The 57,671-nt window shown below is 57.2% G+C and carries 46 protein-coding genes and 1 pseudogene (2 of these 47 only partly in view); 33 read left to right on the top strand and 14 right to left on the bottom strand.

What is annotated here, in order from left to right; translation table 11 throughout:
• From sucC to ACXJJY_RS02315, 16 genes are all read left to right on the top strand, one after another.
• Positions 1-729, top strand: partial view of an ADP-forming succinate--CoA ligase subunit beta gene (sucC, locus tag ACXJJY_RS02390; protein WP_456385104.1) — the 3' portion only. Its footprint begins 444 nt before the window's first position; 729 of the gene's 1,173 nt are visible here — the last part of the coding sequence; its start codon lies beyond the left edge, outside the window; its stop codon occupies positions 727-729.
• Positions 730-744: 15 nt separating this feature from the next.
• The gene (sucD, locus tag ACXJJY_RS02385) at positions 745-1,614 is read left to right on the top strand and encodes a succinate--CoA ligase subunit alpha (RefSeq protein WP_456385103.1); all 870 of its coding nucleotides are present in this window, start codon (positions 745-747) and stop codon (positions 1,612-1,614) included.
• Positions 1,611-1,949, top strand: a complete 339-nt coding sequence (locus tag ACXJJY_RS02380; protein ID WP_456385102.1) for a tRNA-binding protein — start codon at positions 1,611-1,613, stop codon at positions 1,947-1,949. Before sucD ends, ACXJJY_RS02380 begins: the two co-directional genes overlap by 4 nt.
• Positions 1,946-2,368 (top strand): cobalamin B12-binding domain-containing protein, encoded by a 423-nt coding sequence (locus ACXJJY_RS02375; RefSeq protein WP_456385101.1) that lies wholly within the window; start codon positions 1,946-1,948, stop codon positions 2,366-2,368. The genes ACXJJY_RS02380 and ACXJJY_RS02375 overlap by 4 nt, the downstream gene beginning before the upstream one ends.
• Complete coding sequence (gene meaB, locus ACXJJY_RS02370; protein ID WP_456385100.1) at positions 2,365-3,273, top strand: methylmalonyl Co-A mutase-associated GTPase MeaB; 909 nt, start codon at positions 2,365-2,367, stop codon at positions 3,271-3,273. Before ACXJJY_RS02375 ends, meaB begins: the two co-directional genes overlap by 4 nt.
• The gene (locus ACXJJY_RS02365; protein ID WP_456385099.1) at positions 3,270-4,931 is read left to right on the top strand and encodes an acyl-CoA mutase large subunit family protein; all 1,662 of its coding nucleotides are present in this window, start codon (positions 3,270-3,272) and stop codon (positions 4,929-4,931) included. Before meaB ends, ACXJJY_RS02365 begins: the two co-directional genes overlap by 4 nt.
• 46 nt (positions 4,932-4,977) lie before the next feature.
• A complete protein-coding gene (gene mce, locus ACXJJY_RS02360; RefSeq protein ID WP_456385116.1) occupies positions 4,978-5,385 on the top strand; it encodes a methylmalonyl-CoA epimerase in 408 nt (135 codons plus the stop codon).
• Positions 5,385-6,917 carry an acyl-CoA carboxylase subunit beta gene (locus tag ACXJJY_RS02355; RefSeq protein WP_456385098.1) on the top strand — a complete coding sequence of 511 codons (1,533 nt, stop codon included), beginning with the start codon at positions 5,385-5,387 and terminating at the stop codon, positions 6,915-6,917. The genes mce and ACXJJY_RS02355 overlap by 1 nt, the downstream gene beginning before the upstream one ends.
• A 56-nt stretch (positions 6,918-6,973) precedes the next feature.
• Entirely contained in the window at positions 6,974-8,983 is a 2,010-nt protein-coding gene (accC, locus tag ACXJJY_RS02350) for an acetyl-CoA carboxylase biotin carboxylase subunit (RefSeq protein WP_456385097.1), read from the top strand.
• Positions 8,980-9,834 carry an MBL fold metallo-hydrolase gene (locus tag ACXJJY_RS02345; protein ID WP_456385096.1) on the top strand — a complete coding sequence of 285 codons (855 nt, stop codon included), beginning with the start codon at positions 8,980-8,982 and terminating at the stop codon, positions 9,832-9,834. The genes accC and ACXJJY_RS02345 overlap by 4 nt, the downstream gene beginning before the upstream one ends.
• A 189-nt stretch (positions 9,835-10,023) precedes the next feature.
• Positions 10,024-11,178 carry a cytochrome d ubiquinol oxidase subunit II gene (cydB, locus tag ACXJJY_RS02340; RefSeq protein WP_456385095.1) on the top strand — a complete coding sequence of 385 codons (1,155 nt, stop codon included), beginning with the start codon at positions 10,024-10,026 and terminating at the stop codon, positions 11,176-11,178.
• Positions 11,179-11,372: 194 nt separating this feature from the next.
• On the top strand, positions 11,373-11,861 hold the full coding sequence (locus ACXJJY_RS02335) for an RrF2 family transcriptional regulator (RefSeq protein WP_456385094.1): 489 nt from the start codon (positions 11,373-11,375) through the stop codon (positions 11,859-11,861).
• Positions 11,862-11,870: 9 nt separating this feature from the next.
• Positions 11,871-12,134, top strand: a complete 264-nt coding sequence (locus ACXJJY_RS02330; RefSeq protein WP_456385093.1) for a DUF4492 domain-containing protein — start codon at positions 11,871-11,873, stop codon at positions 12,132-12,134.
• A 6-nt stretch (positions 12,135-12,140) separates the two neighbouring features.
• Positions 12,141-13,676 carry a cytochrome ubiquinol oxidase subunit I gene (locus ACXJJY_RS02325; RefSeq protein ID WP_456385092.1) on the top strand — a complete coding sequence of 512 codons (1,536 nt, stop codon included), beginning with the start codon at positions 12,141-12,143 and terminating at the stop codon, positions 13,674-13,676.
• Position 13,677: 1 nt separating this feature from the next.
• Positions 13,678-14,808, top strand: coding sequence for a cytochrome d ubiquinol oxidase subunit II (cydB, locus tag ACXJJY_RS02320; protein ID WP_456385091.1), 1,131 nt, complete (start codon positions 13,678-13,680; stop codon positions 14,806-14,808).
• A gap of 351 nt (positions 14,809-15,159) precedes the next feature.
• A complete protein-coding gene (locus ACXJJY_RS02315; RefSeq protein ID WP_456385090.1) occupies positions 15,160-17,418 on the top strand; it encodes an AAA family ATPase in 2,259 nt (752 codons plus the stop codon).
• 35 nt (positions 17,419-17,453) lie between these two features.
• On the opposite strand, the gene ACXJJY_RS02310 is transcribed toward ACXJJY_RS02315, so the two are convergent.
• The 9 genes from ACXJJY_RS02310 to ACXJJY_RS02270 form a co-directional block, all read right to left on the bottom strand.
• Complete coding sequence (locus ACXJJY_RS02310) at positions 17,454-17,789, bottom strand: DUF3795 domain-containing protein (RefSeq protein WP_456385089.1); 336 nt, start codon at positions 17,787-17,789, stop codon at positions 17,454-17,456.
• Positions 17,790-18,041: 252 nt separating this feature from the next.
• A complete protein-coding gene (locus ACXJJY_RS02305; RefSeq protein ID WP_456385088.1) occupies positions 18,042-18,719 on the bottom strand; it encodes a hypothetical protein in 678 nt (225 codons plus the stop codon).
• A 254-nt stretch (positions 18,720-18,973) separates the two neighbouring features.
• Positions 18,974-19,144, bottom strand: a complete 171-nt coding sequence (locus tag ACXJJY_RS02300) for a hypothetical protein (protein ID WP_456385087.1) — start codon at positions 19,142-19,144, stop codon at positions 18,974-18,976.
• A 285-nt stretch (positions 19,145-19,429) separates the two neighbouring features.
• Positions 19,430-20,101, bottom strand: coding sequence for a PEP-CTERM sorting domain-containing protein (locus tag ACXJJY_RS02295; RefSeq protein WP_456385086.1), 672 nt, complete (start codon positions 20,099-20,101; stop codon positions 19,430-19,432).
• Between the two features lie 704 nt (positions 20,102-20,805).
• Positions 20,806-23,706, bottom strand: coding sequence for a DNA polymerase III subunit alpha (locus ACXJJY_RS02290; RefSeq protein WP_456385085.1), 2,901 nt, complete (start codon positions 23,704-23,706; stop codon positions 20,806-20,808).
• A gap of 17 nt (positions 23,707-23,723) precedes the next feature.
• On the bottom strand, positions 23,724-24,893 hold the full coding sequence (locus ACXJJY_RS02285) for a DNA polymerase Y family protein (protein ID WP_456385084.1): 1,170 nt from the start codon (positions 24,891-24,893) through the stop codon (positions 23,724-23,726).
• A 91-nt stretch (positions 24,894-24,984) separates the two neighbouring features.
• Positions 24,985-25,623 carry a transcriptional repressor LexA gene (lexA, locus tag ACXJJY_RS02280; protein ID WP_456385083.1) on the bottom strand — a complete coding sequence of 213 codons (639 nt, stop codon included), beginning with the start codon at positions 25,621-25,623 and terminating at the stop codon, positions 24,985-24,987.
• Positions 25,624-25,720: 97 nt separating this feature from the next.
• Positions 25,721-27,154, bottom strand: a complete 1,434-nt coding sequence (locus tag ACXJJY_RS02275) for a sigma-54-dependent transcriptional regulator (protein ID WP_456385082.1) — start codon at positions 27,152-27,154, stop codon at positions 25,721-25,723.
• Between the two features lie 37 nt (positions 27,155-27,191).
• Positions 27,192-29,732 (bottom strand): c-type heme family protein, encoded by a 2,541-nt coding sequence (locus ACXJJY_RS02270; RefSeq protein WP_456385081.1) that lies wholly within the window; start codon positions 29,730-29,732, stop codon positions 27,192-27,194.
• Positions 29,733-30,089: 357 nt separating this feature from the next.
• On the opposite strand from ACXJJY_RS02270, the gene ACXJJY_RS02265 reads away from it, so the two are divergent.
• From ACXJJY_RS02265 to ACXJJY_RS02215, 11 genes are all read left to right on the top strand, one after another.
• Positions 30,090-30,374, top strand: a complete 285-nt coding sequence (locus ACXJJY_RS02265) for a hypothetical protein (RefSeq protein WP_456385080.1) — start codon at positions 30,090-30,092, stop codon at positions 30,372-30,374.
• Positions 30,375-30,508: 134 nt separating this feature from the next.
• Positions 30,509-32,137: a YeiH family protein gene (locus ACXJJY_RS02260; protein ID WP_456385079.1), complete on the top strand. Its 1,629-nt coding sequence runs from the start codon at positions 30,509-30,511 to the stop codon at positions 32,135-32,137.
• A gap of 82 nt (positions 32,138-32,219) precedes the next feature.
• Positions 32,220-32,417 carry a hypothetical protein gene (locus tag ACXJJY_RS02255; RefSeq protein WP_456385078.1) on the top strand — a complete coding sequence of 66 codons (198 nt, stop codon included), beginning with the start codon at positions 32,220-32,222 and terminating at the stop codon, positions 32,415-32,417.
• 114 nt (positions 32,418-32,531) lie between these two features.
• A complete protein-coding gene (locus ACXJJY_RS02250) occupies positions 32,532-33,029 on the top strand; it encodes a universal stress protein (RefSeq protein WP_456385077.1) in 498 nt (165 codons plus the stop codon).
• 1 nt (position 33,030) lies between these two features.
• A complete protein-coding gene (locus ACXJJY_RS02245; protein WP_456385076.1) occupies positions 33,031-33,609 on the top strand; it encodes a hypothetical protein in 579 nt (192 codons plus the stop codon).
• Positions 33,610-33,773: 164 nt separating this feature from the next.
• Complete coding sequence (locus tag ACXJJY_RS02240; protein ID WP_456385075.1) at positions 33,774-35,702, top strand: serine/threonine protein kinase; 1,929 nt, start codon at positions 33,774-33,776, stop codon at positions 35,700-35,702.
• Positions 35,702-36,445, top strand: coding sequence for a metallophosphoesterase family protein (locus ACXJJY_RS02235; RefSeq protein WP_456385074.1), 744 nt, complete (start codon positions 35,702-35,704; stop codon positions 36,443-36,445). The genes ACXJJY_RS02240 and ACXJJY_RS02235 overlap by 1 nt, the downstream gene beginning before the upstream one ends.
• Before the next feature lie 464 nt (positions 36,446-36,909).
• Positions 36,910-38,457: a tetratricopeptide repeat protein gene (locus ACXJJY_RS02230; protein ID WP_456385073.1), complete on the top strand. Its 1,548-nt coding sequence runs from the start codon at positions 36,910-36,912 to the stop codon at positions 38,455-38,457.
• A 361-nt stretch (positions 38,458-38,818) separates the two neighbouring features.
• Positions 38,819-41,110 carry a hypothetical protein gene (locus ACXJJY_RS02225; protein WP_456385072.1) on the top strand — a complete coding sequence of 764 codons (2,292 nt, stop codon included), beginning with the start codon at positions 38,819-38,821 and terminating at the stop codon, positions 41,108-41,110.
• The gene (locus tag ACXJJY_RS02220; RefSeq protein ID WP_456385071.1) at positions 41,107-42,168 is read left to right on the top strand and encodes a phosphatidylserine decarboxylase; all 1,062 of its coding nucleotides are present in this window, start codon (positions 41,107-41,109) and stop codon (positions 42,166-42,168) included. Before ACXJJY_RS02225 ends, ACXJJY_RS02220 begins: the two co-directional genes overlap by 4 nt.
• A gap of 2 nt (positions 42,169-42,170) precedes the next feature.
• Positions 42,171-43,322, top strand: a complete 1,152-nt coding sequence (locus tag ACXJJY_RS02215) for a prolipoprotein diacylglyceryl transferase family protein (RefSeq protein ID WP_456385070.1) — start codon at positions 42,171-42,173, stop codon at positions 43,320-43,322.
• A 42-nt stretch (positions 43,323-43,364) separates the two neighbouring features.
• Here ACXJJY_RS02215 and ACXJJY_RS02210 read toward each other — a convergent pair whose 3' ends face one another.
• The 5 genes from ACXJJY_RS02210 to ACXJJY_RS02190 form a co-directional block, all read right to left on the bottom strand.
• The gene (locus tag ACXJJY_RS02210; RefSeq protein ID WP_456385069.1) at positions 43,365-46,091 is read right to left on the bottom strand and encodes a sigma 54-interacting transcriptional regulator; all 2,727 of its coding nucleotides are present in this window, start codon (positions 46,089-46,091) and stop codon (positions 43,365-43,367) included.
• A 269-nt stretch (positions 46,092-46,360) separates the two neighbouring features.
• On the bottom strand, positions 46,361-49,852 hold the full coding sequence (locus tag ACXJJY_RS02205) for an AAA family ATPase (RefSeq protein WP_456385068.1): 3,492 nt from the start codon (positions 49,850-49,852) through the stop codon (positions 46,361-46,363).
• A complete protein-coding gene (locus tag ACXJJY_RS02200) occupies positions 49,849-51,084 on the bottom strand; it encodes a metallophosphoesterase family protein (protein WP_456385067.1) in 1,236 nt (411 codons plus the stop codon). Before ACXJJY_RS02200 ends, ACXJJY_RS02205 begins: the two co-directional genes overlap by 4 nt.
• A 101-nt stretch (positions 51,085-51,185) precedes the next feature.
• Complete coding sequence (locus ACXJJY_RS02195; RefSeq protein ID WP_456385066.1) at positions 51,186-51,632, bottom strand: PilZ domain-containing protein; 447 nt, start codon at positions 51,630-51,632, stop codon at positions 51,186-51,188.
• A gap of 278 nt (positions 51,633-51,910) precedes the next feature.
• Positions 51,911-52,549: a metallophosphatase domain-containing protein gene (locus tag ACXJJY_RS02190; RefSeq protein ID WP_456385065.1), complete on the bottom strand. Its 639-nt coding sequence runs from the start codon at positions 52,547-52,549 to the stop codon at positions 51,911-51,913.
• Positions 52,550-52,951: 402 nt separating this feature from the next.
• On the opposite strand from ACXJJY_RS02190, the pseudogene ACXJJY_RS02185 reads away from it, so the two are divergent.
• From ACXJJY_RS02185 to ACXJJY_RS02160, 6 genes and pseudogenes are all read left to right on the top strand, one after another.
• Positions 52,952-53,245 (top strand): annotated as a pseudogene (locus ACXJJY_RS02185) (ArsC family (seleno)protein); the annotation flags it as partial.
• A 15-nt stretch (positions 53,246-53,260) separates the two neighbouring features.
• A complete protein-coding gene (locus tag ACXJJY_RS02180; protein ID WP_456385064.1) occupies positions 53,261-54,445 on the top strand; it encodes an aminotransferase class I/II-fold pyridoxal phosphate-dependent enzyme in 1,185 nt (394 codons plus the stop codon).
• Entirely contained in the window at positions 54,445-55,113 is a 669-nt protein-coding gene (locus ACXJJY_RS02175; RefSeq protein ID WP_456385063.1) for a pimeloyl-ACP methyl esterase BioG family protein, read from the top strand. Before ACXJJY_RS02180 ends, ACXJJY_RS02175 begins: the two co-directional genes overlap by 1 nt.
• Before the next feature lie 248 nt (positions 55,114-55,361).
• The gene (locus ACXJJY_RS02170; RefSeq protein ID WP_456385062.1) at positions 55,362-56,444 is read left to right on the top strand and encodes an ExeA family protein; all 1,083 of its coding nucleotides are present in this window, start codon (positions 55,362-55,364) and stop codon (positions 56,442-56,444) included.
• A complete protein-coding gene (locus ACXJJY_RS02165) occupies positions 56,441-57,319 on the top strand; it encodes a Tll0287-like domain-containing protein (RefSeq protein ID WP_456385061.1) in 879 nt (292 codons plus the stop codon). Before ACXJJY_RS02170 ends, ACXJJY_RS02165 begins: the two co-directional genes overlap by 4 nt.
• A protein-coding gene (locus ACXJJY_RS02160) for an OmpA family protein (RefSeq protein ID WP_456385060.1) crosses the window boundary here: on the top strand, positions 57,316-57,671 show its 5' end (the start). It continues 928 nt past the right edge of the window; 356 of the gene's 1,284 nt are visible here — the first part of the coding sequence; its start codon is at positions 57,316-57,318; its stop codon lies beyond the right edge, outside the window. Before ACXJJY_RS02165 ends, ACXJJY_RS02160 begins: the two co-directional genes overlap by 4 nt.

The raw sequence follows: 57,671 nt of genomic DNA, 5'->3' as shown, positions 1-57,671 counted from the left end.
AACCCGCTGACCGGCCTCCAGCCTTTTCATCTGCGCCAGGTGGCCTTTGGTCTCGGTCTGACCGGCGACCCGTTCAAAAAATTCTGCGCTCTGCTTTCCGGTCTGTACAGGGCCGTGACGGAAAACGACCTGCTGCTGGCCGAGATCAATCCCCTGGCCTGGACCGCGGATGGTGATTTCGTGCTGCTCGATGCCAAGGCCGAGGTGGACTCCAGCGCGCTCTTCCGCCACAAGGACCTTGCAGCACTGCATGACAGCAGTGAAGAGGATCCCCTGGAGGCCGAGGCAAAAAAATATGGCCTCAACTATATCCGGCTGGATGGCACTGTCGGTAACATGGTCAATGGCGCCGGCCTGGCCATGGCGACCATGGACATGATCAAGCAGGCCGGGGCCGAACCGGCCAATTTCCTTGACGTGGGCGGCGGCGCCAGTGCGGAGATGATCGAGAACGGCTTTCGTATCCTGCTCTCCGATCCCAGGGTGGAGGCCATCCTGATCAATATCTTCGGAGGCATTCTCCGCTGCGACGTGCTGGCCACCGGTGTGGTGGAAGCGGGCCGGAAGGTGGGGCTGTCCCTGCCGGTGGTGGTCCGCATGGAGGGCACCAACGTAGAAGAAGGGCGAAAGATCCTCGCTGAATCGGGCCTGGACCTGATTTCAGCGGCAGACCTTCAGGATGCGGCGGAAAAAATAGGTAAAATCGCCACCGGTACAGCGGCCCTCTGAGGCAGAGACAAGACCATGAGCATATTCATCGACCAGAACACAAGACTTCTTGTTCAGGGAATCACCGGACGGGAAGGAGGCTTCCATACCAGACAGTGCCGGGATTACGGCACAAAAGTTGTTGCCGGCGTCACCCCGGGCAAGGGTGGGCAGAGCGTGGACGGGATCCCGGTGTTCAACACCGTACGCGACGCCGTTGCCGCCACAGGGGCCAATGCTTCGCTGATCTTCGTGCCGCCGCCCTTTGCCGCCGACGCCATCCTGGAGGCGGCCGATGCCGGAGTGGAGCTGATCGTCTGCATCACCGAAGGCATCCCGACCCATGACATGCTGCGGGTCAAAACAGCACTGGACGCAACCTCCTCACGGCTGATAGGACCCAACTGTCCGGGCATCATAACGCCCGGCCAGTGCAAGGCCGGGATCATGCCCGGACCCATCCACATCCCCGGACCCATTGGTGTCATCTCCCGCTCCGGCACCCTGACCTACGAGGTGGTCCACCAGCTGACCGAAGTGGGGCTTGGTCAATCCACCTGCATCGGTATCGGCGGCGATCCGGTGATCGGCACCAGCTTCATCGACTGCCTGAAAGCCTTTGGTGACGACGACGCCACCGAGGCGGTCGTGCTGGTGGGCGAGATCGGTGGCAATGCCGAGGAAGAAGCGGCCCGTTTTATTCGCGACAACCTGGACAAACCGGTGGTTGGTTTCATTGCCGGGATCACCGCTCCTCCCGGCCGGCGCATGGGACACGCCGGGGCCATCGTCAGTGGTGGATCGGGCACAGCCGAGGCCAAAATCCGCGCCATGCGGGAATGCGGCATCCACGTCTGTGAACATTTGGGCAGGCTGGGACAGTTCTGCAGCGGAGTGTTTTCATGAAGGAAATTACCTGGGACGAGTTTACCCGAGTCGAGCTCCGCACCGGCACCATTGTCGAGGTGGAGGATTTTCCCGAGGCCAGGAAACCAGCCTATCGCCTGGTGATCGATTTTGGCCCGGAGATCGGACGGAAAAAATCCAGTGCCCAGATCACCGACCTGTATGACAAAGAGGAACTGCTGGGCCGCCAGATCATCGGGGTGGTCAATTTTCCGCCCAAGCAGATCGGGCCGGTCCTTTCCGAGTGCCTGGTAACCGGCTTTATCCGGCAGGATGGCTCGGTGGTCCTGGCCGTCCCGGAACGCAAGGTGGACAACGGACTCAAGCTGGCATGACAGATAAAGATAAATACAGAGTACTCATAGGAAAACCAGGTCTGGACGGCCATGACCGGGGCGCCAAGTTTATTGCCCGGGCCCTGCGTGACTCCGGTTTTGAGGTCATTTACACCGGCATCCGCCGCACGCCGGATGAAATCGCGGCGGCAGCCGTGCAGGAAGACGTGCACGCAATCGGCCTCTCCTCCATGTCCGGGGCCCATCTGCGTCTCTTCCCGGCAGTGGTCGAGGCACTTGAAAGGGCCGGTGGGGGCGACATTCCCGTGCTGGGCGGCGGGATCATTCCCGAGGAGGATATCCCGGTTCTCGAAGAGGCCGGTATCCGGGCCGTTTTCACCCCTGGCACGCCCATCGACACCATCATCGATGCCTTTGCCCGGGCCAGCAAAGAGCAGCAGGCACAGCGCAGCCAATGAGCACCTCCCTGGCCAGTCGTCTCCACGAGGGTGATCCCCGGGCCGTGGGCCGGGCCATTTCCCTGGTGGAAAACCACGACCCGGCCGGCCACGAACTGCTGGCCGCCCTGGACCGGAAACGGATCGACCGGTGCCTGGTCCTGGGTATCACCGGCCCGCCCGGAGCCGGCAAATCCACCCTGACCGGGCAGCTCATCCGCTGTATACGCGAACAGAAGATGCGGATGGGCGTCATTGGTGTGGACCCCTCGTCGCCTATCTCCGGCGGCGCCCTGCTTGGCGACCGGATCCGGATGATGGACCATGCCCTGGACCGGGACGTGGTGGTCCGCTCCATGGCCACCCGTGGCCGTCTGGGCGGACTCTGCGCTGCGGCAGGTGCTGCGGTCCGGATCATGGCGGCCAGCGGCTGCCGGATCGTGATTATCGAAACCGTAGGTATCGGCCAGTCGGAAATGGACATCGTCTCCCTGGCCGACCTGACCCTCATGGTGCTGGCTCCAGGGTTCGGCGATGATATTCAGGCCATGAAGGCCGGAATCCTGGAAGTGGCGGACCTGCTGGTGGTCAACAAGAGTGACCAGCCCGGGGCCAGAAAGCTGTTTCTCGACATGACCACGGTCCTGCGTGACCCGGAAGAACGGGAGCAGAGGATCATCGAAACCGTGGCCAGTGAAGGCCGTGGGGTGGCCGAACTCCTGGAGCGGGTCCTGGAGCTGGAAGCTAAGCAGCGAAGCCAGGGGTTGTTCCAGCGCCGGCGGGACGAATCCTTTATTACCGAAACCCTGGACTGGGCCATGGAACTCCTGGCCCATCCCCTGCGCGAACGGATCCGCCGGAGTGCTTCCACCGAGACCGACCCGCGACTGGCCGCGGAACACCTACTGCGTGATATCCTGAAATGACAGAAAAAAAGAAAAAATATCCGGCCCAGAAAGATTGGGAAGAAAACGAGCTCAAACGATCCCTGGATCGTTTTCCCGAGCGCAGGGAGAAGTTCACCTGCCACGGTGGCCGCGAAGTGCCGCGGCTGTCCCTGCCCCGTGAGATTGACAGAGAGTACCTGGATAATCTCGGTTTTCCCGGCCGCTATCCCTTTACCCGGGGAGTGCAGCCCACCATGTACCGGGGCCGGCTCTGGACCATGCGTCAATATGCCGGTTTTTCCACCGCCGCTGCCTCCAATGAACGCTACCGCTACCTGCTCGACCAGGGCCAGACCGGGCTTTCCATCGCCTTTGATCTGCCGACCCAGATCGGGTACGACTCGGACGATCCGCTGGCCATGGGCGAGGTGGGCAAAGTGGGGGTGGCCATCGACACCCTGGCCGATATGGAGGTGCTTTTTGACCAGATTCCGCTGGACAGAATCTCCACCTCCATGACCATCAACTCGCCGGCCATGGTTCTGCTGGCCATGTATGTGGCAGTGGCCGAAAAACAGGGGGTGAGCCCGGACAAACTGCGCGGCACCATCCAAAACGATATCCTCAAGGAATACGTGGCCCGGGGGACCTATATCTTTCCACCTCGGCCAAGTCTCAGACTGATCACCAATATATTCCAGTGGTGCGCGGAAAAAGCACCGCTCTTCAACACCATCTCCATCTCCGGGTACCATATCCGCGAGGCCGGTTCCACGGCCAGCCAGGAGGTGGCCTTCACCCTGGCCAACGGCATGACCTATGTTCAGACCGCCCTGGATGCCGGACTGGAGCTGGAAGTCTTTGCCAGGCGGCTGGCCTTTTTCTTCAATGCCCACAACAACCTGCTCGAAGAAATCGCCAAATTCCGGGCTGCCCGTCGTCTCTGGGCCAAAATCATGAAGGAACGGTTCGGGGCGAAAAAACCAGCCTCCATGATGCTGCGTTTCCACACCCAGACCGCCGGATGCACCCTCACAGCCCAGCAGGTGGACAACAATATCGTCCGGGTAACCCTGCAGGCCCTGGCTGCGGTACTCGGCGGCACCCAGTCTCTGCACACCAACTCCCGGGACGAGGCGCTCAGCCTGCCCACCGAGGATTCGGTGCGCACGGCGCTCCGGACCCAGCAGATCCTGGCCCACGAGTCCGGGGTGGCGGATACCGTGGACCCGCTGGCCGGTTCCTGGTATATTGAACAGCTCACCGACACCATCGAGCAGGAGGCTATGGAGCTGATTGACCAGATCATGGACGCCGGCGGGGTGGTGGTCTGTATTGAAAACGGCTTTATCCAGGCCCAGATCGAGGACGCCGCCTTTCAGTACCAGCAGGAGATCGAACGGGGAGACCGGATCATTGTCGGGCTCAACCGGTTCCAGAGCGAAGAGGAAGCACGGGTGCCGGTAATGCGGGTGGACCCGGCCGTGGAAGAGGAACAGGTCCGGCGACTGCAGGAGGTGAGATCCTCGAGAAACGAACAGGCAGCCAGGAACGCGCTCACAGGCCTGAAAAAAGCGGCCCGGACAGAGACAGAAAACCTCATGGAGCCGGTCCTGAATGCGGTGCGCAGCTACTGCTCGCTTGGCGAAATATGCAACGTCCTGCGGGACGTCTTCGGCGAACACAGAGATGTCTGAAATACCGGTCCGGGCGCACCCTGTAACCTCTTACAAAAAATCATATATGCTCAAGAAAATAGATCACATCGGCATTGCCGTACACTCGATTGAAAAGGCCCGTGTTTTTTATGAAAAGGTATTGGGGCTTACCTGTGAACGGATCGAGGAGGTAGAATCCCAGAAGGTTCGAACCGCCTTTTTCCCCATCGGCGAGACCCACATTGAGCTCCTGGAACCCACCTCGCCAGACAGCCCGATAGCGAAATTTCTCGAAAAAAGAGGAGAGGGCTTCCACCATATAGGCTACCTGGGCGATGACATCGACCATGTGCTGGCCGTGGCCAGAAGCAAGGGATGCCGGTGTATCAACGACGAGCCGGTTCCAGGGGCTGGCAACAAAAAGATCGCCTTTCTCCACCCCAAATCCACCTTTGGAGTGCTCACCGAAATCTGCGCCCGGGAGGACGACTGATGCAGGACATCATTCACAGGCTCGATGCCAAGCGGGCCGCGGCCCGTCTCGGCGGCGGCCAGGTCCGGATCGACCGTCAGCACGGCAAGGGCAAGCTCACAGCCCGTGAGCGGATCGAACTCTTTCTCGATGCCGGTACCTTCGAGGAGTGGGACATGTTTGTCGAACACCGGTGCAACGAGTTCGGGATGGACAGACAGAAAATTCCAGGAGACGGGGTTGTCACCGGTTACGGCACGGTGTGCGGGCGCCTGGTCTTTGTCTTCAGTCAGGATTTCACGGTGTTTGGCGGCTCGCTGTCCATGGCCCATGCCGAAAAGATCTGCAAGATCATGGACCACGCCATCAAGGTGGGCGCACCGGTGGTAGGGCTCAACGACTCGGGCGGCGCCCGCATCCAGGAGGGGGTCGAGGCCCTGGCCGGCTATGCCGATGTCTTCCAGCGAAACGTTCTGGCCAGCGGAGTGATACCGCAGATCTCCCTGATCATGGGACCCTGTGCCGGCGGGGCGGTCTACTCCCCGGCCATGACCGATTTCATCTTCATGGTCAAGGACACCTCCTACATGTTTGTCACCGGCCCGGACGTGGTCAAGACTGTTACCCACGAGGAAGTAAGCGCCGAGGAACTGGGCGGCGCCCGGACCCACACCACCCGCTCCGGGGTGGCGGACCTGGCCTTTCAAAACGATGTGGAGGCCCTTCTGATGCTGCGGAGGTTCCTCAACTTCCTGCCCTCCAGCAACCGGGAAAAACCACCGGTCTGGCCCACCAGCGATCCGGCGGAACGGGTGGAGATGTCACTGGACACCCTGATCCCCGAGGATCCCAACAAGCCCTACGACATGAAGGAGCTGATCACCAAAGTGGTGGATGAGCACGACTTCTTCGAGCTCCAGCCCGATTACGCCGCCAACATCATCATCGGCTTTGGCCGCATGCAGGGCTCCACCGTGGGCATTGTCGCCAACCAGCCCATGGTCCTGGCCGGCTGCCTGGATATTGCCTCGTCGCGCAAGGCAGCCCGTTTCGTCCGCTTCTGCGACGCCTTCAACATTCCCATTGTCACCTTTGTCGACGTTCCCGGCTTTCTCCCCGGAACAGCGCAGGAATACGGCGGCATCATCAAACACGGGGCCAAACTCCTCTACGCCTTTGCCGAAGCCACAGTGCCCAAGGTCACGGTCATCACCCGCAAGGCCTATGGAGGTGCCTACGACGTGATGAGCTCCAAGCATCTGCGAGGCGATGTGAATTTTGCCTGGCCCACGGCCGAAATCGCGGTCATGGGGCCCAAGGGCGCGGTGGAAATCATCTTCCGCAGGGACATGGATGACATGGAAAAAATCAAAAACCACACCGAGGAGTATTGCAGCAGGTTCGCCAACCCGTTTGTGGCCGGCAGCCGCGGATTCATCGACGATGTGATCATGCCGCATAACACCCGCACCCGCATCTGCCGCTCCCTGGCCATGCTCAGGGAGAAGAAACTGGAAAACCCCTGGCGCAAACACGGGAATATCCCATTGTAGACAACCAGAGTGACGCGGAAAAACCAGGGCATCGGGAAAAGGGAAAAGCAAATTATATGTTTAAAAAAATACTAATCGCCAACCGAGGGGAAATCGCCTGCCGAGTCATCAAAACCGCCCGCAAAATGGGTATTGCGACCGTGGCCGTCTACTCCGACGCCGACCGGAGGGCATTGCACGTACAGATGGCGGACGAAACCGTCCATATCGGGCCGTCTCCGGCCACCGACAGCTACCTGGACATGGACCGGATCGTGGCCGCCTGCCTGGAAACCGGAGCCGAGGCTGTCCACCCGGGCTACGGTTTTCTGTCCGAAAACCCCATGTTCTGCGAGATGCTGGAACAGGCTGGACTGATCTTCATCGGCCCGCCGGTGGAGGCGATCCGGGCCATGGGCGACAAGATCACCTCCAAGCAGATCGCCGCCCGGGCCGGGGTCAATACGGTGCCGGGCTACGACGGAGTGATCCGTGACGTGGACCATGCCCTGGAGATGGCGGCCGATATCGGCTACCCGGTAATGCTCAAGGCCACGGCCGGGGGTGGCGGCAAGGGTATGCGGGTGGCCTGGAACGAGGATGAGTGTCGGGAAGGTTTTGTTCGGGCCGCTTCCGAGGCCGGATCGAGTTTTGGCGACGATCGGATCCTCATGGAAAAATTCATCCAGGAGCCACGCCACATCGAGATCCAGATCATGGCCGACTCCCACGGTAACGTGATCTATCTCGGCGAGCGGGAGTGTTCGATCCAGCGCCGACACCAGAAAATTATCGAGGAGGCGCCCTCGCCCTTCCTCGACCAGGAAACCAGGCGCTCCATGGGCGAACAGGCCGTTGCCCTGGCCCGGGCCGTGAACTACCAGTCGGCCGGGACTGTGGAGTTCATTGTCGATGCGGCCCGGCCCGGACGGTTTTACTTCCTGGAAATGAATACCCGGCTGCAGGTGGAGCATCCGGTGACCGAGATGGTCACCGGACTCGACCTCGTGGAACTCATGCTCCGGGTAGCTGCCGGAGAAGAACTGAGCCTTCGCCAGGACCAGGTACCCCTCGACGGTTGGGCCATGGAGTGCCGGGTCTATGCCGAGGATCCCCCGCGCGGCTTCCTGCCCTCCACCGGCCGCCTGATCCACTACATGCCGCCCGGGGAGGAACGCCGGGTGCGGGTGGATGACGGTGTGTACGAAGGGGGCGAGATATCCATGTACTACGACCCGATGATCGCCAAGCTCATCACATGGGGCGAAACCAGGGAACAGGCCATTGCCAACATGCAGGACGCCCTCGATGAATACGTGATCCGGGGCGTGGAGCACAATATCGGTTTTCTCGGGGCAATCATGGCCCATCCCCGGTTCCAGGAGGGGCGGCTGTCCACCAACTTCATTGCCCAGGAGTACCCGAACGGCTTTCATCCTTCGTGTTCCCTGCAGGAAGACCCGGCCCTGCCCGTTGTGGTGGCCGGCATCATTCACCGCCTCTACATGGACCGGGCGGCCTGTATCAGCGGCCAGCTCCCCGGTCACGAACGCAATGTCCAGGATGACTGGGTGGTCATTATAGACCGGCAGCGCCACGACATTATCGTCAAACCATTCCAGGCCGACTGCGGCTATCTGGTGGATTATGACGGCCGCGATTACCGGGTGACCACGGACTGGTCCTTCTGTCAGCTCCTGTTCCGGGGAGTGATCAACAACCGTCAGGTGGTCTTTCAGGTGGAGCGTGACGGGTTGGGGTACATTCTTCAGTACCGGGGTAACCGGATCCATGCCCTGGTCCTCACTCCGCGGGCCGCGGAACTGTTTCATTTCATGCCGCCAGAGGAAGAAACAGATCTCTCCCGCTACCTTCTGGCCCCGATGCCCGGCCTGCTGACCAAGGTGAATGTTCAGGTCGGCGACTCGGTGAAAAGTGGCGAGGAACTGGCCATCATCGAAGCCATGAAGATGGAAAACGTCCTTCGGGCCCCGTGTGACGCTATCATCGCCAACATCATCGCCGAGCCCGGCGACTCCCTGTTCGTAGACCAGATCATCCTTGAATTCGCGCTGGAGAAGCCATGAGCAGCCTGCCCACCATTGACCTTGGCGACACAACCATCTCCTGGCTCACCGGGGGCCATTTCGAGCTGGATGGCGGCACCATGTTCGGGGCTGTGCCCAAGGTTCTATGGAACAGAAAATATCCGGCCGATGCTGACAACTATATCCGAATGCTCAACGCCCCGCTCCTGGTCCGGACCCCGGAATACTGCCTGATCATCGACACCGGAATCGGTAACAAGCTCAGTGCCAGGCAAAAGGAGATATTCAGGGTCTACCAGGAATGGAACCTGGTGGAGGAGCTGGCAGGCCTCGGTCTTGGCCGGGACGATATAGACGTGGTCATCCTTACCCACGGCGACTTTGACCATGCCGGCGGAGTGGTCATGCATGGAAAGAGCGGGAAAACTGACCTGACATTCCCCCGGGCGCGTCATGTACTCCAAAGGCTGGAATGGGAGGATATCCTCCACCCAAACATACGTTCGAGCCACACCTACTGGCCGGAAAATTTCGCCGGGCTTGCGGAAAGCGGGCTCCTCGATCTGGTAGAGGGAGACCAAAAGATCGTGCCAGGGATCGTGGTCCGCCTTACCGGCGGTCATACCCGTGGCCATCAGCTGGTGGAAATCCAGGGTCGGACGGGCTCGGCCGTCCATCTTGGCGATGTCCTCCCTACCCACGCCCACACCAATCCCCTGTGGATCATGGCCTATGACAATTTTCCCCTGGATATCATCGACCGGAAACAAAAACTCCTGCCCAGCTACCAGAAAAAGGGGTGGTGGTTCACCTTCTATCATGATATCCACATGCTGGCCTGTCGCCTGGATGGTTCGGGCAATGTGACGAAAACCTTTCCTGGTTCTTGATTATCTCCCTCTTTTCACCCCAGGATATCGTGACAACAGAAACGAGAATTTTTCTTGACAGGAAAAGGGGAATTCTTTTATACAAGACCATACTTATCTCATATATCTTCTTTGAAAGAGTGCGGGGCCCAGCCCTTATTCATTTTTTATTCCATCAAATCAACCTGTTTTTCAAAAAGGGGTGTACCAATGATTGCCTACTGGATTGAATCCGCCTCCCTGGCACAGCTACAGGAACTCTGGTGGCTGATCTGTTCCGTGGTCGGCTCGCTGTTTCTCTTTCTCACCTTTGTCCAGGGCGGCCAGACCCTGCTTTGGCAGGTTGCCCGGACCGAAGATGAGAAAACGCTGATCATCAACTCTCTGGGCCGTAAATGGGAACTCACCTTCACCACCCTTGTGCTCTTTGGTGGCGCCCTGTTCGCCGCCTTTCCCAAATTCTACTCGACCTCCTTTGGTGGCGCCTACTGGGTCTGGATACTTATTCTTTTCACCTTCATCGTCCAGGCTGTCAGCTACGAATTCCGCAAAAAACCCAACAACCTGCTCGGTTCCAGAACCTACGAGTCCTTTCTCTTTGTCAACGGTTCACTGGGCATCCTTCTCATCGGCGCGGCCGTGGGCACCTTTTTCACCGGCTCCAACTTTGTCCTGAGCACCTACAATTTCGTCACCTGGACCAGTTCGCTGCGCGGGCTCGAAGCGGCCTTTTCACTGTTCAATCTTTCAGTGGGACTGTTCCTGGTTTTCAATGCCAGGACATTGGGAGCCCTGTACCTGATCAATAACATCGACTTCACCGGAGTCGAAGAACTGGAAAGAAGGCTGCGCGATGCAGCACTGAAAAACTTCAAACTCAGCCTGCCCTTCCTGATCTGGATGCTGATTCATCTCCTGCCCATGGACGGTTTCGCAGTCAACGAGAAAGGCGAGGTCTTCCGCCAGACCTGGAAGTACCTGCTCAACCTTAATGCCAACCCGCTCCTGGGCCTGGCCCTGGTTTCAGGCCTGATTCTGGTGACTGCCGGAACACTCGTCACCGCCAAAACCAACTCCACCTCCGGAATCTGGTTTGCAGGTCTCGGAACAGTTCTCTTTGCTCTGGCTGTTTTCGGCACCGCAGGCTACAACAACACAGCCTTTTATCCATCCAAGGTGGACCTCCAGTCCTCCCTGACCATCTACAATGCTTCCAGCAGCCGCTATACCCTGCAGGCCATGAGCTGGGTGGCGCTCGCAATTCCCTTTGTCCTGGCCTACGTGACCTATGTCTGGAGGGCCATGGACCGCAAAAAACTTACCCTGGCAGAACTCACAGGCAAAAACGCCAAGGAAGTCTATTAGCATCCACCTGGCAGCCAGGGGTTTCAAGTGGCACGGCGATGGTATCCCCTCGGATACCATCGTATTCTCACTTCCCTGCCCCCCGGGAAAAACAATGATAACAAGAATATTTTTCACTTGACAAAATATCTTTTCTTTCAATATAAGACATAAAAAATCTTATATATCACCTTTTCATATTCTAACTGACAAACATGAGACTCACCCGTGCAGGAGAGTATGCCATCCGCTGCATGGTGTACCTGGCAAAGCAGGGGCAAGGCGTTCTGACCAGTCGTCAGGAAATTGCCGGAAAAGCCGACATACCATCCCATTTCCTGGCCAAGATCGCCCAGGACCTGGCCAAGGCTGGCTTTATCGAGATCCGCCAGGGATCCCGTGGAGGGTTTGTTCTCCTCCGTGATCCGAGCAAAATCACCTTGCTGGAAGTGGTCGAGACCATGATCGGCGAGATATATCTCAACGACTGCGTCGCCCGGCCGGAATCCTGCAAGGTAACCTATGGGTGCGCGGTGCACCGGGTCTGGATGGAAGCCAGGGATCAGCTGCGCTCCACCCTGAACTCAGTCACCTTTAACCAGCTGGTGGAAGAAGGCTCCTGTATTCCGCTTTTCCCGGTCACCGGACTTGCCGAAACTTCACCGGAAGACAAGGTCGACAACCAGGTCGAGAAAATACAGTAGGAGGAGGGTATGGAACCACGACTTGCCATGGAACAATCCGGTGTTATCACCCGCATCATCCGCTTCTATGTCGACGGATTTCGCTCAATGACCCTTGGTAAAACACTCTGGAAGGTGATCATCATCAAGCTGATCATCATGTTCGGGGTACTCAAGTTATTTTTTTTCCAGGATTTTCTGGGATCACGCTTTGCAACAGATGAGGAACGGGCCGGTTACGTGCTGGAGCAGATAACCAGGCCAGCCCAAAGCCAACCAAATGTAAGGAGGTAGGATATCATGATTGAAAACTTTGACATGTCAATGGTGAACTGGGCCAGGGCCCAGTTCGCCCTGACAGCCATGTACCACTGGATCTTCGTGCCGCTGACACTCGGTATCACCTGGATCATCGCCTTTTACGAAACCCTGTATGTCAAAACCGGGAACGAACACTGGAAACACATTACCAAGTTCTGGGCCAAGCTTTTCGGTATCAACTTCGCGATCGGTGTGGCCACCGGAATCATCATGGAGTTCGAGTTTGGCACCAACTGGTCCAATTACTCCTGGATGGTCGGCGATATCTTCGGTGCTCCTCTCGCCATTGAAGGAATTTTCGCCTTTTTCCTGGAGGCTACATTCTTTGCCGTGATGTTCTTTGGCTGGGACCGGGTTTCCAAACGGTTCCACCTCTTCTCCACCTGGATGGTTGCCCTGGGCTCCAACCTGTCGGCCGTGTGGATCCTGGTGGCCAACGGCTGGATGCAGTATCCCATTGGCATGGCCTTCAACCCTGACACAGCCCGTTTCGAAATGCAGAATATCATGGAGGTCATCATGTCGCCGGTGGCGGTGTCCAAATTCACCCATACCACCAGCTCCTCCATGCTCCTGGCCTCGATGTTCATCATTTCCATCTCTTCCTGGTTTCTGCTCAGGGGCCGTCACATCGAGATGGCCCGGCGCTCCATTATTGTTGCGGCAATTTTTGGCCTCGTGACCTCGGTCGTAGTCGGCCTGACCGGTGATGAAGCAGCCTATGAAGTGGCTCAACAGCAACCCATGAAACTTGCAGCCTTCGAAGGCCTGTACAAAGGCGAGAAAAACGCCGGTATTGTCGCCATCGGCATGCTCAACAGCGACAAAAAACCTGGAGACGACCAGGATCCTTTCAAGTTCGAAATACGTATCCCGGCGCTGCTGTCCCTTTTGGCCAACCGCTCTCCGGGCAGTTTTGTTCCCGGTATCGATGACCTGGTCTATGGCAACGAGGAATACGGTATCATGGGGGCAGGAGAAAAAATAGAACGCGGCAGAATTGCTCTCTCATCCCTGGACGCTTACAAGAAAGCCAAAAAAGAAGGAAACGAAGAAATGGCTGCCGCATCGTTAGCCTCCTTCAACGAGTACCAGCACTTCATGGGATACGGTTTCCTTGAAAAACCTGAAGACATCGTCCCGCCGGTCTCGACCACGTTTTACAGCTTCCATATAATGGTGGCCCTGGGAACACTGTTTCCACTGGTCTGCCTGGCCTTCCTTTACTTCACCCTGAAAGACCAGCTCCTCACCAAAAGATGGCTGCTGGCCGGGGGAGTGCCCATGTTCTTCCTGGCCATGATCGCTTCACAGGCAGGCTGGGTTGTGGCTGAAGTCGGTCGTCAACCCTGGGCCATCCAGGGACTGTTGCCGGTTTCTGTCGCGCGTACCAACCTGACGACCGGCACAGTCCAGACAACCTTTTTCATGTTCGCGATCCTGTTCACCATCCTGCTTCTGGCCGAGGTGCGGATCATGACCAAACAGATTTCCATTGGACCGGAGGGCGAGTAAGATGATCGGAAGCCTTGACACAACAACATTGCAGCATCTCTGGTGGCTGCTCTGCTCGGTGGTTGGAGCGCTGTTCATATTTCTCACTTTTGTCCAGGGCGGACAGACCCTGCTCTGGCAGGTGGCCAAAAGCGACCTGGAAAAATCCCTGGTCATCAACTCGCTCGGCCGCAAGTGGGAGCTGACATTCACCACCCTGGTCCTGTTTGGCGGAGCGCTGTTCGCCGCCTTTCCAAAGTTCTACGCCACCTCGTTTGGCGGCGCCTACTGGGTCTGGATACTTATTCTCTTCACCTTCATCGTCCAGGCTGTCAGCTACGAATTTCGCAAAAAACCCAACAACCTGCTGGGTGAAAAGGTCTACGAGCTGTTCCTGTTCATCAACGGCTCGCTGGGCATTCTCCTGATCGGGGCCGCGGTGGGCACCTTTTTCACCGGCTCCAACTTTGTCTTAAGCGACTACAACTTTGTCACCTGGACCCATCCTTTGCGGGGGCTGGAGGCGGCCTTTTCGCTTTTCAACCTGTCGCTTGGGCTCTTTCTGGTTTTCAATGCCCGAACGATTGGTTCCATGTACCTGATCAACAACATCGACTTCACCTCCACTCCCGAGCTGGAAACCAGGCTCCGCAAAGCCTGCTGGACCAGTTTTCTCTGCTCACTGCCCTTTCTGGGTTATGTTCTGGTCAGCCTGCTGCTCATGAAAGGTTACACTGTTGAGGCAAACGGCATGGTCGCCCTGGAATCGCGCAAATACCTGGCAAACCTGCTGGCCAATCCCTGGCTGCCGGGGCTCCTGGCTGCGGGCCTGGTACTGGTGATCGCTGGCGTTTTGACCACCGTCAAGACCGACAAGACGGCTGGCATCTGGATGGGTGGTCCCGGCACAACACTGGTGGGATTGACCGTCCTCCTGCTGCCGGCTTATAACAACACCCCGTTTTATCCATCCAGGACGGATCTGCAGTCAAGCCTGACCATTGCCAATGCCTCTTCGAGCCATTACACCCTGACCGCCATGACCTACGTGGCCATGGCGATTCCCTTTGTCCTGGCCTACGTGGCCTACGTATGGTGGGCCATGGACCGGACCAAGCTGACCGCTGACGAGGTAGACGGCAAGGCCTACTAACATCGATTCAGGCTCGCACAGCCTTCTCAACGAAAGATGAAAGCTGTTGTTGCCCCCTGGAAGGTGGGACGAGGCTTTCATACAAATCATTTTCAATCTCCCGGTGTCGGCGCTGACAGCCGACACCGGCTCAATTCCACAGGAGGGACACCATGGAAATTTTTCTGCTTCTTCTCTGGGTAGCCATGATCGGCGTATCCTACAAAGCCGCAGTCATAGCACTGGACAAGACGAACCTGTTATAGAATAATAACTGCAAGCCTGCCGGGCGGTTTTTTTCCCTGCTTCTCCTTCCGCCGGGCAGGCCTTGCTGCAGAGATATCCCATCCACCTTATCCCCGGGGTCCGACAATGACCGATCAGGCAATGCAGAAACTTCTCTTTCTCGGCTCGAACGTAAAAATCTGGAATCTGCCCGTCAAAGAGGTCAGCCTCCTGGAAGAAGGCAGCCTGCCCGCCTACGGATATAATCCCGGCGATGACATCGACCTGCTGGCCGGCAAGGTGAGCGTCGAGAACGGACGTCTTGAGCAGTGCCTGACCTGGCTCAGTTCCTACCTGGCCAGCTCCGAACTGACACCCAGACTCAACACCCTGACCTATGGCAGGGAAAAGCATGTCTACCAGATCTTCCGCAAACATTCCTCAGGAGCGGTGGACAGGCCTGACCACGGCTGGTACATGATCAACCAGATCCTCCCTTCCGAGGGGCGCGGGGTCAGCAACGACCCTTTTGTGGTCAATGACAACAACCTCGATATCATCGCCGGCAACAACGGTATCCTGCTCATCGACGACTCAGGGGTTCCGCCCCAGGTCTGCGAGGATATCGTTGAACTCAATCCCGGCATGTGGTGCATCGCCATGGGCATATCGGTGGCCCACTGGCAGAAATGGGCCACCATCCTCGGGGATCGATTCACACTCTTCTGCCGGCTCTCCGACCTGGAAACCACCCGGATGGAGATGGACAGCTCGGTCAACTGGGAAACCATAGTCGCCATGTGCCTGCGCGCCCTGCGGACCCCGGAGGTCGGTCTCTGGGACGCTCAGCATCACCGGTTCCTCTGCCATATCGTGGTCGAGATGTTTCCCCATGGTCTGCTGTATGTAGGTCCGGCCGGAACCTATTTCCGCTACCGAAAGGGGCATCTGCCGGAAAAAAGCGCACCCAGGCAACGGGGTTCAGTGCCCTGCTACGACACAATGGTGACCTCCATGCTTTCCATGGATGCCATTCGGTTCAATGGTTTTGAGTTCGGCCGCAACTATTTCTACGATTTTTCCAAAAGGGTCCTTCTTAACTGGAAGGTGCTCAACGATCGCGGCTACTACTTTAACGGCGGCCTGGAGTTCCCCAACCTGGATTTCGCCTCCACTTATCCGGATGGATCGCCCTGCTCGTTCATCGACAACACCCCGGATCCCTCTTTTGTCGAACTGCCTAAATTCTCGGCCGACTTCGATTCCACCCTGGAACTGGTCTCAAGCCAGGTGTGGAACGAGGACAAGAAAAAGGCCCTGCGCTCCTTTTTCCGTCACCGGCGCTACTCGCCGACCGGCATCCACCAGGACACCAGGTACGACTACATGGACGTGATCGTCTCGGTGCTCCACTGCCTCAAGGAGGAAGTCAACCGGGGCCGCGGCTTCAACGACCTGCCCATCTTCCAGGTCGGTCACCTGCGGACCACCGACCCGGCCGAAATAGACCCGGTGATCACCCTCCACAACGTCATGGACTCCTATGTCTCCAAAGACCGGGTTCTGCGGCCGCTGTGCATCGGGGTGTTCGGCCCTCCAGGTTCGGGAAAATCCTTTGCCGTCAAACAGGTGGCCAACGTTATCTCCAAAAATTTCGAAGGCAATCCATTTGACTTCTTCGAGTTCAACCTGACCCAGTTTGCCAGCCCGGACGAAATCAACTCGGCCATCGATCCCATCCGGGCTTCGGTGGCCCAGGGCAAGGTTCCCATCGCTTTCTGGGATGAATTCGATTGCCGCTACGATGATTACGAATTTGGCTACCTGCGCTACTTCCTGCCCTCCATGCAGGATGGTGTCACCTATGTCCATGGCATTCCCTACCACATCGGACGGGCAATCTTTGTCTTTGCCGGCGGTGTCAAGGCCAGCTGGGCCGGGATGGAGGAGCTGCTCACTCCCGAGGATCCGAAAGCGCTGCAGCTGGCAAAGACCCTCAAGATTCCGGACTTCATGAGCCGACTGCGGGTTGTGCTGGATATAGACGGTATTGAAATTCCGGAGGAACTGCTGCGGGATTCGGCCTCGGAAGAGGAACTGGAAGAGCTGCGCCGCATACTGCTCAAAAGGGCCTTCATCATCGCCCACCAGATGCAGACCCACTGGCGGACCGCGGCCCGCAAGACTTCGGGCCTGCTCCTGCGGCTGCTGCTGGCCCGCTACAAGTTCGGCGCCCGCTCCATCGAGGCCGTCATCGAGGCCAGTCGGGCCGCGGACCGGCTTGTCTACGGCCTGCCCGAACTGATTGCACCGTCGGCCGCGCGCATCCATGCCGACTGGCGAATCGAGCTGGAACGGCGCATCGACCAGATCAGAAAGAGTAAAGGGCTGCGGGCGGTCTGGTAAACCCGGGATTGGGCGCAAAACAGATTGGCGGCAACTTACCTCTGTTCCTGCCGAAGTTTTTCCAGGGCCCGGCCAACCGCCGGGGCCTGGTCGATGAACCGCTGCAGTTTTTCACAGATATACTCGGAGCAGAGTGCACAGTGGTCCAAATTCCGATCCTGGCAACAAGCCCTGATCGGACACTGGCCACAGAAGGAAAACCTGGCTCCCTTCCCTTTGCAGCCCGTGCAGTTGATATCGGCTGCTGTCAGATCGCACCGGTAGCGGACAGACCATTTCGCCGCAATCTCCGTCCGCTTTCTGTCGTCATCATCCCTGGTTGCCCGATAGGTCTCGCACCGGGTGCAATCCAGTCCACAACAGGCGATCATCTCACACCTCCCTGTTTTTTATTTTTTGATTACCACCGAAACTCAACAACGGTGCGGAAAAGGATAACATCGCTTTGCCCTGGAAAAACTATTTGTCAGGGAGTACCAATGAGAGGCCATTTTTTTCACAGTCTCCGTGAGAATGGCGATGTTATCTCCCGGCTCAGCCATTTTCTGAATTTTGATGGTAATCACATTTTATTTTCAGCTCTCTAAATCTCTGTACCATCCGATCCTGCTTCCTTCCGTCACTCACGGCAGAAGCAGGGAATCGGGAAGGAAATCCGCCAGGACTCCGTCACCAGCCACCACTTTTTTCAGCTCATCCAGAACCCTGGTAAACCGCAGCTTCTCCCGGGCAGGGACAAGAAATCCCGGCAGGGCCCGGTTTGGAATACACCTGTCTTGATGATCGGTGAGCAGATCGAGCATATTGCCGCTTATCCCGTCACGGTCCAGGTGCTCGATAACCTGGCAGAGGGCCAGGTTGAGAGTGAAAAGAAAGGGCGGCATCACCGCTTCCCCCTGTCCGACACATCGTTCGAGGGAAACCATGGCCCGGCAACCAAAAGGACGGTGGTCATACACCATGCAGCACCCGCTCCGGTCCAGCAAGGGGCAGTTCCCCTCTCCGTGCTTTCCGGTTTCCACAGGTGCGTCGAGACGCTGCAAACAGGCATTGGCCAGCTCATTGGTAGTCCGACTCGGCATGAAATGGGGCCTGTCAGCGACCTCACGCAACAATTTGTCAACTTTCGGCTCCTGCAGCACCGGCGCTTCTGCCCGGCGCAGGTAGTCGGCCTCCAGGCTGGTCATGGTGACGTTGACCGTGCAGCATGTAACGCAGCCACAGACGCAGACCAGGCCGAAACGTTCCGTCAGGGAAGCATGGAACCGGTACACCGCTTCAAGAGCGTCGATATTGTTCATGGAAATCCTTTTGCTGCGAGTTCAAAACAACTCCAGGACCTTTCCGCCAAAACAGCGATGAGGCAATCCGGCCAACGAGGTCTGGAGCAGACATTCTCCGAAATATACGCCGCTGTTCTCTGCCCGAGAGAATGCGAAAGGGTGCCCCCCTGGACTGCCAAGCGTGCAAACGAAAAAAAGCCGGTCCTTTCCCGGCGAAAAATGCATGGAAAAGACCGGCCCTGGAGAGAAACCGTGATGAACTCAGCTACTGTTCAGGCAACCACATTTATAATGTTGCCCCGTCCGTCCTGGGTCGGGCCCGCTGCCTGGGCAGTCCTGGCCGGCTGCTGCGCTCCCTGCATCTGCATGCCTGCCTGGTTCTGGACGGTCTTCTGGACAAGCTGGCCGGCAAGTTCTGTCTGGCGGTTAGCAGATTTCAACACGGATGTCGAAGACGTGTCCTGCTGTCCTTTCTGAGATTGCCCGGATTGCTGAGTTTGATACAGCGCTGCCTGCATACTGCTATTTGCCTGGGATACCTGCATGGTATGACCTCCTTAATGTTTCTGAGAAATATTACTATTAATGATATATCCATGAACCAACAAAAGCAAGCAAAAGATGCAGAAATAATTGGTGACAATTCCTGGCGGGCAAATCGAAAGGCGGACAAAAAAAAACGGCAGGACCCAAAGCCCTGCCGCAGCGATGGATGGGACGAGGAGGTGTCAGCCATGCATCTGCATCTTTTTCCTTGCTCCTGTGGCCAGTGCGGCCAGGCCGGCGCCAAAAAGCAGCATGGTGGCCGGTTCGGGTACCGGGGCTGTACCATCAATGGCGTCGTTACCGCAGGACATGGTCCAATGTACATCGACACCAGTAAAGGCGGACAGGCTCAAAGACGAAATATCAAAGGATACGATCCGGTAATAGGAGTCTGCCGAAGGGTCGTATCCGGCTTCGGTGGAACCGGTGGTGAGCAGGCTCCCGGCCTCCATGGCAAAGGGGGCAGACTCGGAGAAATAGATATCGTTATTCCAATCATGGACCAGATAAAGGCCGCTGTCGTCGGTGGTGCCAAGTGTATTGTAGTAGGAATCGGTATAGAGTCCGAAGTCAAAGGCATACTCGTAACCGCTCTCATCACCATCAAAAGAAAGGGCCAGATCTCCGGAATAATAGTCGCGACCTTGATGCCGAACATGTCCATCTACAACGTCGAATCCGGTCTGCAGTCCGATAGAAAGCGTGTTCCCGTCCAGCTGGTAATAAAGGTACTCGGCATCAAAATCCTGGCCGCCCCAGCCGGGATCGACAAACCCATTACCGGCAACTCCGTCGTCATCGGCGATCCTGATCCAGGACGGATCGGTGCTGAACACATCCAGCGGGACTGCCATTACCCTATCCACTGACAGAAGTGCTGCCGCTAACACCGTTGAACAGAGCAGAAACTTGATCGAAGTTTTCATTGGCACCCCTCACCGGGCCGGCATAATCCGTCACCAACCCGCGCAACATATGATCGTAAAATACCCAACCTGCCCTTTATAAGCATAAATCATGCCATGCGCTGGCACCTGATCTTATTCTGTCAAAACACCAAGTTACATGGACACTCCTTTACAGGGAACCCTGTTCGCAACCGAAACGACTGCTTTTGCGGAAAAATATCCTGCCAGTCCACAAAAGCGGAAAAAAGGGTGCGAAAAGAGGGCTGAAAAGATCCACCAGGGGTCGAAAAAGTGGCACGTGAAGGAAAATGGCAACAAATGTGAGCCGAAATTCCGCTCTTTGCTGTCGTCTTTTCCGGAAACATAGAAAAACTGTCTAATGACCGACAGGTTCGTCAGGGCGGCTCCAGGATAGCGATCAAGCCTCGGCAGGAGGCGTTACCATGGCCTAAGACCGGCCCGGCAGCCGATCCGGAACATTGCACACAACGGAAAACCGGATCCGCTCCTGCTCCAGGCTCACTTCCGGTCTCAACCGGTTCTCACGCAGATCCTTGGTAAAGGATGGGGATACGTCACAACCGTTACGATCGTCATGCAGCCGGACAAACGCGGATCTTGGCCAACTTTGCTCTCTTCTTTCACCTGCGTCAACCCATGGAGGATGCCCTGCCGGGTTTCCAGGCCCTCTGCACGGTCAGGGTGCAGACACCGAAATCTTTCTCCACCATCCCCTCGAGGACCAGCGGGCCACCATCCAGCAGCAGACTGCGATACCGCTGGAAGACCCTGGGGAAGAAAGTGCATTCCACGACCCCGGTTTCGTCATCAAAGCTGAGAAACTCCATGGCTTCACCGGTCCTGGTGGAGATGATCTTGCCGCTGATGCACCACCCCAGGTACCGTACCCGTCGACCGGCATGGTGTTCCAGGTCCCGGGCGCGGACGGTACGCAGCCGGCTTCGTACCGTATCATACAGGGTGACCGGATGGCGCTCGCAAAGGAAGCCGAGAACCCGGAACTCGGCCCGCAACCGCTCAAGCGGCGAGGGCTGGGGCAGGGACGGCGGCCGGATACGGGCCGGGAACAGGGTGTGGATGTTTTTGCGTTTATGGTGCCAGGCAGCGGCCATCCAGAGCAGTTCCGGACGGGCGGCTTCTTCCAGGGTATCCAGGGCCCCACTGTGGACCAGGGCCCGAATCTCGTCCTCGTCCGGCCGGACCCGATGGAGAAAATCGAGCATGGAGGTAAAAGGACGCCCGGCCAGGATCCGCTCCCCTGTCTCCCGGCCAAGCCCCCGCACGGCCATGAGCCCCACCCGCAGTTTTTTCGCTATGCCCTGCCACTGCCAGTCGCTTTCCTGCACATCCGGCGGCAGTATGCACAGCCCCAGGCGCATGGCCTCGCCCACGTAGGCCAGGGTGGAATAGTAGCCGCCCTGGTTGCTGATCACCGCGGCCATGAACGGACCCGGATGATGGGCCTTGAGCCAGGCGGACTGGAACGAGACCCTGGCATAGCTGGCCGAGTGGGGCTTGCAAAACGAGTACCCCTCGAAACTGCGCATCATTTCCCATATCTTTCCGGCCGTATCCGAATCGATCCCGCACCGGGCAGCGCAGCCAAAGAACCTGTCCCGGAAGATCTCAATGGTTTTCCGGTTATCCTTCCTGGCCATGATCTTGCGCAGCCGGTCCGCCTCCTCATGGGAAAAGCCGAGCAGGACAGCCACCCGTGAAACATCTTCCTGGTAGGCCATGATTCCGTAGGTCCTGTCCAGCACCCCGGCCAGCAGTGGATGAAGATGCTTCCAGGAGCCACCGTGCAGACGACGCAGATACTCGCGGATCAGGGAATTGGCCGCCGGTCGGATAATGGAAGAATGAAGTACGAGATGTTCGAAATCTCCCTGGCCGGAACGTTGCTGGAGAAGCCGCATGGCCGGACTCTCGATATAAAAACAGCCCATGGTCCGACCCTGGGCCAGCATCCGGCCGGTAACGGGATCATCCTCCGGACGCCAGGGACGAGGGACAGCGCTCTCTGGCACCTGCGCCAGGGCATCGCGGATCACCCCGAGGCTGCGGTTACCCAACAGATCTATCTTGACCAGGCCCGCCGTCTCCACCCCGTCCTTGTCCCACTGGACAACGGGCAGCCCCTGACCACTGGATTGCACCGGTACATAGCCACACAGGGGCCCGGGGGTGATCACTACCCCGCCAGGATGCACGGAGATATGGCGGGGCCTGCCCACGAGTTGCCGGGCCAGGGAAAGCACTTCCGGCCAGGGAGTTTCCAGAGTATCCTGATCTTCCGGTGACCGGCGACCGGTCTCCAGCTCAAGGTGGCGGGCCATGGTCTTGATCTCGGCTGCGGGCAGGCCCATGACCCGGCACACCTCCCGCAGGGCATTGCGGGGCCGGAAACCGATCATCGAACAGACCATGGCGGCCCGATCCCCGTACCGCTCCAGGACCTGGCTCAGGACCCGGCCCCGTTCATCCCAGGCAAAATCGATATCGATGTCCGGGGCGTCCCGGCGGCCGGGATTGAGAAACCGCTCAAAGTAGAGGTTATGGGTGAGGGGGCAGACATTGGTGATCTCCAGGCAGTAGGCCACCAGCGAGGCTGCCCCCGAACCGCGGCCGCAGGTACGGGAAACCGGCCGGACAATATCGCGCACCACCAGGAAATAACTGGAGAAACCCATCTGGTCGATCACCGAGAGTTCATGGTTCAACCGTTGGAGAACCCTTTCCGGAAGGGGATGACCATAACGTTTCCTGGCACCGGCCAGGGCGGCGCGGCGCAGGGTGGCCGCGGCCTGGCCCGCGGTATGGTCCCGGTACGGCGGCAGCACCAGGCCGAACTCGGGCCCCTGAAAACCGCTGCACTCTCTGGCCAGTTCCCTGGCTGCCTTCAGGGTCTCGGGCCAGAGGGAAAAACGGCGGGCAAAAAGCCCGGGATCCGGCAGAAAACGGTTGGCCGGAACCTGATCCCGGACCTGGTCCAGACGACAGCGGCCTGCCACCGCGCGCAGGAGCCGATGCAGCCTGTGCTCGGCCGGCCTGATAAACCAACTGTCCTGCAGGGCCACGACCGGACAATCCAGCTGGCGGGCCCGGCTTCGCAACCGGTGATTATGACCATCCGGCGCCCCGCCCAGGGCCGCGGCCACCCGGTGACCATCCCGGCGCAGAGCCGCCAGCCGGTCCGGATCCTCAACCAGCAGAACCAGGCCGCCGGTATCCCCAGGATGCACAGTCCCCTCAACAGACCCACGATGATAGCGGGTCAGCAGAAAACAGAGGTTTCGGTAGCCGGTGACGGAGGTCACGAAAAAAAAGAGCCGATCCGGCCACACCCCTGTTTCCGCCCCGATAATCGGGGTGATGCCTGTCTCCCGGCAGGCAGTGACCAGGTCCCACAGGCCGTACAGGTTGCCGCTGTCGGTCAGGGCCAGGTGGGTGTACCCCATGGCTGCCGCTGCGCGGCAGAGACCGGCCGGCGAACCGGTACCGGCGAGCAGAGAAAAATGTGAGTGCACACCCAGGGCCGGAACCATCACCTGGCAAGCAGGGATCCCCGGACCAGCTTGGCGCGGCCAAAACGTTCATGGACCGTATCCAGGGCTGCACTGAGGGCATGGTTGCGCTGCTGGCACTGGTTGACCAATCCGAAAAGTGAAAGCTGGCGAACCGGGGTGCGCAACCGGTCGCCGACCAGGGCCAGGGAACGGATGCGCAGCCGGCGGCCCCAGGCCCGGTGGAGAAGAATCTCAGCCTGCAGAGACAGAGACCGGTTGTCGGACAGGATGGAGCGGAAGGTTGCCTGGCGGCGGGTCTGGACCCCATCACTATAGGAGAGCTCCAGGCTCATCCGGCAGCAGCCCAGGCCCTGCCTCCGCAGCTGGTGGCCGACTTCCTCCACAAGCAGGGCCAGGCCGCGTCGCACCTCGTCTTCTCTGTTGGTATCAGGAGTAAAGAGATGAGAGGTGCGAACCACGCCTTCAGGTTCGGTCCGCGGCCGAACCGGGGTGTGATCGATCCCGCGTACGGCCTGAAAGAGAAACCGTTCCCGGCCCGGACAGATCACAGCCAGCTCAGACAGAGAAAGAGCGGCCACATGGCCGGCCCGCACAAGATTGTAATCGCGCAGCCGCTCACGCAGCCGGCGGCCAATCCCGGGCAGCAATCCAAGAGGCAGCGGGGCCAGAAGCTGCTGTTCCCGGCCGGACTCGACCAGGAACTCGCCCTCGGGCTTGACAAGGCGGCTGGCCACCTTGGCCACCAGCTTGTTGGGCGCCAGGGTCCATATCGGATCCAGGCCCAGTTCGCGGCGCACGGTACGATGCAGCCGCAAGGCCACGTCCCGGGGGGGACCGTGCAACCGCCTTGTTCCGCTGAGATCCAGGTAGAGATGGCCATCTCCCGGAGCCTGTTCCACCAGCGGCGTCAAAGGCCGGGCCAACTTGAGCAGGTGCAGCATGGCCTTGCCATATCGCTCCGGCCGTGGCGGCAGGATCACCGCCCCGGGGCAGAGACGCCGGGCCCGCCACAGGGACATACCCTTGCGTACCCCCTCCCGGTAGGCCTCATCGCTCATGTCGTAGACCAGGCTGCGGGCTGCGGACGGGGCAATGATCACCGGCCGCCGGCGCAGACTGGTATCACAGAGCCGTTCCACAGCAGAGGCGAAATCAGCGATATTGAGATGGAGAACGATGCGTTGCATGCACAAACGTAAAGACAAAACTTTACATTTGTCAAGAAAGAAGGCGAAAAACTGGACCAGGGATCAGGAAAACAGGGGAAGATTGGTTCGGTTAACGATTTTCAAATCCTTCCGGGCCACGCTGAATTCCGATGACCTTGCCCTGAATGAGCACTTCGCCAAGCTGGCAGCGCAGGGGCTGATAGGCCGGGTTTTCCGGTCGCAGCTCGATATGATCGCCATGGTACCAGAACCGTTTGACCGTGGCCTCCTCGTTGTCAACCAGGGCCACCACGATCTCACCGTTTTCGGCAAACTGGCGCGGCTCGCAGATGGCCAGGTCACCGTCCAGGATACCGGCATCCCGCATGGAATCTCCCTGGATCCGCAGGGCAAAGAGGTTGTCACCGCGGTAGATACGAGGGTCCACCACCAGGTATCCGTCCCACTCCTGCTGGGCATACAGGGGCAGGCCGGCAGCGATCCGGCCGATGACAGGCACCCTCCGGCCCGTACCGGAGAGTTCCCCGACCGGCTCCACCAGGCTGATGGCCCTGCTGGACTGGCCGCGGCGATGGATATAACCCTTTTCCTCCAGGACCCGCAAACCATTGGAAACCGCGGTATGGCTGATCCCCAGAGCATCTCCGGCCTGGCGCAGAGTGGGCGGTATCCCGGTTTCCCGAATGGTCCGGCGCAGATATTCAAGCAGCTGCCGCTGCCTGGAAGAAAGGGTTGAATCGGGCATCATGTATTTCCCTGGAAAGAAGAGACATCCATATGGTGCCCCGAAAAATGACAAATGTCAAGCTGACAAGGACCGGAAAACTCCGGCACATCTGATTTTCCTATCCCGAAGATGACGCTCCCCCCTCATCCCGGTACTGCCGGGCAACGATATTGTGCCGCCGCATGATCTTCTGCAGAGCGGCCCGGGTCAGGCCGGACATCTCCGCGGCCCGGGAAACATTGCCACCGGTTTTCTCCAGCAGGTCGGTGACATATTTGACCGTAAAGGTGTTGATGGTCTTGTCCTTGGCCACCTTGTACTGCTCCACCTCCCGGGGAGAATTACGGCCCCGGGCCCGTTTCTCCTGTTCCGGATTCCGCAGATACCGGACATCGATGATCTCGTGGGGGCAGAAAAGGACCGCGCCCCGGATCACGTTCTGCAGTTCCCGGACATTACCCGGCCATTCCCTGTCCACCAGCTTCTCGACCGCTTCCAGCGAAAACTGTTTTTCCGGCAGCTCCAGCTCACGGCATACCTTTCTGGTAAAATGATCCACAAGCAGGGGGATATCCTCTCGGATCTCGGCCAGGGAGGGCGTGTGCAGGGTGACCACATTGAGCCGGTAGAAAAGATCTTCCCGGAACGATCGCTCCCGGATCTTCTGCTCCAGATCACGGTTGGTCGAGGCAATGATCCGCACATCCACAGACCGGGTCCTGGTGCTGCCCACCGGCTTGACCTCGTGCTCCTGGAGGACACGCAGCAGCTTGGTCTGGACCGCCACCGGCACATCCCCGATCTCGTCCAGGCAAAGGGTGGATTTATCAGCCTCGACAAAGAGCCCCTTCTGGTCCCGATCCGCTCCGGTAAAAGCCCCGCGTGTGTGGCCAAACAGCTCGCTTTCCAGGAGATGCTCGGGAATGGCCGGACAGTTGACCATCAAAAGAGGCCGATTGCGCCGCTTGCTGAGACTGTGGATGGCCCGGGCGGTCAGTTCCTTGCCGGTACCGGATTCCCCGCGGATCAGGACTGTATAATCGGTCCTGGCCGTAGTTTTGATTGCATGGTAGAGCTGCTGCATGGGCCTTGATTCACCAATAAAATCGGCAAAGGGCGCCGTCTCCCGGACCCGCCGGCGCAGGTTGGCGTTTTCCCGCACAAGCAGGTTATGTTCCAACCCTTTGCGGACCGTGCGGAACAGCCCTGCCTTGTCAAAAGGCTTGGTGATGAAGTCATAGGCTCCGGCCTTGATGGCCTCAACCGCGGTCTCAATACTGCCATAACCGGTCATCATGATCACGGTGATGCATCTGTCCGCCCGCTGCAGCTTTTCCAGCATCTCGAAACCGTTCATTTCAGGCATCTGGATATCAAGCAGGACCAGGTCGATGGACTTGGAGGCCACCAGCTCCAGAGCCTCCCCGGTGTCCACACGGGTCAAGATCGAAAGCTCGGGAAATTCCCGGCCAAGCATCCGTTTCAACCCCTGGAGGAGATCCGGCTGATCATCCACTATCAAAATATTCTGCGATACCAAATCGTTTTCCATTAACTCTCTCGTATGTTACCGTACATCGTTGTTCATCTTACACCGGCAGGGTAATAATAAACCTAGTCCACCTGCCCGGTTTTGACTCCACCCGGATATCGCCATCGTGGTCCCGGACAATCCCGTAACTGACGGAAAGTCCCAGTCCCGTACCGCCGCTCTGGGATTTTGTCGTAAAAAACGGGTCAAAAATCTTGTCTGCCACCTCCCTGTCGATGCCGCGGCCATTGTCCTCCACCAGAACCACCAGCCGGTTATTCTCGGCCTCATAACGGCTCGTCACCAGGATAATCCCCTCGCCGTCAATGGCATGGGCCGCATTCATCAACAGGTTGAGAAAGACCTGCTTCACTTTATCAAGATCCAGCAACACATCAGGCAGCTCCTCCCCGAGATGGAGCGTCAGGCGAATTCTCTGTTTGAGAAACTGCTGCCGCACCAGGGCCACCACATCTTCGATGGCCTGGTTAATCGATCCACGGCGTTTAACAGTTTTCTGGCTGCGGGAAAAATTCAGCAGGTCGGTGACGATCCGCTGACAGGACCGGGCGTGTTTCTCGATAACCCGGATATCCTCAAGTACAGGTGGATCGAGATCCCCGTGGTCTTCGAGCAGATTGTCGGTATAGCAGAGAATGATCCCCAGGGGATTGTTGATTTCATGGGCGACACCTGCGGCCAACTGGCCAAGGGAAACCAGTTTTTCCGTCTGCTGGATACGCTGCTCCACCTGTTTTTTCTCCGTGATGTCCTTGGCATAGCAGACCACATTACGGACCTCGCCCCGGTCGGAGAACAGGGGATAAAAGTTGACCTCGTAGATGTGACCGTCCTGGCCGTCGATCTGTTCCACCACCGGCGTCCTGGGCAACTCGGCCAACGGGGTCCGACAGACGGTGAAGGGACAGGGATTTTTCAAGGGCAGTTCGGCAAGGGATCGGTTGAGAATATCTTCAAGCCTCAACCCGTGCTGGTCAAGGAAGGCCTTGTTGACCATCTTTATCCGGTACTCGGCATCAAGCAGAAGAACCACATCGGTGATCCCGTCAAAAACCGACTGGAGCAGCTCCTTGCTCTCGATGAGCCGGGAAATATTCTGCAGGCTCTCGATGGTGATGCCGATCTGGTGGCCGATGGAGAAGAGCAGCTCCTGAAGCTGGATATCCACATCCTCCAGGTTGCGGCCGACAAAGGTCATGACACCCAGGACCTGGGACCGGCAGCAGAGCGGGACATTGAAGTTGTTCGCCAGCACGGCCTCCTCACCGGTCATGCCGAGACGACTGCAGGCCGCCTCCTGGATAAACCGGTCAAAATCAAGCATCTTCTCATCCAGGAAGGGAAGGCAGACCAGGGGATCAAAAGGAATGGTTTCGTCCAGCATCTCCGCCTGTTCCCGACACTGGAGGACCAGCCTGGCACGTTGCCGGTCAAGCAGGTAGATTCCCGCCCCTTCAGCCGGAATGACTTTAAGGGCCTGCTGAAGGACCCTGGGTAGAATATCGGCCAGATGAACTGACTGGGTAATCAGCTCGCTGATGGTATTCAAGGTCCGCAGCTCCTGACCGCGGGTGATCACTTTTTCCCGCAGGCTCTGTTCCGAGCGCCGGAGGGCCAGGGTTCGTTCCTCCACCTTTTTCTCCAGATTCTTGGCATAATCCTCGAGCTGGTGCCGGGTAGTGCGGAGATGGCGGGCCACCGCCTGGACCGAGGCCGCCAGCTCGCCGAACTCGTCTTTTGTCCGGGCCTGCTCATAGAGCTGGACGCCATGTTCGTCGCGCAGGTTGTCACGAAAGATTTCCAGCAGGCCGCGCAGGTCACGGATAATGAGTTTGTTGAAAAAAAACCAGACAATGCCGTAGAGGAAAATAACCGAAACAAAGGTCGTGCAGAAAACCTTCCATGCCATTTCCATGATGGGCATCAATCCCGCGTCCACCGGCACCCCGACACTGACCACTCCGCGCACCACATCCGGCCGGCGCATGAAACCACGCTCATTGCCATAGAGATCTATGACAGCCTGCGGCGCATCTTCGGGATCTCCGTGGCAGCGCAGGCACGACGGGGTAAAGCGCACCGGACGGAATCGCATGTACATGTGCTGGCCTTCTGATTTGACAATCCCGTGCCAGTCGTCTTTCTCGGGATGCTCGGCAAAGTATTTGATCTTTTCCAGCTCAAGATCATCAGCCTCGAATTTTGGATTGCGGGCGTTTATGGCCGCCCGCCGGTATTCAAACAAGGGCACTTTATCCTGGAAGCGATCCATCACCACCCTGCCTATATAGGAGGTGGACATGGCTTCGAGAACAAACGTTTCATCGCCGAGAACCTCATACATTTTTGGCCGGAGCACCTCCCGCACATACCCCCTGGTCGACTCCACAGCCGCCATGATCAATTCTGTCTTCTGATAGATATCTTCCTCAAGCTGTTTCTTTTCGTGCAGGTAGAGCAAGGAGGTCACCACGATACAGAAACAGATGAAGATACAGGCGAGCCCGAGCATAAACCTCGACTGCAGGCCGATGGAGGAACTGCGGATGCCGGAAGACAGGGTGTCGTTTTGTTCCATGTGTATCCTTCCTTTTCATTTCATCTCCCGGACAAACCGGGAAAGAAAACATTGACTGCCAACCGATGTAGGCACTGCATCCACACGGAGGCACCAGGCCGTTGTTGCCTGGTTCAGCCCTGAGAGGGGGCTGACTGCCTCCTCAAGGAAGCACCATATTGTGTTTTTGCGCCATAACTTTCCCCACCGGTAGATAAAAAAACTGAAAAACAGAAATCAACCAACTGTAATTCCATAATTATCCCCCATAAAACCAAGGAGAGGAACTTTTAGGCCCTGAAATTGCTTTTAAAGAGATTCCAGATGGAACCACACCTTTCAAAGACTCTTTATCCAACAAGATAGAAGGAAACCGTTATGAACAGACCACGCCAGGGTACAATCATCCTGCTCCTGCTGGGCATCATCACTGCCCTTCTTCTCATCGCCAAAACAGACCTCATGGCCCCGGTGATGCGCTTTATCCTGGATACGAACCAGGGGACCCCGCTGCAGCTCATCGGCTGCACTGTGGCGGCCATCCTCGGCCTCTGGGTGATCTACCTGCTCCTCGACATGGTGGGCAGCTATTACTCGCATAAGCTCGATTCCCTGCATTCAACCTCAACCGAAAAGCCAGTGCAAGGAGGTGACCGACCCTGAGACAAACGATGCATTTTTCAGGCCATGGAGCAGCGGCCCGGCCGCAAGAAAACCATTGATCCCCTCTGAAAAATCCACCCGGTGGCACGGGGCTGCCAGGTGATTTTTCAACAAACAAAAAAAGGAGAGAAACTATGACTCAGACCCAGGACAATAGACCGCTGTTCATAATCAGCGGCCTGATGATATTCTACGCGCTGCTTGTCAGCAGCGGCATCCTGCACCCCCTGATGAAATACCTCCATACCACCAAAACAACTGATCTCCAGATTTTAATGGGCTTTATAGCCGGTGGTATCGGTATTCTGGGTGCCATTATCAATTCAGTGCGCAAACCAGGCGACACGATCATTGACCGGTTTGTTCTCCAGCCACTACCCGGCGTTCTGCTCATCCTGGTGATGGCCATGGCCATCCGCTGGTACCTGGAGCCGGTGGTCAAACTGATCAGCCAGAGCCTGCAACCGGTCCTCGGTTTCAAAATCTACAAAGTCCTTAACCTGAACTATGTTATCCTCGGTCTGCTGGCCGGAGTCATTCTGACCAACACCTATGGCATTCCCAAATTCGCCCAGGCCGGGGTCAAATGCGCCCGTTTCGTCCTCAAAATGGGCGTTATCATGCTTGGCGCCCGGTACAGCTTTGCCGAGCTGGCTAAGCTTGGCACGTACAGCATCTTTCTGGTCGGCACTTTTGTCCTCGGTACGGTCTTTTTTGTCCTCTGGCTGGGCAACATATTCAAACAGCCCAAGACCATGACCGGTGTCCTCTCCGCGGGCATGGGAGTCTGCGGTGTTTCGGCAACTGTCGCGGTGGCGCCGGTGGTCAAGGCCAAGAGTGAAGAGATGGCCTATACCATCGGAACCATCCTCTCCTTCGGTATCATCTGCATGTTCATTTTTCCCACCATCGGCCACCTGGCCGGCATGAACGCAGTCCAGTTCGGAGCCTGGGCCGGTACCGGCATCCTGAACTCGGCCCAGGTCGCGGCCGCGGCCCTGGCCTTTAACGCGGTGGACATCAAAACCCTGAAAGTAGCTGAGATATTTAACATTACCCGCATCCTCTTCCTGCCGATCATTGTCCTGGTCCTGGCCACCTGGTTTGGCAAGGAAAGCGGCAAGAAACTGACCTTCAAGGAAGTGGTTATCGACAAATTCCCGATCTTTATCCTCGGCTTCCTGCTGCTGTTTGGCATGTCCTCCGTGGGTCTCTTTTCACCTCCGACCCATTACAAGGGTAAATTCATTGATTTCAGCTATAACGACCGAACCCAGGTGACGGACAAAGAATGGGAGACCCTGAAAAAAGCCCTGGATACAGGTGCGATCCAGGGGTTGACCCCCGAGCAGATGGAAGCGGTCGAGAACCTTGTCGCCCAGCGGCAGATCGCCGGTAACTTTGAAAACCGTAACGACAAAAAGCTCTTCCACAGACAGGGTGAGCAGCGGATGTTCCAGCTGGAATCCGTGATTGCCGCGGCCAAGGCCAAAACCATCGAGATATCCCCTGAAGTGACCTCGGCGATCAAGCATGCTGTCAAGCAGGTGCACAAGAAATCAAAAACCGTCACCACCCTGACCGACTGCATGATCTGGTTCTTTGCCTTTGGCCTGATCGGGCTTGGCATGCAGATCACGAAAAAGGCCATTTTCCAGGCCGGTGGCTGGCCCCTGGTCATAGGGATTATTTCCGGCGTAACCAAGGCGACTCTGTCTTTCCTGGTTGTTATTTGGCTGGTAAAAGACGTGGTGCTTAAATAGCGATCACCGAAAGCTATGAAAGACAAACCCGGAATACCGAGCCCAGGCTCTCTGTTCCGGTCTATTTTCCGGAGGTAGTACAATGAGTGATGATAAAATAAAAATAGAGACCGGCGACGCCGGTAAGGGAGTATCTGAAGTCGCCCGGGAGGCCAAAACGGAAGAGCTTGAAGAACGCGCCCTTTCTGTTTTTGCCAGTGAACGCAATGAGGACCTCACAGCCCTTATTCTGTCCCTGGTTACCACCTTTCTGGTCCTGCTTTTCACCAAGTGGATGTAAGCCGGCTCCAGTACGCCAGCAAAAACCGGCACACTCCTTCCGGCACAGAAAGGCCGGAAGGAGTGTTTTCTCCGGGCCTTCCCGGCACGGATAACCTCAGAGACGCTTTCAGCTATGTTTACATCTCTTCTTCTCTGTACCCACGGGACAGACGGCGCCAGGCAGGCCGAACAGCTGGTTTTCGATAACCTGTGTACCGAAAACCCGGCCCTGCAGGTCACGGTCCTGACCATAATCGACCAGGACTGGCGGTCCATGACCGGCGACGACTGGCTCAACTCCAGCAAAACCCACGCCACCTTCCTGAACCACGTGGAAAAACAGATGCAGGAGGAAAATGAAGAAGACTGGCAGCGGATCAGGGAACAGTACCCTGCCGCCGCCAGGGCGGTTTTCGCCGGCGTGGTCGGGCCCATTGAACAGACCATTGCCGATGAGGCCAGAAAAAGAAACTGCGACCTGATCGTCATCGGGCCCTACCGGGAGAGCAGAAGACTGTTCAACCTGACCATGGAGAAAGGACTCCGGTCCAGGATCGATGCTCCCGGCCTGCACAAGATACTGCCATGCCCGGTGCTGGTTGCCCCGCCACATACCGGACCTGCGAGCTGACATGGAGCGTATTTATGACCTGTACCTGCCGGTTGCGGCCGCAGAACTCGAAATCGACAGGATTATCGATGAAGAAAAACTGCTGCATCTTCATCCCCACTGGTTTGTCAAGAAGACCGATCAGGGGGACATCGGGCTGTCTGCGGTCCTGCGCGACCATGCCACCGACCAGGTCTTCTCCCTGAAGCTGCGCCTGGACCGGTCTCCGGTCCCTGCTCCGGACGATCCCGGAGATTGCCGGCAGATCATGCGGATATTTCTCTTCGATTATCCTGTCGAAGAGCTGCTCTTTTTCGCCGACCGGAAAAGATCACGGGTCCGGGTCCGTTTTGCCGCCGACCAGGTCAGCGACGATGAGGAACAGGATATCCTCCTGTGGATACGGGCGATTCAGGAATATCTCAGGCTCTATATCGCCACCACGCCGCGGACGCTGTTCTTCCGTCTGCTCATGAACAAAATGATCCTGCGCATGAACCCGTCGCAGCGCAAGATCTGCCTGATGCTGACCAAGATAACGATCATAGAACTTCTTATTATCCTGATTCTCGTTTTGGGGTATGCTTATTTTATTCGTTAGGAGGCTGTTGAAAACTAAACCAGCGAGGCCTTTCCCCCCTGCCCCCGGACCGTATTTCTCCACCGGGTTTGTAACCAGACGATTTCACCTGCACAAAATGTGCAAGTGGTCAGGGGTGCCGCAGGTTCGTGCAGGCTGCCAATATCCTGGTTCAAGAGCGCATCATGTCCACCCTCCAGATCGGTGATACCCTCGACACCTTCGCCATCGACAAAATTGTCCATGGCGGTGCCATGGCTCGCATCTACCGGGCCGTGGACCTGCTCACAGACCAGAGAGTGGTCCTCAAGATCCCCCTGGGCGATCTCTTCAACCACCCCATGCGGTTCTACCATTACCAGAACGAAGAACGAATCGGCCGTTTTCTCGATCATCCAAATATCGTCCGCTTTCTGTACCGGAAAAGATCCCGGCCCTATATCATCCAGGAATACGTGGAAGGACAGGAACTCCGGACCCTGGTCGGTCCCGGACGGACCATCCCGCTGGAGCGGGCCTGCAGCCTGGTGGTCCAGCTCGCAAGGACCCTTGCCTATCTCCACGACCAGGGCATCTGTCATCTCGATCTCAAACCTGAAAACATCATCATAACCGGCCAGGGAACCATCCGGCTGCTGGATTTCGGCCTGGCGATCAGGAAAGGCATGGAGGACCTGCTGGGCGAAGATTTCCCGGTCCCCCACGGGACACCCTACTATATCGCCCCGGAACAACTACAGAAAAGACAATACCAGGAGGCAAGCGACATCTACAGTCTCGGAGTGATATTCTATGAAATGCTCACCGGTCACCTGCCCTTTCCCAGGTCCAGAAAAACCTCCATCACCCGCTGGCGCCTCAAAGTGGTGCCGGTGCCGCCACGCTTTCATGTACCGGACCTCCCGCCCCGACTCCAGGAAATCATTCTCACCTGTCTTGAGCGGGACATGACGGCCCGTTTCCAAAGCGGTTCGGAGCTGGCCCGGGCCCTGGAACAGTGGCAAACGGCCCCGGTGACCCGGGTCGGCACAAAAAACCGTAAACCGTGGCAATGGCTTGCCTTCTTTCTTCCCTCACCACCACCCCTGGCACAGGAGGATCAAACAAGCCTCAAAGATGGCGCAAAAAAATGCTGCCACGTACTCGGAGCGGTGATAAACGACAATGCCTCCGAGCCTGTGGCCGAGGAAGTGCGGCGCCTGGCCCTGCTCAACCAGGGCCAGGCCACCCTGCTCTTTGTCATCGAGGATGAAGGTGACGATCAGCTTCTCAAATACCGCCGGCAAATGGAAGGCGATGAGTTTCGCCAGCGCCTGGAAACTTTTATTCAGCGCTTTCGCCACTATAATCTCGATCCCACCATCAGGCTGGTGCGCGGCCAGGTAGTTGAAACCATCCTTGAGATTGGAGACAAAATTCAGGCTGAGCTGATCGTCCTCGGTCCGCCCCGACGACCTCTTTCTCTTTTCCGTCAATCGGTCGTTGACGCGGTCACGGCCGGAAGCCGCGCTCAGGTCCTGATCGCTCACCCGCACGATAACGACGAAGCGTGGAAACTGGTCAGGCATCCACCACGCGACCTGACCAGCCGTCAGGTACTGGTCCTGGAACTTTTTCTGATCGACTGCTGGTTCGATCACGTGGCCTGGCTCGGAGACCTGGCCCTGGCCCTGATACGGAAAACAGCTCCGCCACCGGATCCTCGTGCACACCATTGCTGTATCCAGGAATGGCTCGAACATCTCCGCTCCTTTTCCTCCTGGCAGAAGGTGGCCGAGCTCCTGGAACCTGTCCACAGGGAGATGCACGCCATCGGCGAAGACATGCGGACCTGTGCCGGAAATGACGAGACCCTGAAATCCCTCTATCTCCACCAGGCCCTGCCCTGTGCCTGCCGGTTTCGTGAACAGCTCCGGCAGGTCAGCAGACTTATCCGCAACCTCTCCGGCCAGCGGCAGCTCAAGCATCTCTCCACCCTGTCGGCGACCTGCTGCCCGGTGTATGCCACCACAATGCCCATGGGCGGACCGCTGCTCCAACTCCACACCATCAGGAAATACATGGAAAATCGTTCCGGACCGTCGATATCAACTGACAGTGGAAAATTCACCTGATGCGCCTGGCCATATTTGCGGACATCCATGCCAACCTCGAAGCCCTGGTCGCAGTGCTCGATGATGCCGCCGGACGCTGTATTCATCGCTATTTCTGCCTCGGGGACATCGTCGGCTACGGCCCGGACCCAAACGGGTGCATCGAGCTTATCCGCTCTCTGCCCGGGGCCAACTTCCTTGCCGGTAATCATGATGGGGCCGCCACCTGGCGATATTCACCATACAATATGCACCGGGTGGCCACAGAGTCCATCTTCTGGACCATGGACCAATTGACGCAAAATCACGCAAATTTTCTCGAAGCCCTGCCCCTGACCCTGGCCATGGACGACATGCTCTTTGCCCATGCCAATCCCTATAACCCTGGCGCCTATGGCTATGTTCAAAGCCCCATGTATGCCCTCCGTTCCTTCCTGGCGACCAGGGCCCGACTCCTTTTTATCTCCCACACCCACCGACCGCTGATCATCACCAGAAAAAACTTTTTCCAGGTCGATTTTTTCAAGCCAAAGGGAGAGGTCACCTGCAGCCTCGCTCCGGATAAACGCCATATCATCAACTGCGGCTCTGTGGGCCAGCCCCGCGACCGGGATCCCAGGGCCTGCTACTGCATCCTGGACACCAGGAAAAACACCATCGAGTTTCGACGAGTCAAATACGACATCAGCCAAACAGCGAAAAAAATACAGGACTCCGCCAGCCTCCCGGATGCACTGCTCCAGCGCCTTGTACGGGGAAAATGACAGCCCTGGACAGACATGAGCGAATCAGGATCTGCGGAAGTTCCAGATTCGGTACGCATAATGTCTGTCCGGAGGGCGCTGGCCATACCCGCCTGCATCGCCGCAGATCGGACTTTTGCGACGCCATCACGCCTGACCAGTGAAAATAATACCGTCCACGGGACATTCAGGAATGGCCACGGCAAGGAATTGTACGCAAAATTTGCAATTTTCTTGTTCACCGGCTGACGCTTTGCTATACCGATATAAGAGGAACTTGAAAAAATCTTGTTTGATACCGGCATGCTGTCCTCTTTTTTCTGTCATATCCACAGCAAACGAACCTGTTTCAACGTGTGGCGTTCTCTTCCTTCGGGAAAATTGCCAGGTCATAATCTGTTTGCCGGCCGCAGGTCCTTCAAACCGGGCATCACCAGATGTGGACCGGTCTCCTGCGCTCCTGCAGACGCAACCACAGGGAAACCATGAACAGCTCCATATTACTGATCGCAGGCCTCCTGGGCCTGGCCATCCTTGTTCTCTTTCTGATTCTCAAAAAACGTTCTTCAGGGGCTCGAACGACAGAAAAAAAAGAATCTCCCGTCCCGCCCCCCACTCAGGAGCAACCGGTCGTGACCGAAGAACAGGAGGAAGAAGTTGAAAACGTGGAGATTGAACCGGTTGCCGAAGAAAAGGTCCCTGAAGCTGAAACCCCGGCAGAGGAGGATTCTGCCAGGGAAAAGGCCTCTGTCGAACCTGGTGTTACCGAACTGACGGAACAAACTGCCCCGCCCGAAGAACCCCAGGGGGAACCGCCCGCCATCACCCTGTCTCCAGGTCTGTATGAACAGCGGCTGATGGACTATCGGGAACAGCGTCTCCACCGCCTGACCAGGGCCATGGAAGAGGAAAATGAAGCACAGCGGGAACAGCTCCAGGCGGAACTTGTGGTGATCACCGAGTCTCTGAATTTTCTTGAAATCAGCTATGAGCATGAACTCGCCTGCCGAAAACAGGTCCTGGAAGCTCTGGGCCAAATGGATCTGAGTTCCAGAGAATATGAAGAGGCCCGGAAGTCCATCGAAGAGGGAGATACCGCTGTTGCCGGCCAGATACTTGACGATGTCGCAGCAAGGAACCCCTCCCGAGCCGCCCAGGCAGCCTATCTCAGCGGTCGCCTCGCCGAGTGTCTGGTCGACCTCAACAAGGCCATGGACCGCTATGAACAGGCCGTGAACCTGGACGACCGCACCCCGGAATATCTCCGGACCGCTTCCGCCCTGGCCAGAAGACTGTACCGCCACAAGAAGGCACTGGCCTGGTCTCGACGCCTTGTAGAGCTGCTGGAGGCCGAAGGCGAGGAGACGGTGGACCTGGCCCTGGCCCGCCGCGACCTGGCGTACACATCGGCCCTGGTGGGACAACACAAACAGGCCGGCAGCCTCTACAAACAGGCCATGGTCAGCCTGTCCAAACTAAAGGGCACCGACGATCCGGAACTGGGCATCTGCTGGCTTCAGATCGGCAAACTGCAGGAAGCCCTGGGCCGGTATGAAAAAGCAGAAGATGGTTATGTGAAGGCCCTGGCCATTGTGGAGAAGGTGGGTGGCCACGTGGCCCTGGGCGAAATTCTGGAAAAGCTTGCCGGGCTCTACATGGAACTGGAGCGGGAAAAAGAGGCCATTCCCCTGCTGGAACGTCTCTGTGCCGTGAAGGAACAGTCAAGCAATCCAGACCGGGCAAGCCTGATCATGGCCTACAGCAACCTGGCCGAGGCCTGCAGGATCTGCGGCAGGTATGGCCAGGCCGAGGAAAACTATCTTCGCAGTCTGGCCATAACTGAAGATCTGCGCGGCCCCGACCATCCGGCCGTGGGAAGCATACTCCAGGAGTTGAGCCAACTCTGCCAGCGTCAGGGGAAACAGGACGAGGCCGAGCAATACGGTCAGCGTGCCTCGACCATTTTCCAGCGCCTCATGGACGAAGAGGAAAAAACCGGCCGGCAGCAGGACAGCCTGACTCTGCAGGAGTAGTCCCCCTCCACAGCAACGTCTCACCGCAGGCCAAAGTCCGTCCTTGCGCCTGCCTGGATGATGCCCGGTGCGACAACCTGCTCAGGATGTCGCACCGGGCATCCTGCGCCGTCGAGCACCTTCTTTGTACCCTTATCCGTAACAAGCACCTGCCCTGCCCCTGAATCAGCCCAACAGAAATATGATAAAATCATAGCTATACGCTAATAATAGTCCGATACAGTCTGGCCTTAGAAGACAATTCCCTTCACGCCAGCCTGGAATCATGACGCGGCCACTATCTGACATTCAAGAAACCTTGCCGGGCCTCCCGCCCGCTGTTTCCCTGACAGCGAAGCAGGCCGAACGCTTCCGAATACACATGCTGTCCAGGTTATCCCCGTTCGAGGCCAGTGATGTCACGGTGGGGGTGGAAAACGAATTCCAGGCTGCAGTCTCCGGTGCAAAAGAAAACGTCGATCTGCCACTTGGCATAGAGCATTCCAGTTATTTCCAGAACCTGGTCAAGCGGGCAGAGCGCGGTGACTTGCCGTTTTCCTCGGTCTCGGCACTGCAAGGTTTTCTTGAGAACAACCAGGACCGGATCTGGGAGAACAGCTGGGTTCGGTTTCCCCGGCACCTGCTTTCCCCCTATGCGGACACCGTCCTGCGCCATGACCTGCTGGCCGACAAATCATGCCCCCAGGGACCGAACCGATCTGACTGCCACAGGTTTCTTTTCCACCACCGTGGAGAAAAATGGCTGCGAATCCCGGTCAGTTATCTGCTCAAGCTCTCCCTGGCCGACGGAATCAGCCGTTCGGAGATGAACTTTCCCCTGCTTTTTCAGGCAGGAAAAAGGTTGATGCGCCATTTTATAAGCGATAACACCTCTCCGGAAATAACCTCCTTTTCCCTGGCCGGTAACCAAAACAGCATCCTTCCCGGAGAACAGACGGCCCGTGAAACCTGTCGTCGATTCTTTTTTACCCAGCTTCTTGTCTGTTATGCCAACCGCCAGTTCATGCTGGAGAACCATGGCCAGACCTGCCACCTCTATTTTGCACCCAATCCTCCGCTCAGGCAGAAAAAAATAAACGAACTGGTATCGGACGCCTTTTACCGGGAACTCTTCCTGAATCCCTGCCTGTCCGGATGGGAAAGGGGGGAGGAAAAAAAACTGTACATGGAGCTTTGCCACCGAACCCTTTCCCGAAGCCAGCTCAACGGCCTTGCAAAGCTCAGGGAGGCGGGCATCATTACCCGCAATCTTGTCATCCTGCCCAATACCTCCAATACATGTCTGGCCAACAACGGCACCCACATCACCTTTGGCAGCAAAATCCTGACCCGGCTGTTTGCCGATGACCGCGACAGGACCCGTCACGGTTATGAAAAATACTTCGGTGACCTGGTCATCAAGATTGTCGAACATTTCCTGCCGCTTTTTGTGAACACGGTTTCAGCCGCCCCATACCGATTGTCGTTCAGTGATTTTCACCCGGAAAAGGTCCTTGGTTTTCTGCCCCATGAACTGGATTATACCCACCTTCGCATGATCTGGCGGCGGTGGAAAAAAAAGGCTGATCTCCGATTTTTCGGCCACAGTATGACCCCGCTCGGTCCGGAAAGGCTGGATCATATTTTCAGCAGGCTGTTTCGTCTGCGAGGAGATTATGTACCTGATATCAGGCTGGTGGATTACCTGGTCGCCCTGCAGAGTGTGGAAAATGGTCCGGCACTTGATGGCACGGTGGGCAATCAGCAACGGTTGAAAAACGATCTCGCGGCAATGGGTGTCTTTGACAGCCGGATGGCCATGTACCTCCCCTACCGGATACGTGAACGCAGGTCCATGGGTTTCTCCGGTTTTGAAGGACGTCATTATTCACTTTTCCCCAGTCAACTTCACTATATGGCCCAGGCCGTGAACCTGCAGCTTATTGTCACCGCCCTGGCCTGGCACTGGGTCAGCACCGGCACGATACGCCACCATCACATTCCAGATGATCCATTTACGGAAAGTGAACGCCGGCAAATATTTTTTGCTTCCGCCATCGGCCTGCCCACCTTTTTTGTCCGCGCCGACACCAGAAACATCCTGATGAGAAGAATCCTTGCAAAAACAAAGGGCCAGCGCCACAGCCGTCGATACAAAGGCTACATCAGGGTGGGAATCAAGGCCTGGAAACAGGCATGTCTTGCCCTCCTTAAAGAGGAACACACAGATTTTTTTGCCACCGAAGCGGTGCAGCAAACCCTTGCGGACATGAAGTCACTTCTGGACATGCCCGAGCACCAGGCGGCCGATGTCCTGACCAGGGGCATCGTCCGGGAAGCAGGGTGTTCGGGGCCGGCCATACAGGTCGACGCAGATACCTTCAATCATGCCGCCGAACGCTACTACCGCACCACCCTCTGGACCCAACACATGCGGGAAGCCGTGGATGTCCTCAAGGAGGATGCCAGATCGCTGGAGAACTATCCCGACAAACGTTTTGCCGAGATTCTCAGCCAGCTGACAGAAGAAAGAAAGGCCTCGGATATGATGGACCAAATTGGCATAAAAGTCATGAATGGACAGGCACGCAGCAGTGAAATAAGGCGATTGATCCTTTTGACCATGCTGACGATTGAACGTGAATACCGAATCTCCATGGGAGAGGAGCCGTGAATCTTCATCAGTACATAGAGCGTGACAGTGGCAGAGTAGTCACCGAAGTGCTTATCGGCGACCGCACGGTCCGGCTGCTGTACAACCCGGTGCGCGAACACGCGCCCTCCCTCTTCAAAGCCCTGACGTCCGCGCGCATGTCAAGCCTGCTTGGCTGGTTGCATTTTGATTCCGGCCTTGATCGAAAACACAGTAAAGGAGCAACTCTCCTGGCCAGGATGGGGGTGAACCCGGATGAATGTCTCGATCCCCCGGACTTGCTGGACACCCCGCGTAAAGTTTTCGAGCGCCAAATTCGTTACTGGCAGGTTCGCCCCATGGCACAAGATCCCCTGACCGTGGTATCTCCGGCCGATGCCCGGGTTCTGATCGGCTCGCTGGCGTCAACGCCGGAGCTGTTTATCAAGGAAAAATTTTTCTCTGTGGCCGAACTGTTGGGCTCGAAGTGGGACAGCACCTTTCACAACGGTAATTTTGCTGTCTTCCGCCTGACTCCGGACAAGTACCATTACAACCACCTGCCGGTCAGTGGCAGGGTCGTCGACATCTATGAACTTGACGGAGCCTACCACTCCTGTAATCCGGCAGCACAGGTCGTCCTGGCCTCGGTGCATGCGAAAAACAAACGGGTGGTCACCATTATTGATACGGATGTGGAAAACGGCACCGGAGTCGGGCTGGTGGCCATGATCGAAGTAGTGGCAATGATGATCGGGGAGATCGTCCAGTGCTATTCCCGATACAAGTATGAAGATCCCGTACCGGTTCGAGCTGGAATGTTTGTGAAAAAAGGTTGTCCGAAAAGCCTGTACAGGCCGGGGAGTTCGACAGATATCCTGTTGTTTGAGCCCGGACGGATAATATTTTGCGACGACCTGGAGAAAAATGTCTGCCGTCGTGATGTCCAGAGCCGGTTTTCTTCACACTTCTCGGTTCCCCTGGTGGAAACAGACATCAAGGTCCGGGCGACCATTGGCCGCGCGGAACGCAGGGATGATCACCAGGCCGGACAGGTGGAAAAAGCGTCGCTATTGCCACAGCCAGATCCTGGAGAATAAAAATGCCTGAACTTCTATTTGTTTTGTTCTGTTCTCTCGGATTTACGATTCTCTTTGTGTGGGGCTTCCGCCACCTGCCCGGGGAACGGTGGCAGATGTTTGCCGTCATTCCATCCCGTCGTTCAGACAGGGAAAACTGGCACGGCACCAACCTTACCTTTTACGGATTTCTGGTGGCTTGTTCCACGACCGGCGGCACGCTGCTGACTCTTATCCTGCTCCGCAGCGTTTCCGCGAATCTGACCGCAGCGCTGATGCTGTTACTGATTATCCTTGCTGTCACCCTCCCATCGGCAAAAATCATGGCCAGAGTGGTTGAGAAAAAACGCCATACCTTTACCATTGGCGGCGCTTTTTTCTGTGGCCTGTTGACCGCACCCTGGATCGTTCTGGCGCTTAACTGGTGGCTCAAGGACCGCGGAGCGCCTGAGGTTGACATGATCGTGCTTCTGGCCTCGCTTGCCATCGGCTATACCCTTGGCGAGGGGTTGGGCAGGCTGGCCTGTGTGAGTTTTGGCTGCTGTTACGGCAAACCGGTCAGAAAGTGTCGGCGCCTGACCCGGCTGCTGTTTGGCCACCTGTCCTTTGTGTTCACCGGACCGACCAAAAAAGCGGTCTATGAAGGATCCCTGGCTGGGGAACCGCTGGTTCCGATCCAGGCGGTGACCTGTATTCTCTACACAGCCACCGCCATGGCCTGCAGTTACCTGTTTCTGACCTCACATTTCGTGGCGGCACTGCTTTGCAGCCTGATGATCACCCAGGTGTGGCGGATTCTTTCCGAAACCATGCGGGCGGACTTCCGTGGCCAGGGCAGGATCTCCGCCTATCAGAAAATGAGCCTTGCCGCGCTGCCCTATATCGCGGCTGTAGTGATGCTGGCTCCCCAACCTGGACAGGCTGCCCGGCCAGACATTCTGCAGGGCCTGACCCTCTTCACCCAGCCGGTGCCCATGATCAGCCTGCAGCTTCTCTGGCTTATCGTTTTCCTCGTTTTCGGCCGCAGCACGGTCACCGCCTCCACGGTGTCCTTTCACCTGGTAAAGGAGGATGGCGAGAAAAAAACCTCTGATAGAGCTCTTTCATCAACCTTCACACCCGAAGAGAACCTGCGCCTGCAGTGGGTGGGCATATCACCAGAAATTGACAGGTAGAGCCCCCGCAGAGATGGTCACCGACCATCTGAAGCAATACTGTTACACCATGAAAAGAAAAAGTACTGCCAGGATGAAAAGAAAACTGAAAGGGATCATCAGGGGTTTAATACTGTGAACATTCCCGGCAATAGTACGCTCTGTCAACCTGTACGTGGCATACAGCGAGGCAAGCAATCCACCTGTAACAGTCAGCGCTTTCAAGACATAAGTACTGTCTGAGCTTATCAATCGAATGTTTTCGTATGAGTATTGCATGCCCAGCCATTCTTGAATATTAGGAATGATACGTCCCGCACCGCTTATAAAAGATTCCAGATGAACCGCCATATACCCGCCAAGGACCAGGGGAATGAACCCATAACCCAAAAGTGGGAGAAGGGTCTCTCTTTCTGTTTTGACATAGCGACACTGAGACGTAACCATCAGATAGTAACCAAGCTGGAAAACGAGGATAAGTATAAAAAAAATCAAACTTCCAGCCAGAAAGTCCGGAATCATCATCCCAATTTCCGCCAGATCAGCCACCAGCAGATCAACCAGGTGCGAAAATTTTTCCTGCAGAGCGAAAGGAAAAAATATAGCTCCCATGGAAACTATAAGAAAACTGTCCGCCTTTCTCGGATTTTTCAGTGTCCATAATTCATTCGGGGCCAGCCTGATATTTAACTGTATCGAGCTGTTGTTACAGTTTTTTATGCAGTTTGCACACATGATACAGTCGCGATTATTATCAACCAGGTACGGATGCCTGAACATGGGACATCCCAGACCTGTGGCGCCTCCCACGAAGCAGGCATGCTCCTGGCAACGATTCAGGCAGACATGCCGATTTGAACGTAACTCGAGAATCGAAGGCATGGAAAAAATCGCATTCACCGCACCCAGCGGGCAGAGATAACGGCACCAGGATCTCCTTGAGTACAGGATACTGAAAATGATTGACCCTGTTGTTACGGCAAGGATAATGCTTCCGGTGAGTCGGGGAGTGTTATACGCATCCCAGACTATTTCTACCCAGAAGACAAGGATACATAAAATGGCCATTATCCAACCGGAATTATTCTTTATATAGGATGGCGTCTTCTTTTGTGGTTTAACCAGGTTCTGAAGTATTCTTCCCGGAACGGCAAGCGTACAGACACTGCACCAGGTTCGGGCCAGAAAGAAAAAAGAGAAAAACATCAGAGGCCAGCCAATATACCAACCCATTGTTATTCCCGCATTTGAAACACCATTTTGTGGCCCGAAAAAGAGAGCTGAAATCGTGACCAGCAAGAAGAATCCAACAACTATCCGTGGGCCAAGTGGAAAAATCGAACTTCTGAGAAATTTTCTTATCCAGGGGATCCGTAAGATGTTGTATTCCCATTTTCCTTCACTCTTTGGCAAGCCGAGAAGGATTTCCTCCGGGAGTATTTCATCATTCTGGGCAAGCATCACCGCTCGACGCATCACACTGGCCAATTCCGGCAGATTACCAGGCCAGTCATAATGCATCAGGATGCCGAGAGTTTCTGAAGACACTCTGGAAAGTGTTTTTTCATATTCTCTGCTGTAACGATCGAGATAGTAAGAAATAAGCAGTGGAATATCTTTTTTATGCTTGCGCAAAGGGGGCACATGGAAAGAGTGCTTCTCAAAGAAATCGAGCAATTCCGGCAAAAGTTTTTTCGATTTTTCAAGTTGATAAAGTGAAAAGGTGGAAATAAAAACAATTCGAGACCTTACAACCAATTGGCGATCACTGTCTATCGGGGTGAAGATCTTACTTTCTATTGCCTGGAGCAGGCGCCTCTGCAACTTTTCACCCATGAGATGAACATTTGTGAAAACCAGTGTCCCGCCGGAGACCCGGAGGGCACCTGTCTGTCGCATCCGGGCAAAGGGATAAACACCCTGCTCTGTACCGAAAAGTATTCTTTCAAGCCATTCCGATTCATAATTTCTCAGGTCGATTTCCTGATACGGACCATCTGTCCAATCAGCCTGAGAGTGGATTTGCCGGGCTATGATTGACTTACCGGTGCCCGCTTCTCCAGTGATCATATACGGATCACTCTCCGCAACAAACCTGTCCAGTGCTGCCTGGATTTTCCGAGCCGATCTGGAGGGCCGAATAATATCGTTTTTGTTTTTGATGAACCCGGACAGCCGGTCCACAGAAAAGGATTTCTCCTTAAAGAGAATTATATCATCCGCCTGTAATTCCTCACTGTCCGCCTGTTGCACACCAGCCGGATCGGCATAGTCATGAAATGCGACTCTTAAACGCTCTGCCAGAAGAGCATCAAGGCGCTTGTGGACCTTCTGGTTGGAGAGAATAGTTGTCTTGAAAAAATCTTTGTCAAAACAGATAACAACAAGATCACAAAGCGCTCGTGCCCCGACAGAACGTGGCTTTGAGCTCAGAATGCCGGTTTCTCCGAAATGACCTCCTGCGTCAATGCGCCCGACAACGCTATTCACTCCATCAAACCGTGTTACAACGAGCTCCACTTCCCCGGTGGCAACGATATAAAAAACATCACTGGGACCACCTTGCCTGTACACATACTGGCCCTGGGAAAAATTTTGCACCCGAGCATACGATGCACAGAAAATCAATTCTGACTTATCGACATCATGGAAAAGTAACGAGCACTGCAGCCTGCTGATAATACTTTCATCAACTTCCATACCTGCTGAAGCCTGTTGTGAAATCATGTTTTTTCTCAAAAGGAAGAAAATTCCTTGCTCAATAAAATCAACATCGTTGCCTTCGCGCATCCGACCCGTTCTCGAGCGCTCACGAATTCAGGAATATCTGAATTGAAAACGGTCACAGGGCACATCTGCTGGGGGCTGAAGCCCTTGAACCGCTCACGAACGTATGGTTCCTCTACACCAATCAGGAACCGTTGCCAACACCCTGATTGCCAGAAGCCACAAAAAGCCCAAGTCCTGTCTGTGACGGTCAACAGAAAACAGGCAGGATACTTTCTTTGTTCAAAGGTCAGGCAGCAACATGCCCCACCTGCTGAGCGGCCCACGGGAGGCTATCCCTGGTCAAGGGAGTGAATATGGACAGGATGATCGAGCTGGTCCGCCAGCTCGATCATCCGCTGGTGGTGAGTGAAAAGAATGATCTGGTTCTTTCTGCCCACCTCGGCCAGGAGGTTCAGGGTGGCGCGAGAGCGGTCATCGTCGAAGTTGATGAGGATATCGTCGGCGATAAAGGGCATGGACTGGCCGTCCCGCGCCCGCTTGAGGAGCGAGGCCAGGCGGAGACAGAGATAGAGCTGATCGCGGGTGCCGGTGGACATACCTTCGACCCCGAGGCGCTGGTTGCCAGCCCGCAGGCCGACCAGGACCGGGTTACCCTGGTCGTTGATGTCGGTGGCCAGACCGGTAAAGGAATTCAGGGTAATCCGGGCGAACATGGCCGAGGCGGCCTCCAGGAGCGGATCTCGGTTTTCTTCCCGGAATCGGTCGATACCGCGCCGCAGAAGGCCGGCGGCCAGCCGGAGGCGAATATAACGCTCGGCATACTCGCGCAGGAGGGCCAGGTTTTCCTCAAGCTCGGATGCCCGCAACGCGGCCTGGCTGGTACCGTCCATCTGGGCCAGTTCCCGCTTCAGTTCGCCCCTCCGTTCGGCCAGCTGCCTGAGTTCCGGTTCCAGATCCTCTTTGATTTCCCGCCGCATCTCCCTGATGCGTTCGGGCAGGGTATCGCTGTCTTCGGCGGCCACCAGTTTTTCAAAACTGTCCAGGGACATATCACCGGCCAGGGGACGGAGATCTGTTTCCAGGTCCTGGATAGCCTCCCGGAGCCTGGCATGCTCCACGGCCCTGCGCTCGACCTCGACCAGGTCCTGTTCCGACCTGCAACCAGCCTCGGCAAGGAGCCTGGCCAGTTCCTCCTCCCAGAAAGCAATCTCGGTTTCAAGATCTCCCAGTTCCTGTTCCAGGACCTCTACCTGCTCCTCCCAGGTACGTTGCCTGGTTGCGATTTCCCGGGCCTGACCAAGGAGCCGGTAGAGATGGTCGGCGCAGTCATCAGGCCGGTCCTTGCCGAGGTCCGGGGCAAGCTGTGCTGCAAGCTCGCGAACCTCCCGGACAAATATTTCGGCGTCCCGGTTGATGCCCCTGATCCGGCTCGTATCCTCTTCCATCTGTTCAAGGAGATGGAAGAGCTTCTCCACAGCCTCGAGAATCCCCGGAGCGCTGCCAGGGTCCAGAGGCGCTACATCTTCCGGCAGGCTCACCGCTGTCCGCCACTGTGCCTGCCACTCTTCCTGCTGGCAGGCCGTTTCCGCAAGCTCCCGGTCCACCTCTTCGAGAAATTGCTGCTGGCGGGCCAGCTCGCGGGCATGATCCCTGGCCAACGCCTGACGCTTTTCCAGGTCAGCCAGGTGTGCGACGACCAGGTCGACCACCGGAGCCAGCTCCGGGCCGGACGGCCCTGTTTTCCTGCCCAGCAGCGACAATAGCGCGGCCCGGTGTTTCCGCCGCTGACCGGTCAAGTCTCCGAGCCGACCCTGCTTCTCCTCCAGGGCAGCGGCCTCGGTTCGCAGGTTCTCCATGTGCCGCAGCCAGGCCTGCATCTCGCGCGGTGCGAGCGGGGATATACATAGTGGCTGCCAGAGTTCGGTCCAGGAACGGGACAGGAGTTCCCGTTCCCTGGCAAGTTTTTCCCTCTCCTCCTCCAGAATAGCCAACTGGGCGGCGTGGAGCTGTTCATCCGCGCCCAGGGCCGCGAACTTGTGAACCCGCTTTGCTTCCAGACGCAACCGGTCGGCCAGGGTATCGGCCTGGAGAACGAGCTGTTCGTAGCGGTCGGCCGGATCGACCGGGGCCCACCGGGAAAGAGCCTCTCCACTTCCCTCCCCCTGGAACAAGGCCTGGCGGATAAGCCGCCAGGCCTGATCCCTGTTGCGGCGAATGGTGGCCAGTTCCTCTTCCGTGGGCACGGCCCCGGCCAATTCAAGTTCACGCCGGTCCCGGCGCAGTTGTTCCAGCCGTTCCCTGGTTTCGGTGATGGCCTGATCCTGGCCGGACAGACGAAGCTCCAGATCCCGAAACTGCTCTGCAAAACGGCTCACACTTTCCTCGCCAGGAAGCCGGATCCGGGCCAACTCCGCGGTCGTTCCCTCCCACAGCTGCTGACGGGCCAGCTCACGTTCACAATGAGCGGTCAGGTCAACTATTTCCTGCTCAAGTGTCCTGACAGCAGTATCGATATCACCCAGGCGGCGGGCCGCGTCCAAGGTCAACAACAGGCTTTCCATAGTATGCGGATCGGGCGGAGCCGGGGACTGTTCCTGCAACAATTTGAGCCTTCGGAGGATGTTCCGGCGGCGGCGTCCGCCGTCCTGCCGGATCTGCTCCAGGGTCTCGAAGCGGGTGACCAGACGACGCACCCGTTCCCGGTTGCGCCACAGTTCGCCAAGCCGATCAGCCTGGTCCAGCTCCAGGTTCGGGGCAGCCATCTTCAGAGCCAGTCTCGCCTCACGCCGGCGTGTGGCCCGCAGCCCCTCTATCCGTGGCAGGTCACTCTGGGCCTTGCGGTACTTGCTCACCTGCTGGTAGAAGAACTCGATCCGGGACTCCTGCTCCAAAAGGGCCTGATCGGCAGCCCGGGAGCCAAGTTTTTTCTTCAGCTCCGCCATTCTGGCCCGACTGCCGGCCTCCTGTAGGTGCAGGTCACGCAGCTGTTCCTGAACCTTGAGCCGACGGACGGAAAAATCCTGCCCCAGGATCGGCACCTCCCCCAGTTCGGCCAGTTGTCTGCGCAGGAACCGGCGGCGACTGATCAGGGAAAAGGCCCGGTGAATACGCTCCAGGAAACGAATCTTCTGGTCCAGCTTCCGCCTGGACGCATCCAGCTCACGGTAGCGTCCGGTCACTTCCTGCAGTTCCCGATCCGCTTCCAGATAGCGTTCCGGGGCCAGGAACAGGTCGCGAATCTCCTTTTTCAGATCCCGGTGACGGGCAACGGCCTTGTTGATCAGCGGAAGCTGTCCACCGGGCTTGAAAAGACCGCCGCTTTCCTCGTCCAGGCTGGCCATGAGCCGATGCAGGGAAGCCATCCCCGTGGAGGCGGCAAAGAGAATGTCGCCCAGTTCACCTCGCTGTTCCAGAATCTCCCGGCCGCCCTGGACCAGCCGGTCGTGATCGATCCCATACAGGGCCTCGAAGAACTGCCGGTCCAGGGAGTGGAGAAAGGGCTCCAGGACCCCGGCCGGCAGAGGATTGCCCTCCGGGTCGAGCAGGTCGCCCTTGTTGCGCTTGCGGCGGTAAAAACTGAGGCGCTTTTCCTGTTCCTCGATCTCGCCACCCACCAGCAGCTTACTGTATGGATGAAGAAAGGCGTCGGCGGTACGGACCGGAAAACCGAAGAGCCAGGCCTTGAGGGCCCGGAGAGAGCTGGACTTGCCGGCCTCGTTGGGACCAAAGACCAGGTGCAGGCCGGGCAGGTCGGAAGAAAAATCGAGCACCCGGCCGGTGAAAGGACCAAAAGCGGCGATATCGAGACGAAGAATCCTCATCGGGTCTCCAGGTGACCAAGAATACGGCCCAGCAAAAGATCACGGGCTGTACAGAGCAGTTCATGGCTTTGGGTTGGATCATCGGGGAGCAGGGATTCCCGTCCTCCGAGTTCCGCCGGCAGCCTGGAGAGGAACTTTTCCAGTTCCGGGGCCAGTTCAAGGGGAGATTCAATGTCCTTGAGCAACCGGTCCAGGTCCACCAGGCCTGGATCGGTAACAGTAGTATCCCGGGCCGGGAAACTGGTTTCAAGTCGCACTTTTTCCAGCCACACGTCGCCCAGATCCATGGCCAGGGCAAGTATTTCCGAGAAGAGATGCTCCCGGTTCCGGTGCAGTTCCGGATGGCAGGGAGTCTCGCCATGCAGATCAACCCGGACCGCCACCGCCCTGCCTTCGGCCAGGTCCACGGTCTCGGCCAGCCGGGCCTCTATCTGTTCCAGAACCTTGTCCAGGCTGATGCAGGCGGTAAGATCCACCCGGCACCTGCTCCAGCGCACATGGTCCAGGTCGTGGTGCTCCACAGCGGTGACTTTCCCGTTTTCCACGGTCACCAGGGTGGCACCCCGAGGTCCGTCCTCGCGAATGTGGCGTCCCTGGATATTACCGGGAAACACGATCCACGGATCCTGGTGCACCACCTCGCGCTGATGTACATGGCCAAGGGCCCAGTAATCATAGCCCCGGCTGACCAGGTCTTCCACCGAGCAGGGCGCGTAAGGTTCGTGGCCGGGACGGCCGGAAAGCCCGGTATGGAGCAGGCCGATGTTGAACATTCCCGCTACCGGTTCCGGATAGGAGAGGGCCAGGTTGTCCGTAACCGCGCGCCGTCCGTAGCCGCGACCGTGGACCGCCACCCCTGTCTCCTCCAAAACCACGGTCTCGGCCCGGGAAGTGGCGTACAGGACCACATTGTCAGGCAGACGCAGAGCCGTGGTGATCCGGCTGGCGGCGTCATGGTTGCCGGAGACCAGGAAAACCCTGATTCCGCTCCGGCCGAGGCGCTGCATGTGATTTATAAAATAGAGTCCGGTGTGGTAATCTTTCCAGGCCCCGTCGTAAAGGTCACCACCGATCAGAACAAAGGCCACCTGCTGATCCAGGGCCAGTTGAACCAGGTCATCGAAGGCGCGACGGACCGCGGTGCGGATCACGGAACCATCCTGTTCCCGCAGGGTCAGGTTGCGCAGCGGGCTGTCCAGGTGAATATCGGCACAGTGGAGAAAGGTAAACATCAACTCTCGGAAAAGGGGGAACCGGAAAATGCGGCGAGCTGTTTTCCAAAACTCAGCAGTCAGGGACAGCAGAGCAAAAACAACCTGGGGATCCGGGCCGGTCAGGAGTCAGAGTCTTCCAGGTCCTCCCGGAGAAGGTTCAGCAGCCGGGTGGCGTAGAACTCGGCCAGGAAGGAGGCATCCCGGGCCCGGGGATCGAGAAACTCGATACCCACGTGATGACGCAGGGTCCAGCGAACCCGGGCGTCAGATTCAAACTCCAGCCCTCCCAGCCGCAATTCCACGTGGATCAGGTCCCCTTCGCGCAGGGAGTGATCAAGCAGGACAAAGGACATGCCATTCTGGTGCAGATCCCGAAGTACCGCGTCCTGCCACCTGTTTTTTTCCTCCCCGGCCACCTGGACATAGATCGATCCCTTTTCCGCAAGCAGGGCCTGTTCCACCACCTGCCTGGGAATACGGACCGCCCGTCGATTTTCGGCGAAGCCCGAGTCAAGTTTGCGTGAGTCCTGGCCCGGCTCGACCTGCTCCAATTTCTGTGCAATCATCTCTTCTCCCTCCCATCTGTACGCACGTTGCCTGCCCCGTCATTTTTCTCTCTGTATCAGCGGGATTTTATTCACGATATATAACCAGTCTCTGACCGAAAAATCAATCAGATACTAAAAAAGCCGGTCCAGACAGCTGGCGGACGGTGCACCCAACAGGATCGATAATAAAAATTTTCGCCCAGCCGGGAGCACAGTGGAATCACTTGCAGGAGGAGAGCTGCCTGCAGGGAGAAAACAACAAGGAAACACGGATGGTGGTTCTGTTTTTTTTAGTTTCAGGATCCTGTCGGATAACAGTCAAAAGACAGCGCTGGCCTTAGCTTGCCGTCCGGGCCGCTGACATTGCAGTTGATGTAGCTTGTGGCACTGCTTTTCACCACCCCGTGATTATTGTGTATATGACCAAAAACGTGGTACTTTGGCCTGATGACATCGACAGCGGCGGTGAGATCACAGCAGCCGTGGGCGACCGGGCCGTCCTGATCCAGAATCCCGGCTGGCGGCGAATGGGTGACCAGGATATCAATGCCAGGGGGGATCATCGCCCATTTTTCCTCCAGCGCCCTGCCGCGGGGCAACGCAAAGGCATCACAGGCCTGGTCGTTGAAGACAGGCTGCCAGGGCGCACCGTAGATAGTAAGCCCTCCGATGACCACAAGTTCATCCTGGAGATAAATGGCCTCGGAGAGGAGCATTTTGGCTGCCTTGGGATTTTCGGCAAGCTGATGGTCATGATTGCCGCCGATAACAACCTTATAACGGTGGGGCAGGGTTGAAAGAAAACTGTTGAAGTCCGCCACGTCCCGTTCTTCCCGGCAGTTATTCATATCACCGGCAAAAATCAGGATATCGCCGGGAGGTATGCTGACCTGGTCATGGCGGGCATGGGTGTCACTCAGGACGGTTATTTTCATGGTCACTGTCTCTTTTCTGGTCTTTAAACGGGTTCTGGCTCAGGAGGGCAGGCGGATGGATCAGATCTTTTCTCTTTCCATCCTTCAGTCGCTCCGCCGGTGGCCGAAGCCTGATTTATCCGCGCCCAAGGATACAGGGGGAATATCAGATGAGAGTTAAAAATCCATTACCATTTTATATTTTATTGAAGGCAGCCCTCATACACGATACGGGCAAATCACCTATGATACCACAGTGAGCCGCGCCAAATAAAGGAATTTCACTGGACATGAAGCTGGCAAGGCAGCGGCGGATGCGCTACACTGGACAGACGATTATGGACTTTATCTGTGAAACCGGAAGGAGGAAACACCATGATCATTGACTGGGCATACCTGCGCAAGGGCTGAAAATCATGCACCAGGGCACAGGCTGTGTTTGACGAGCAAGGCATAGAAATAAAAGAGACTGTGGAAGCTCGAAAAGAGAAAATCCAGGGAGACGATGCCTGGGATATCCTGTCCGGGGCCAGGGCAATCGTGGTTGGCCGGGGGAAAAAGTTCCAGGTTCTGGATCCGGCCGCGGACAACCGGGAAGAAATACTGGGTCTCTGTCTTGGCCGGACCGGCAACCTGAGGGCGCCAACGCTCAAGATCGGCGACCTGGTTCTGGTCGGTTTCAACGAGGCGATGTATGAGCAGTATGTCCAGGCCTGACAGCAATCGAACCTGATGACGACCTCTTTGCACAAACGTTTGGCCAACCGGCTGGAAAGGCTGGAGGCCGAAGGACTGCGCCGCGACCTGGTGGAGCTCATTCCCGGGCCATTCACCCGGATCCGGGTGAATGGCCTGGACTATCTCAACCTGGCCGGCAACGACTACCTGGGGCTGGCCGCCGACCCCGGACTGGTCCGACTGTTCTACGACAGCCTCGATGACCGGAACCTGCTGGAACGCTTTGCACCCGGAGCCCGGGCCTCAAGGCTGATGACCGGCAACTGTTCACTGTACCGTGAACTTGAGACCCGGATGGCCACCCTGTACGGGAGCGAAAAAGTACTGATCTTCAACTCCGGCTACCACATCAACATCGGTATTCTCCCGGCCCTGGCCAACAGAAATGATCTGATCCTGGCCGACAAGCTCTGCCACGCCAGTCTTATCGACGGCATGCGCCTCTCGCGGGCCGAGGTGATCCGTTACCCCCATCTTGACTACCAGCGACTCCGGACCATCCTTGAACAGAAACGGGACCGGTTCGACCAGGTGTTTCTGGTCACGGAATCCATCTTTTCCATGGACGGCGACCTGGCCGACCTGCGGGAGCTGGCCCGGATCCGGGACGAGTTCGATCTCTGCCTGTACGTGGATGAGGCCCATGCGGTGGGAGTCGCTGGCCGGCAGGGCCTGGGCCTTGCCGAAGAGCAGAGCGTCAGCGGCCGTATCGACCTGCTGGTCGGAACCTTTGGCAAGGCATGGGGGGGACAGGGAGCCTTTGTCGTCTGTTCGGGTGTTGTCGCCGATGCCCTGATCAACCTGGCCCGGTCGCTGATATTCACCACCGGCCTGCCCCCGGTCAACCTGCACTGGCTCCTCTTTTTGAGCCACATCATCCCCGGGATGAAAGAAGAGAGGGACCGACTGCGGGCCATCTCGGCCTGGCTCCGGGACGAGATCCTGCGACGGGGCCTGCGCACCGACGGCAACAGTCAGATCGTGCCGGTGATGATCGGCGACTCCGGCCGGACCGTTACCGTGGCCAGACGACTGCGCGAGGCCGGTTTCTGGGTCAATGGTGTACGACCGCCCACCGTGCCGCCAGGTACCTCGCGGCTTCGCCTCTCTCTGAGCGCCACCATGACCGAAGTGGAACTGGCCACCCTCCCGGATCGGATCGAATCACTGCTTGCCTGATGCAGACCCACTGGCTTGTTCAAAAAGGTCATAGCCGCTGCCTGCTCTTTTTCGCCGGCTGGTCCATGGATCCCGAGCCTTTTCAGGAACTGGACTGGGGATTAAGAGACGTGTTGCTCTTCTATGATTACCAGGACCTCGTTCTCCCCGACCTGGAGATATTTTCCACTCGTCGGCCCTCGACTCTTTCCCGTAACCTCGAGCTGCTGGCCTGGTCCATGGGGGTCTGGGTTGCCGGCCACCTGCTGGCCGACATCCCCCTGCTCACCGCTACTGCTCTGGGAGGGACCTGTTTTCCAGTGGACGACCGCAGGGGTATTCCGGTCCGGGCCTGGAGGGCCAGTATCCGCGACTTCACTCCGGCCTACCCTGAACAGTTCCACCGTCAGATGTTTGACGACCAGACCCAGTACGACCGTTTCCTGGCTGCCAAACCCGGGCGGACCAGCAGCTCTCTGCACAGGGAGATCATCCTGTTTGACCAGGCCTTAAACAACCTGGGCCCGGCACCGGACATCTATACCAGGCATATCATTACCAGCCGCGACCGGATCTTTCCACCCCGCAATCAGGTCCGGGCCTGGAGGCGCGGAACCGCAACGAGCATCAAGCTGCCCCATTTCCCCTTTTATGACCCTCGATTCAAGGCCGCAGTTCTGGGTAAATGACCCGCCACTGAGCGACCGTCCTTTGTCTGGTCAGCCCGGTCGTGGTCGTTGGAATCGCCCGGGATTAATTGTCTGCCAACGTTTTATTCACCTGCCTCCGCCTGGATAACAGGGAAAGTACCCCGCAGAATGAGTATCTGTTGACCAGCTGGTAACTATATGTTATCAGTTAATTATTCGTTTTTTACACTGCAAAACCACCGGCAGCTGTCATCAACCGACTGCCACAGCTTCCCGTCCGGAGGACCATGTATCTCAAACATTTTCAGTTACGAAAAAAACCCTTTGAGATCACCACTGACTCGCGGTTTCTCTGGCTGGGGGAAAAACACCGGGAGGCCTTTGCCACCCTGCGTTATGGCATCCTGGAGAATAAGGGGTTTCTTCTCCTGACCGGGGATGTGGGTACCGGCAAGACCACCCTAATCAATGCTCTGGTCAACAGCCTTGATGACGAAGTGATCGTTGCCCGGATCTCGGATCCCGACCTCAGTCTGGCTGATTTTTTCAAGACCATCGGTTCGGCCTTCCAGCTACCGCACCACCCGGCAAACAAGGGAGAATTCCTCGAACTTTTCAGAAATTTTCTCGAGCAGGCCTACGAGGAGAGAAAACAGGTCCTGCTGATCATCGACGAGGCCCAGCGGTTCCGTCACGAACTGCTCGAAGAGATCCGGTTGCTCTCCAACATCGAAAAGGAACACTCCAAGCTGCTCAACATCTTCTTTGTCGGCCAGAACGAATTCCACGATACCATCCTCAAGCCGGAAAACCGGGCCATCCGCCAGCGGATCACGGTGAACTACTCCCTCAACCGGCTCAGCGAAGAGGAGACCTCAAGCTATATCAGCCACCGGCTCAAAATAGCCGGCGCTGAACGCGACATATTCACCGCCGGGGCGGTGCAGGAGGTCCACCTCTTTTCCGGCGGCGCCCCGCGGCTCATCAACATCATCTGCGACCGGGCCCTGCTCACCGGCTTTGTCGATGAGAAAGAGAGAATCGACAGGGACATCATCCGCGAATGCGCCACCGAGCTGAAGATTACTCCCTACACCCCGGAAGAACAGGGCAGCGGTGAAGCCAGTGGTAAACCGGAAGACACCGCTTCATTGCGGCAAGAAGAGACCGATGATACCGGGTCCAGACCTGAACTCCCTTCCCGCCGCCGGAAAAAAGACCGTGGACCAGGACTGTTTCTGATCTTCTTTGCCCTGGCCCTGGTCCTGGCCGCCGCGATGTTCTTTTTCTTTTTCTCGCCCGCGGATTTCTCTCTCAACCTGCCGTTTATCCGGCAACCAGCCATATCCACCCCAGCAGGAGGGCGATGATGAATCTACGCTCCCGGTTACTCGCGCTGATGGGCGTGTTCAGTATCCTTGCCACCATCCTTATCGGCGTTGCGAGCTACAAGCTCATCGAACAAAACGTCATAGAGGAGGCGCGGCAGAAAGGAAAAATGATTTTCAACTATATCATGGCCTCGCGCAAGTACTTCAAGGAACAGCAGCGGCCGCTCATCCTTGAGCTGGTGGAACAAAACCGTTTTTATCCGGAACTGATGTCCGGTTTTGTCATCAGCCGGGGGGTGTGGGACGAGTTCAAAGATAATGCGGGCGGTATCCTGTTCAAGCAGGCCACCCTGGACCCGCTCCATCACGAAAACCTTGCCGACGCTCAGGAGCAGGGACTCATCGAAACCTTTCGCAGAAACAGCGATCTCACCCATCTTGAAGGGGTGATCACCAAAGGAAACACCACATACTATTATATGGCCAGGCCCGTACGGGTGGAAAGCAAAGGATGTCTGCGCTGCCATGGAGACCCGAACACAGCGCCCAAGGACCAGATCGAGATATACGGCACGGAAACCGGCTACCACTGGAAGATGGGGGATACGGTTTCAGCCTATCTTGTCTACGTCTCCATCAGCCAGGCCCTGCAGCAGGCAAAACGATCGGCCGGTATCCTTTTCCTGGTCAGCCTGGGAGCCTTTTTCGGGGTCCTGCTCGCCATCGGCTACTTCATCGATCGCCGAATCATCGAGCCTGTACAGTATCTCAGCGAGCGGGCCGAGGAAATCAGTGCAGGCAAATTTCTCGATGAAAAGGTGGACTATGAACGCAACGACGAGATCGGAGTACTGGCACGGTCCCTTGAGCACCTGCGACAAAACCTGCTGAAAAAACCGGAAATACATTCATGACGATCATGCACCTCTCCGTCTCCCGTCGACTGGTCACTGTCCTGTTACCGGGGATTTTCCTGGCCCTGGTCGCGCTTCCCCGGCCGGTATTGGCCGACTGCGTCAAGATCCGGGCCGACCTGCGGCAGGAAAAAGGGCTGATAAAGCGCCACAAAATCCTCAAAGAGGCGATCAAAAAGTGCCCTCAAGATCCCAAAATCACCTACTTCTTTGCCTACAACCTGGAACGGCTGCGCAAGTATGACCAGGCGCGGGAACTCTACCACCGGGCCGTGGAGCTTGATCCTGATTTTGCCAGGTCCTGGTTCGGTCTTGGCGAGATGTACCTGGCCGCTGGTGACCCGCATAATGC

It is taken from the genome of Desulfolithobacter sp. (assembly GCF_054025815.1).
Note: the sequence above shows the minus strand (reverse complement) of the source record. Positions and strands in the feature narration are given on the sequence as shown.

Excerpts from the sequence above, each read along its gene's own strand:
- sucD (WP_456385103.1), top strand. The coding sequence starts at position 745 with ATGAGCATATTCATCGACCAGAACACAAGACTTCTTGTTCAGGGAATC.
- ACXJJY_RS02380 (WP_456385102.1), top strand. The coding sequence starts at position 1,611 with ATGAAGGAAATTACCTGGGACGAGTTTACCCGAGTCGAGCTCCGCACC.
- ACXJJY_RS02375 (WP_456385101.1), top strand. The coding sequence starts at position 1,946 with ATGACAGATAAAGATAAATACAGAGTACTCATAGGAAAACCAGGTCTG.
- meaB (WP_456385100.1), top strand. The coding sequence starts at position 2,365 with ATGAGCACCTCCCTGGCCAGTCGTCTCCACGAGGGTGATCCCCGGGCC.
- ACXJJY_RS02365 (WP_456385099.1), top strand. The coding sequence starts at position 3,270 with ATGACAGAAAAAAAGAAAAAATATCCGGCCCAGAAAGATTGGGAAGAA.
- mce (WP_456385116.1), top strand. The coding sequence starts at position 4,978 with ATGCTCAAGAAAATAGATCACATCGGCATTGCCGTACACTCGATTGAA.
- ACXJJY_RS02355 (WP_456385098.1), top strand. The coding sequence starts at position 5,385 with ATGCAGGACATCATTCACAGGCTCGATGCCAAGCGGGCCGCGGCCCGT.
- accC (WP_456385097.1), top strand. The coding sequence starts at position 6,974 with ATGTTTAAAAAAATACTAATCGCCAACCGAGGGGAAATCGCCTGCCGA.
- ACXJJY_RS02345 (WP_456385096.1), top strand. The coding sequence starts at position 8,980 with ATGAGCAGCCTGCCCACCATTGACCTTGGCGACACAACCATCTCCTGG.
- cydB (WP_456385095.1), top strand. The coding sequence starts at position 10,024 with ATGATTGCCTACTGGATTGAATCCGCCTCCCTGGCACAGCTACAGGAA.
- ACXJJY_RS02335 (WP_456385094.1), top strand. The coding sequence starts at position 11,373 with ATGAGACTCACCCGTGCAGGAGAGTATGCCATCCGCTGCATGGTGTAC.
- ACXJJY_RS02330 (WP_456385093.1), top strand. The coding sequence starts at position 11,871 with ATGGAACCACGACTTGCCATGGAACAATCCGGTGTTATCACCCGCATC.
- ACXJJY_RS02325 (WP_456385092.1), top strand. The coding sequence starts at position 12,141 with ATGATTGAAAACTTTGACATGTCAATGGTGAACTGGGCCAGGGCCCAG.
- cydB (WP_456385091.1), top strand. The coding sequence starts at position 13,678 with ATGATCGGAAGCCTTGACACAACAACATTGCAGCATCTCTGGTGGCTG.
- ACXJJY_RS02315 (WP_456385090.1), top strand. The coding sequence starts at position 15,160 with ATGACCGATCAGGCAATGCAGAAACTTCTCTTTCTCGGCTCGAACGTA.
- ACXJJY_RS02310 (WP_456385089.1), bottom strand. The coding sequence starts at position 17,789 with ATGATCGCCTGTTGTGGACTGGATTGCACCCGGTGCGAGACCTATCGG.
- ACXJJY_RS02305 (WP_456385088.1), bottom strand. The coding sequence starts at position 18,719 with ATGAACAATATCGACGCTCTTGAAGCGGTGTACCGGTTCCATGCTTCC.
- ACXJJY_RS02295 (WP_456385086.1), bottom strand. The coding sequence starts at position 20,101 with ATGGCAGTCCCGCTGGATGTGTTCAGCACCGATCCGTCCTGGATCAGG.
- ACXJJY_RS02285 (WP_456385084.1), bottom strand. The coding sequence starts at position 24,893 with ATGCAACGCATCGTTCTCCATCTCAATATCGCTGATTTCGCCTCTGCT.
- lexA (WP_456385083.1), bottom strand. The coding sequence starts at position 25,623 with ATGATGCCCGATTCAACCCTTTCTTCCAGGCAGCGGCAGCTGCTTGAA.
- ACXJJY_RS02275 (WP_456385082.1), bottom strand. The coding sequence starts at position 27,154 with ATGGAAAACGATTTGGTATCGCAGAATATTTTGATAGTGGATGATCAG.
- ACXJJY_RS02270 (WP_456385081.1), bottom strand. The coding sequence starts at position 29,732 with ATGGAACAAAACGACACCCTGTCTTCCGGCATCCGCAGTTCCTCCATC.
- ACXJJY_RS02265 (WP_456385080.1), top strand. The coding sequence starts at position 30,090 with ATGAACAGACCACGCCAGGGTACAATCATCCTGCTCCTGCTGGGCATC.
- ACXJJY_RS02260 (WP_456385079.1), top strand. The coding sequence starts at position 30,509 with ATGACTCAGACCCAGGACAATAGACCGCTGTTCATAATCAGCGGCCTG.
- ACXJJY_RS02255 (WP_456385078.1), top strand. The coding sequence starts at position 32,220 with ATGAGTGATGATAAAATAAAAATAGAGACCGGCGACGCCGGTAAGGGA.
- ACXJJY_RS02250 (WP_456385077.1), top strand. The coding sequence starts at position 32,532 with ATGTTTACATCTCTTCTTCTCTGTACCCACGGGACAGACGGCGCCAGG.
- ACXJJY_RS02245 (WP_456385076.1), top strand. The coding sequence starts at position 33,031 with ATGGAGCGTATTTATGACCTGTACCTGCCGGTTGCGGCCGCAGAACTC.
- ACXJJY_RS02240 (WP_456385075.1), top strand. The coding sequence starts at position 33,774 with ATGTCCACCCTCCAGATCGGTGATACCCTCGACACCTTCGCCATCGAC.
- ACXJJY_RS02235 (WP_456385074.1), top strand. The coding sequence starts at position 35,702 with ATGCGCCTGGCCATATTTGCGGACATCCATGCCAACCTCGAAGCCCTG.
- ACXJJY_RS02230 (WP_456385073.1), top strand. The coding sequence starts at position 36,910 with ATGAACAGCTCCATATTACTGATCGCAGGCCTCCTGGGCCTGGCCATC.
- ACXJJY_RS02225 (WP_456385072.1), top strand. The coding sequence starts at position 38,819 with ATGCTGTCCAGGTTATCCCCGTTCGAGGCCAGTGATGTCACGGTGGGG.
- ACXJJY_RS02215 (WP_456385070.1), top strand. The coding sequence starts at position 42,171 with ATGCCTGAACTTCTATTTGTTTTGTTCTGTTCTCTCGGATTTACGATT.
- ACXJJY_RS02210 (WP_456385069.1), bottom strand. The coding sequence starts at position 46,091 with ATGCGCGAAGGCAACGATGTTGATTTTATTGAGCAAGGAATTTTCTTC.
- ACXJJY_RS02205 (WP_456385068.1), bottom strand. The coding sequence starts at position 49,852 with ATGAGGATTCTTCGTCTCGATATCGCCGCTTTTGGTCCTTTCACCGGC.
- ACXJJY_RS02200 (WP_456385067.1), bottom strand. The coding sequence starts at position 51,084 with ATGTTTACCTTTCTCCACTGTGCCGATATTCACCTGGACAGCCCGCTG.
- ACXJJY_RS02195 (WP_456385066.1), bottom strand. The coding sequence starts at position 51,632 with ATGATTGCACAGAAATTGGAGCAGGTCGAGCCGGGCCAGGACTCACGC.
- ACXJJY_RS02190 (WP_456385065.1), bottom strand. The coding sequence starts at position 52,549 with ATGAAAATAACCGTCCTGAGTGACACCCATGCCCGCCATGACCAGGTC.
- ACXJJY_RS02180 (WP_456385064.1), top strand. The coding sequence starts at position 53,261 with ATGACGACCTCTTTGCACAAACGTTTGGCCAACCGGCTGGAAAGGCTG.
- ACXJJY_RS02175 (WP_456385063.1), top strand. The coding sequence starts at position 54,445 with ATGCAGACCCACTGGCTTGTTCAAAAAGGTCATAGCCGCTGCCTGCTC.
- ACXJJY_RS02170 (WP_456385062.1), top strand. The coding sequence starts at position 55,362 with ATGTATCTCAAACATTTTCAGTTACGAAAAAAACCCTTTGAGATCACC.
- ACXJJY_RS02165 (WP_456385061.1), top strand. The coding sequence starts at position 56,441 with ATGATGAATCTACGCTCCCGGTTACTCGCGCTGATGGGCGTGTTCAGT.